The organism is Streptomyces sp. NPDC002130 (assembly GCF_040296465.1).
Classification (GTDB): Bacteria; Actinomycetota; Actinomycetes; order Streptomycetales; family Streptomycetaceae; genus Streptomyces.
Genome location: NZ_JBEOXI010000051.1, coordinates 1 through 41405 on the forward strand (window position 1 = coordinate 1; position 41405 = coordinate 41405).

A 41405-nucleotide genomic window follows, 5' to 3' on the forward strand; every position below is an offset into this window, starting at 1 on the left:
ACCCAGCGGCTACGCGGCGGCCCGGCTGCGTCTCCTCACCGAGGAGGCGCGGTCCGGGCCGCCGCGCCGTGCGGCCCTGGCCGAACTGACCGACGACTGGCTCACCGGCCTGTTCGCGGCGGGCGCCGAGGGACTGCGCGGTGCCTCTCTCGTCGCCGTCGGCGGCTACGGGCGCGGCGAGCTGTCCCCGCGCAGCGACCTCGACCTGCTCCTGCTGCACGACGGCAGTGACACCAAGGCCGTCGCCGCCCTCGCCGACCGGCTCTGGTACCCCGTCTGGGACCTGGGCCTGGACCTCGACCACTCCGTCCGCACACCCGCCGAGGCCCGCAAGACCGCCGGCGAGGACCTCAAGGTGCAGCTCGGACTGCTGGACGCCCGGCACATCGCCGGTGACCTCGGCCTCACCGCCTCGCTGCGCACGGCTGTCCTGGCCGACTGGCGCAACCAGGCCCCCAAACGCCTGCCCGAACTCCAGGAACTGTGCGCCGAGCGCGCCGAGCGCCAAGGCGAGCTGCAGTACCTGTTGGAACCCGACCTGAAGGAGGCCCGCGGCGGGCTGCGCGACGCCACCGCCCTGCGGGCCGTCGCCGCCTCCTGGCTCGCCGACGCCCCGCGCGAGGGCCTCGCCGACGCCCGGCGCCGCCTGCTCGACGTCCGGGACGCCCTGCACCTCGCCACCGGGCGCGCCACCGACCGGCTCGCCCTCCAGGAGCAGGACCAGGTGGCCGCCGAGCTCGGCCTGCTCGACGCGGACACCCTGTTGCGGCAGGTGTACGAGGCGGCCCGGGTCATCTCGTACGCCAGCGACGTCACCTGGCGCGAAGTGGGGCGCGTACTGCGGTCACGCGCCGTGCGACCCCGGCTGCGCGCCATGCTGGGCGGCGGGAAGCCGACCACCGAGCGGTCCCCGCTGGCCGAGGGAGTGGTGGAGCAGGACGGCGAGGTGGTGCTCGCCCGCGCCGCGCGCCCCGAACGCGACCCCGTGCTGCCGCTGCGCGCCGCGGCCGCCGCCGCGCAGGCCGGCCTCCCGCTCTCGCTGCACGCCGTACGGCGCCTGGCGGCCACCGTGCGTCCGCTGCCCACGCCCTGGCCCGCCGAGGCCCGCGAACAGCTCGTCACCCTGCTCGGCTCCGGCCGCCCCACCATCGAGGTGTGGGAGGCGCTGGAGGCCGAGGGGCTGATCACCCGGCTGCTGCCCGACTGGGAGCGGGTCCGCTGCCGCCCGCAGCGCAACGCCGTGCACCTGTGGACCGTCGACCGGCACCTCATCGAGACCGCGGTGCGCGCCTCCGAGTTCACCCGCCGGGTCAGCCGCCCCGACCTGCTGCTGGTCGCCGCGCTGCTGCACGACATCGGCAAGGGCTGGCCCGGCGACCACTCCGTGGCGGGCGAGATCATCGCCAAGGACGTGGCCACCCGGATCGGCTTCGACCGCCACGACGTGACCGTCATCGCCACCCTCGTACGGCATCACCTCACGCTCATCGACACCGCGACCCGGCGCGACCTGGAGGACCCGGCCACCGTGCGCTCCGTCGCCGAGGCCGCCGGCTCCGAGGGCACCCTGGAGCTGCTGCACGCGCTCACCGAGGCCGATGCCCTCGCCACGGGCCCGGCCGCCTGGTCGTCCTGGCGCGGCTCGCTCGTCGCCGACCTGGTCAAACGGGTCTCGGCGGTGCTCGCCGGCGACGCCCCGGACGACCCCGAGGAGGCCGCGCCGACCGCCGAGCAGGAGCGGCTCGCCCTGGAGGCGGCGGCGACGGGCAGCCCGGTGCTCTCGCTGCGGGCCCAGACCGAGCCGCCCGCCGGGCAGGAGCCGTCCGGCGACCCCGAGCCGCTCGGCGTGGAGCTGCTCATCGCCGTACCCGATCAGCCCGGGGTGCTGCCCGCGGTGGCCGGCGTCCTCGCCATGCACCGGCTGACCGTACGCACCGCCGAGCTGCGCTCCTTGCACCTGCCGGACGGCGTGGACGGTTCCGTCCTGCTGCTGGACTGGCGGGTCGCCGCCGAGTACGGCTCGCTGCCGCAGGCCGCCCGTCTGCGCTCGGACCTCGTCCGGGCCCTGGACGGCTCCCTGGACATCGCCGGCCGCCTCGCCGAGCGGGACGCGGCCTATCCGCGTCGCCGGGGCGTCATCGCCCCCGCGGCCCGGGTTTCGGTCCACCCGGCCGCCTCCCGGCTGGCCACGGTGATCGAGGTCCGTTCCCAGGACGCGCCGGGCCTGCTGTTCCGCATCGGCCGCGCCCTGGAGGACGCGAACGTGCAGGTGCGCAGCGCCCACGCCTCGACCCTCGGCGCCAACGCCGTCGACGCCTTCTACGTGACCGGGCCGGAGGGCGCGCCGCTGCCAGGGGACGAGGCGGCGGCGGTGGCGCGGAAGCTGGAGGAGACACTGCGGGGGTGAGGCCGACCCGGCGACTTGTCGCGCCGGGATACCCTGGAGGGCGATTCCCTGTAGCCACCGACCCCGAGGACCGCGAGCGCCGTGTTCGATACTCTTTCCGATCGCCTCTCAGCGACCTTCAAGAACCTGCGCGGCAAGGGACGGCTCTCCGAGGCGGACATCGACGCCACGGCGCGCGAGATCCGGATCGCGCTGCTCGAGGCGGACGTGGCGCTTCCCGTCGTCCGGGCGTTCATCAAGAACGTCAAGGAGCGCGCCCTCGGCGCCGAGGTCAGCAAGGCGCTGAACCCCGCCCAGCAGGTCCTCAAGATCGTCAACGAGGAACTGGTCACCATCCTCGGCGGCGAGACCCGGCGTCTGCGCTTCGCCAAGCAGCCGCCCACCGTGATCATGCTGGCGGGTCTGCAGGGTGCCGGTAAGACCACCCTCGCGGGCAAGCTCGGCCGCTGGCTGAAGGAGCAGGGCCACTCGCCGCTGCTGGTCGCCTGTGACCTCCAGCGCCCCAACGCCGTGAACCAGCTGAGCGTCGTCGCCGACCGCGCGGGCGTCAGCGTCTACGCGCCGGAGCCGGGCAACGGCGTCGGTGACCCGGTCAAGGTGGCCAAGGACTCCATCGAGCACGCCAAGTCCAAGGTTCACGACATCGTGATCGTGGACACCGCCGGCCGCCTCGGCATCGACCAGGAGATGATGCAGCAGGCCGCGGACATCCGCGACGCCGTCTCCCCGGACGAGATCCTGTTCGTCGTCGACGCGATGATCGGCCAGGACGCGGTCAACACCGCCGAGGCCTTCCGCGACGGCGTGGGATTCGACGGCGTGGTGCTCTCCAAGCTCGACGGTGACGCCCGCGGTGGTGCGGCCCTGTCGATCCGGCAGATCACCGGCAAGCCGATCATGTTCGCCTCCAACGGCGAGAAGCTCGACGACTTCGACGCCTTCCACCCTGACCGGATGGCCTCCCGCATCCTCGACATGGGTGACCTGCTCACCCTGATCGAGCAGGCGGAGAAGACGTTCAGCCAGGAAGAGGCCGAGAAGATGGCCTCCAAGCTGGCGTCCAAGAAGGGCCAGGACTTCACCCTGGACGACTTCCTGGCCCAGATGGAGCAGGTCCGCAAGATGGGCTCCATCTCCAAGCTGCTCGGCATGCTGCCGGGCATGGGCCAGATGAAGGACCAGATCAACAACCTCGACGAGCGGGACGTCGACCGCACGGCCGCCATCATCAAGTCGATGACCCCGGCCGAGCGCCAGGAGCCGACGATCATCAACGGCTCGCGCCGCGCCCGTATCGCCAAGGGCTCCGGTGTCGAGGTCAGCGCGGTCAAGAACCTGGTCGAGCGGTTCTTCGAGGCCCGCAAGATGATGTCCAGGATGGCCCAGGGCGGCGGCATGCCCGGGATGCCGGGGATGCCCGGCATGGGCGGTGGCCCCGGCCGGACGAAGAAGAAGCAGAAGCAGGCCAAGGGCAAGCAGCGCTCCGGCAACCCGATGAAGCGCAAGCAGCAGGAGCAGGAGGAGGCCGCCCGCCGGGCCGCCGCGGCCGAGGGAGGCAGCGCCTTCGGGCTGCCGCAGCAGGGCGGCAAGGACTTCGAACTCCCCGACGAGTTCAAGAAGTTCATGGGCTGACGGCCCGTCCGAACGACACTGAGGGCGCCCCCTTCTCCTGGAGGGGGCGCCCTCAGTGGTGTGCCGGTGCTTCGCCGGTCAGCCGTTCGGGAACTTCCAGACGTAGGGCTCGCCGTCCTCCTCGGACCAGTGGACCTCGACGCTCTTGGCGTTCGCCGGGACCACGTACGTCTCGCAGAAGACATGGCTCTCGCCCTGCTTCCAGCTCTCGACGTCGTACGGGTCCTCGCAGCCGGCGCCGTCCTCGGGCGCGCCGATGAGGACCGAGCCGCGCTGTCCGTCGGCGAAGACCGTTGTGCCGTCGTGCACGTCGGAGCCGTCGGTGAGGGCGGGCCCGCTCTTGTGCGTGTACTTCACGTGCGCGACGGCCAGGACCTTGCCCTTGACCTTGTCCGGCTCGGAGACGGCCTTCGCCGCCTCGGCCTCGGTGCCCACCTCGACCTTCTGCGCCAGGACCTCGTAGGTGACCTCGCCCGGGTCCTCCGCGACCTTGCCCGTGGCGCTCTCGCCGGCCCCCATCTCGCCGCCGGAGGCAGGCGACGGCGACGGCGAGGCCTTGGCCTGGGCGGTGGCCGTGCTCTTCGCGTCGGCGGTGTCGTCGCCGCCCCCGCAGGCGGTGAGCGTCAGAGAAGCAGCCCATGGTGCCTTCTTCACACCATTCACACCTGCATCGGAAAATCGTTCGTCAGGGAGTCCGGGCGATCAGGTACCGGAACACGTTCGGCATCCACACCGTCCCGTCCTGCCGCTGGTGCGGATGCAGGGCCTCGGTCAGTTCCTTGTCGACCTGCACCTGGTCCGTCGCCGTCATCGCCGCGTCGAACAGACCCGTCGATTTCAGGCCGCGTACCGCGCTGTCCACGTCGGCGTAGCCGAAGGGGCACGCCACCCGCCCCGAGCCGTCCGGCCTGAGCCCGGCCCGGTGGGCGACGTCCTCCAGGTCGTCGCGGCAGGCGGGGCGCCAGCTGCCCGAGGTGCGTAGCGGCTCGGCCAACTTCGTGGCCACCCGCATCACGGACGCCGTGGCGCAGCGCTCCGGCGGACCCCAGCCCGCCAGCACCACGGCCGCACCGCGCCGGGCGAGCGGCGTCGCCTCCGCGAGCACTCCGGCCAGCCCCTCCGAGTCGCCCGCCAGGCACCCGATCGGCTCGAAGGCGGTCACCAGGGTGTAGCCGGGCGCGCCCGGCTCCGCGGTGTCCCGGGGCGAGCCGTCGACCAGCCGCGCCCCCGGACGCGCCGGCCTGCCCGACGCCTCGGGAAGCAGCCGCTCCCGCGCCAGGGCCATTCTTTCGGGGGAAGCGTCGACACCGGTGACCGCCGCTCCCCGGGCGGCGGCCATCAGCAGGGAGAGCCCGGAACCGCAGCCGAGGCCGAGCAGCCGCGTCGTGGGACCCACGTCCAGTCGCTCGTAGACGGCCTCGTAGAGCGGTACGAGCATCCGCTCCTGGATCTCGGACCAGTCACGCGCGCGTGCACGCAGGTCCACGCGGGGTGCGGCCCCCGCGTGAGGCAGGTGCTGCCGCACGAGCGTAGGTGTCATAAGTAAGCGCCCCAATCCGCCGAGAGTTGCCTCTTGCCCGATTCCATGGCCCCCGTGACAGTGCGCTCGCACTACCCCCGTATGCCAGGAAACTCCCCCCTCGACCCGTCGTCCAGTGGAATGCGGCAGGGCTTGTGAGTTGTCATGTGCCTATGGCGAGATTTCACATTCCGGCAACGTGGGCCCGTAGCATCTCGCCATGGCGAAGGCACCTGTTCTCACCCCCCGGGCGGTCGATTTCCCGCGCTGGTACCAGGACTTGATCACCAAAGCGGAACTCGCCGACAACGGGCCGGTACGCGGCACCATGGTCATCCGACCGTACGGGTACGGGCTGTGGGAGCGGATGCAGGCGGAGATGGACGCCCGCATCAAGGAGACGGGCACCCAGAACGCGTACTTCCCCCTGCTGATCCCCGAGTCGTACCTGGCCCGGGAGGCCGACCACGTCGAGGGCTTCGCGCCCGAGCTGGCCGTCGTCACCCACGGCGGCGGCAAAGAGCTCGAAGAGCCGGCCGTGGTCCGTCCCACCTCCGAGATGATCATCAACGAGTACTTCTCGAAGTGGGTGCAGAGCTACCGCGACCTGCCGCTGCTCATCAACCAGTGGGCGAACGTCGTGCGCTGGGAACTGCGGCCCCGCCTGTTCCTGCGGACCTCCGAGTTCCTCTGGCAGGAGGGCCACACCGCGCACGCCACGCACGAGGAGGCGCGTGACTTCGCCGCGCACATCCACCGGCGGGTCTACGAGGACTTCATGCTGAACGTCCTCGCGATGGACGTCGTCCCCGGCCGCAAGACCGTCAGGGAGCGGTTCGCCGGCGCGATCAACACCCTCACCCTCGAAGGCATGATGGGCGACGGCAAGGCCCTGCAGATGGCCACGAGCCACGAACTGGGCCAGAACTTCGCGAAGGCCTTCACTACGCAGTACCTCTCCAGGGAAGGCCGGCAGGAGCTGGTCTGGCAGACCTCCTGGGGTTCCACCACCCGCATGATCGGCGCCCTGGTGATGATGCACGGCGACGACAACGGCCTGCGCGTCCCGCCGCGGCTGGCACAGATCCAGGCCGTCGTGCTCGCGATCAAGGGCGACGAGGCGGTTCTGGCCAAGGTCCGTGAGGTCGGCGACCGGCTGAAGGCGGCCGGTGTCCGCGTCCACGTCGACGACCGCACCGACACCCCCTTCGGCCGTCGTGCGGTCGACTGGGAGCTCAAGGGCGTGCCGGTCCGGATCGAGATCGGCCCGCGCGACCTGGAGAACGGCACCGCGATGCTGGCCCGCCGCATCCCGGGCGGCAAGGAGGCGGTGGCACTGGACGATCTCGCCGGGCTGCTCCCCGAGATCCTCGAGAACGACCAGGCGACGCTGCTCCGGCAGTCCCGCGAGCGCCGCGAGTCCCGTACGACAGAGGTCTCCACGTTCGAGGAGGCCGTCGAGGCGGCCACCACCGGCGGCTGGGCGCGCATCCCCTGGGCCGCGCTCGGCGAGGAGGGCGAGGCCAAGCTCGCCGATCACGCGGTGACCGTACGGTGTCTGGTCGCCGAGGACGGGTCGGTGCCGGACGCCGACGACGCACCCGGTAACGTCGCGGTCGTCGCACGCGCTTACTGAGTGAGGCGCAAGGCGGCCGAAACGCCTCTTGCGTACCCGCGGACCCCTGGCACCCCGGCGCGCGCGGTTTACATACGCGCCGGGGCGTACGCGGGACTACGCACCACCTTGTGGTGAGCTGTGAGGCTTCTCCACAGATCGGCGCACCCGCCCTCGTCAGGACGCATCAGAGGCAACTGACGGGTACGTGCAAATTATTTGGGATGGCCCGGAATCGGAACACTGGGGCACCCCGGCTCGTTGTCATTACGTGAGCACGACACAGACACCACCTGTACTCGCCGCAGAGCTGGCACAGGCGTGGGCCGATATTCAGCGGTACCACCCCGAGCTGCCCGACCTTGCCGCGCCAGAGTCCCTGATCGGGGAGTCGTCGTCCGCGTGCGGTCACGAGCTCTCCTTCGAGCGACTGCTCCATGAGGCAGTCCATGGCATCGCCGCCTCCCGCGGCGTCCGCGACACCTCCCGTGCCGGCCGCTACCACAACCGCAGATTCCTCGCGATCGCCGAGGAGCTGGGCCTGGACCACCCCGAGGAACCGCATCCCAGCAGCGGATTCTCCCTGGTCACGCTCACCCCCGAGGCGAAGCGCCGCTACCGCCCGACGATGGAGCGCCTCCAGCGCGCCCTGAAGGCCCACACCGCCGCGACCTCCTCCGACACGTCCCGCACCTTCCGGGGCCCGGCCGCCCGGCACGGATCCTCGGGCGGCGGGGTACGCGTCAAGGCGGTCTGCGACTGCGGCCGCAACGTCCGGGTCGTCCCGTCCGTCCTCGCCCAGGCCCCGATCGTCTGCGGCGGCTGCGGCAAGCCGTTCCGGATCCCGGACATCGTGGGAGCGGTAGCGAGCTGACGCCCTGCACCGGCATCTCGTGGCTGCCGGTCTTCGGCGCAGGGCTCGGGCCGATGGCGCACCCGGACGTGCAGCATCTCCCACGCCGGGTGCGCCGTCGGCATGCCCGCGCAGCGGATCCGGCCCCCGGCCCGGAGCGACCCGCCGGGTGTGGCACAATGGCTAGCTGTACTCGACAGCCGCACAGGAACCCTCTCGCCTCCGGCTGACGCGTCCATCGGGCACTCGGGTACCGCAACCCCACGCGGCATTTCCGCCGTGCCCAACCACGTCAAAACCAGGAGAACCCACTCCCGTGGCAGTCAAGATCAAGCTGAAGCGTCTGGGCAAGATCCGTTCGCCTCACTACCGCATCGTCGTCGCCGACTCCCGTACCCGCCGTGACGGCCGGGCCATCGAGGAGATCGGCAAGTACCACCCGACGTACAACCCGTCGGTGATCGAGGTCGACGCCGAGCGCGTGGCGTACTGGCTCGGTGTCGGCGCCCAGCCGACCGAGCCCGTGATGGCCATCCTCAAGAAGACCGGCGACTGGCAGAAGTTCAAGGGCGAGCCCGCCCCGGCTCCGCTGCTGACGCAGCCCGAGAAGGCCGCGCGCCCGTCGTTCGAGGCCATCGGTGGCGAGGACGAGGGCAAGGGTGAGGCGATCACCCAGAAGAAGAAGGCTGAGAAGAAGGACGAGGCCGCCGCTGAGTCCGCTTCGACCGAGGCCTGAGCATGCTCGAGGAGGCTCTCGAGCACCTCGTGAAGGGCATCGTCGACAACCCTGACGATGTGCAGGTCGCCTCGCGCAACCTGCGCCGCGGTCGCGTGCTCGAGGTCCGGGTCCACCCGGACGACCTCGGCAAGGTGATCGGCCGCAACGGCCGCACCGCACGCGCCCTGCGTACCGTCGTGGGCGCCATCGGCGGTCGCGGCGTCCGCGTCGACCTCGTCGATGTGGACCACGTCCGCTGACGCTTTCGCAGCACACCGGCTCGGGCCGGGGAGGGCCACTGGGCCGTCCCCGGCCCGCAGTCGTATGACAGGAGAATGGACACGTGCAGCTGGTAGTCGCACGGATCGGCCGTGCCCATGGCATCAAGGGTGAGGTCACCGTCGAGGTGCGGACCGACGAGCCGGAGCTGAGGCTCGGCCCCGGTGCCGTACTCACCACCGATCCCGCATCCGCGGGACCGCTAACCATCGAGACGGGCCGCGTCCACAGCGGCCGTCTCCTGCTGCGCTTCGAGGGCGTCAGCGACCGCACCGGCGCCGAAGCCCTGCGCAACACCCTCCTGATCGCCGAGGTCGACCCGGAGGAACTGCCCGAGGGCGAGGACGAGTACTACGACCATCAGCTCATCGACCTCGACGTGGTCACCGCGGACGGCACCGAGGTCGGCCGGATCACGGAGATCTCGCACCTGCCCACCCAGGACCTGTTCATCGTGGAGCGTCCCGACGGCAGCGAGGTGATGATCCCCTTCGTCGAGGAGATCGTCGCCGAGATCGACCTCGAGGAGCAGAAGGCCGTCATCACCCCGCCGCCCGGCCTCATCGACGACCGCGCCGAGATCGCATCCAGCCGGGAAGAGTCGTAATGCGCCTCGACGTCGTCACGATCTTCCCCGAGTACCTGGAACCGCTGAACGTCTCCCTCGTCGGCAAGGCACGCGCGCGTGGACAGCTCGACGTGCACGTCCACGACCTGCGTTCCTGGACCTACGACCGTCACAACACGGTCGACGACACCCCGTACGGCGGCGGCCCGGGCATGGTCATGAAGACCGGGCCGTGGGGAGACGCACTGGACTCCGTCCTGGCCGACGGCTACGAGACGGGGTCCCGGGCGCCCGCCCTCATCGTGCCCACGCCCAGCGGCCGCCCCTTCACCCAGGAACTCGCCGTCCACCTCTCCGAGCGCCCCTGGCTGATCTTCACCCCGGCCCGCTACGAGGGCATCGACCGCCGCGTCGTCGACGAGTACGCGACACGGATGCCGGTGTACGAGGTGTCCATCGGCGACTACGTCCTGGCCGGCGGTGAGGCGGCCGTCCTCGTCGTCACGGAGGCCGTGGCGCGACTGCTGCCCGGCGTCCTGGGCAACGCCGAGTCCCACCGGGACGACTCCTTCGCGCCCGGCGCCATGGCGAACCTGCTCGAAGGGCCCGTCTACACCAAGCCCCCCGAGTGGCGCGGCCGGGACATCCCCGACGTGCTGCTCAGCGGCCACCACGGGAAGATCGCCCGCTGGCGCCGCGACGAGGCCCTCAAGCGCACCACCGCCCACCGGCCCGACCTCATCGAGCGCTGCGACCCCAAGGCCTTCGACAAGAAGGACCGCGAGATGCTCTCCATCCTGGGCTGGGCGCCCGACCCGGCGGGGGAGCCGTACGGCCGATTTTGGCGCAGGACCGACGGCGTGGAAGAATAGCCAGCTGTTGTGCGTCCGTCCGGCGTGCGCCCCTGCCACAGGGGGAGACGACGTCCGCCCCGACCCGCACACCCCTGGTCCCGAAACCTAGTTTCCGTTGATGACCTGTGGCATCAGCGAGGAAAGCAGACGAAATGTCTCACCTGCTCGACACCGTCGACTCCGCGTCGCGGCGCCGCCACGTCCCCGCCTTCCGCCCGGGCGACACCGTCAACGTCCACGTCCGCGTCATCGAGGGCAACCGCTCCCGTGTGCAGCAGTTCAAGGGCGTTGTGATCCGCCGCCAGGGCGCCGGCGTGCGCGAGACCTTCACGGTCCGCAAGGTCTCCTTCTCCGTCGGCGTCGAGCGCACCTTCCCGGTGCACACCCCGATCGTGGAGAAGATCGAGCTCGTCACCAAGGGTGACGTCCGCCGCGCCAAGCTGTACTACCTGCGCGAGCTGCGCGGCAAGGCCGCGAAGATCAAGGAGAAGCGCGAGAGCTGAGCGCTCTCCGGGGTTCGCGTCGGGGCCGGATAGCATCTGGCTCCGATGGACACCGAAGCACAGCCCACGGAGCGCGACCGCTCCTCCCGCCCTTCCGGCTCCGAGACGACCACCTCGGAACCCGCAGGGCCGGAGGACCGGTCGCGTTTCGCGTTGGTGGCGCGTGTCAGCTCCTGGGTCCCGGGCGGCCGGATCACCCTCACGCTGCTGGTCTGCCTGGTGTTCCTCCTGTTGCTCAGCACGTTCGTGCTGCGGCCGTTCCAGATCCCCAGCGGATCGATGGAGCCGGGATTGAGGATCGGGGACCGGGTTCTCGTAAATAAGTTGGCGTACCGTTTCGGTGCCGTGCCGCAGCGGGGAGACATCGTCGTGTTCGACGGGACCGGGTACTTCGGGCACGCGGACTACATCAAACGCGTTGTCGGTGTGGGGGGAGACCGCGTGGTCTGCTGCGACAGGGAGGGGAGGATCCAGGTGAACGGCCGGCCGGTCGACGAGTCGGGTTTCCTGCATCCCGGCGACAGCCCGTCCGCGGTGCCCTTCGACGTCGTCGTCCCCGGCGGCACCCTGTTCGTCCTCGGCGACCACCGCAGCGACTCCAGCGACTCCCGCGACCACCTCGGCTCGCCGGGCGGCGGCATGATCCCCGTCGACGACGTGATCGGCCGCGCCGACTGGATCGTCTGGCCGTTCGGTCACGCCACCCGGCTGCACCGGCCCGACGCCTACGCGCGCGTGCCCGACGCCGGCAGGGCGGGCGCCCATGGGTAACCGCGGCAAACCGCGTGGCGTCCCTGCGGGCCCCGCGGAGAACCTGCTGCCCACCGGGGCCCGGCGCGCCGCCGGCGCCGCCTCCAGCGGCCGTACGCGGGCCGAGCGCCGCAAGCTCCAGCGCAAGGTCAAGCGGCGCCGCAGGCGCGGCGCCGTGAAGGAGATACCGCTCCTCGTGGGCGTGGCGGTCCTGATAGCGCTCGTGTTGAAGACGTTCCTCGTCCAGGCCTTCGTCATCCCGTCCGGCTCCATGGAGCAGACGATCCAGATCGGCGACCGCGTCCTGGTCGACAAACTCACCCCGTGGTTCGGCTCGGAGCCGCAGCGCGGCGACGTCGTCGTCTTCAAGGACCCCGGCGGCTGGCTCCAGGACGAGCAGCCCACCACGCAGAAGTCCGACCCCGTCGTCATCAAGCAGGTGAAGGAAGGGCTCACCTTCATCGGCCTGCTGCCGTCCGAGAACGAGAAGGACCTCATCAAGCGGGTCGTCGGCGTCGGCGGCGACCGCGTCAAGTGCTGCGACACACAAGGGCGGGTGACCGTCAACGGCGTCCCGCTGAACGAGGACTACCTGTACCCCGGCGCCGCCCCCTCCGACACGCCGTTCGACATCACGGTCCCTCAGGGACGGCTGTGGGTGATGGGCGACCACCGGAACAACTCCGCGGACTCCCGCGCCCACCAGGACACCGACTACGGGGGCACGGTCTCCCTGGACGAGGTCGTGGGCCGTGCGATGGTCATCGCCTGGCCCTTCGGGCACTGGAACATGCTGGAGGAGCCGAATACGTACGCCACCGTGTCCGACTCGGCCACCGGGTCGACCGCCGCTCCCGAACTGTCGCATAGGGTTGCCTCCTACGATCCGAACGGAACGATCCAGCTCCCGACCCCTGCGGAACTCCCGCTCGTTATGGGAGTGGTGGGCCTGCGCCGCGTATGGGGCAGGCGGCGGCACAGAGTGAGGAGTTGGCGTGGGGGATGTGGCGGTTGGCGCACGGTCCGGACACGACGGCGAGGAGCACCGCGGACGCCCTGCGGAATCCGCCGTCCCGGCCGCGGACAGCGCCGTGACCTCCGGGAGTGACTCCGGGGCAGCCGAGGACGGCAGGGTGACGGGCGAGCACACGACAGCCGAGGGCCAGGGACCGGGTGGTACGGCCAGGACACCGAAGAAGCCGCGCTCCTTCTGGAAGGAGCTGCCCATCCTGATCGGTATCGCGCTGGTGCTGGCGCTGCTGATCAAGACCTTCCTGGTGCAGGCGTTCTCCATCCCCTCCGACTCGATGCAGAACACCCTCCAGCAGGGCGACCGCGTCCTGGTCGACAAGCTCACCCCCTGGTTCGGCTCCGAGCCCGAGCGCGGCGAGGTCGTCGTCTTCCACGACCCGGACAACTGGCTGGCCGGCGAGCCGACCACGGACCCGAACGCCCTGCAGACCTTCCTCAGCTGGATCGGCCTGATGCCGTCCGCGGAGGAGAAGGACCTCATCAAGCGCGTCATCGGCGTCGGCGGCGACACCATCGAGTGCAAGAACACCGGCCCGCTCACGGTCAACGGCAAGGCGCTGAACGAGCAGGACTACGTCTACGCCGGCAACACGCCGTGCAGCGTCGACGACCAGGGCGGCCAGTTCAAGGTCAAGGTCCCCCAGGGCTACATCTGGGTCATGGGCGACCACCGGCAGAACTCGCGGGACTCCCGCTACAACCAGTCCGACAAGAACCACGGCATGGTCCCGGTGAAGGACGTCGTCGGACGCGCCGTCGTCGTCGCCTGGCCGGTCACCCGCTGGGCCACCCTGCCGGTCCCGGACACCTTCGACCAGCCCGGGCTGAACGCCCAGCCGGCCGCCGCAGGCCTGACGGTCGCGCCGCAGGGGATCGCGCTCCTCGGCGTGGTGCCGGTGGTGCTCTGGCGTCGCCGGAAGCAGTGATCCCGACCATGGGCTGACCCCGGCCGGTACCCCCGGGTAGGGTGCGGACCCATGGGTGGCGAGAGCATGACGCACACGGCCCCGCGCAGCGGCGGCTCAGGGACGGGCCCGGTGGGCAGCCGGACCGGACAGCGGTTGTCCGGGCTGGCCGTCGCACTGGGCCTTGTGCTGTTTCTCGGCGGGTTCGCCTGGGGAGCGGTGGTCTACCGGCCGTACACCGTGCCCACCAGTTCGATGACCCCGACGATCGACGCGGGCGACCGGATACTGGCGCAGCGCGTCGACGGCGGCGACGTGCGCCGCGGTGACGTCGTCGTCTTCAAGGACGCGACCTGGGCCAACGCGCCGATGGTCAAGCGCGTGGTCGCCGTCGGCGGCGACACGGTCTCCTGTTGCCAGGACGGCAGGCTGAAGGTCAACGGCAAGGAGATCGACGAAACGTACCTGCCCAAGGGCACACCGGCCGAGATGAGCAACTTCCCTACCGTGACCGTCCCCAAGGGCCGCCTCTTCCTGCTCGGCGACGAGCGCGGCAACTCCGTGGACTCCACCGCCCACCTGACCGACGCCGCCAGCGGCACGGTGGCACGCTCCGCCGTGGACGCCCGCGTCGACGCCGTCGTCTGGCCCATGAAGGGCATGCTGCAGCGCCCCACCGGCTTCGAGGCGCTCAGCACCCTCTCCTCACCCGGCCCGCTGCGGACGATCACCTTCCTCGTGATCGCCGGCGCCGTGCTCGTCCTGGGCGGAGGCGCCTACGGACCCGTCGCCAAGCGCACGGGGGCCGCCCGGGCCCGACGGGAGAGCGCCGCGGAGCCCGCAGGTGTCCGCTGAGGCCGTGGGAGCGGGCCAGGACACCTACGAGGGCGGGTTGCGCAAGGTCGCCCGGGTCGTGCTGCTCGACCCGCAGGACCGCATCCTGCTGCTGCACGGGCACGAGCCGGACGACCCGGCCGACGACTGGTGGTTCACCCCCGGTGGCGGGGTGGAGGGCGAGGAGACCCGTGAACAGGCCGCTCTGCGGGAACTCGCCGAGGAGACGGGCATCACCGAGGTCGAGCTCGGCCCGGTGCTGTGGCGGCGGAAGTGCTCCTTCCCCTTCGCGGGCCGCCGCTGGGACCAGGACGAGTGGTACTACCTGGCGCGTACGGACCGCACGACGGTGGCCGCCACCGGGCTGACCGAGCTGGAGCGGCGCAGTGTCGCCGGAGCGCGCTGGTGGACGTGTCCGGAACTGAGCCGGGCACATGAGACGGTGTATCCGACCAGACTCGCCGGGCTGCTGCGCACGCTGCTCGACGAAGGTCCCCCGGCCAGGCCAGTGATCCTTGACCCGGAAATCGTCTAGGGGCTCACAGGACTGGCGCACAATGGGGGGATCGCACGGCTGAAGGGGAACATGCCATGAGCGCCGAGGACCTCGAGAAGTACGAGACCGAGATGGAGCTGAAGCTCTACCGGGAGTACCGCGATGTCGTCGGTCTGTTCAAATACGTGATCGAGACCGAGCGACGCTTCTACCTCACCAACGACTACGAGATGCAGGTGCACTCGGTCCAGGGTGAGGTGTTCTTCGAGGTCTCCATGGCGGATGCCTGGGTCTGGGACATGTACCGGCCGGCGCGGTTCGTGAAGCAGGTGCGGGTCCTCACGTTCAAGGACGTGAACATCGAGGAGCTGAACAAGAGCGATCTGGAGCTGCCGAGTGGGTGACGGAGTTATCCACAATCGCTGAGTTGCCCACCAAGATCTACTTCCTGGGGACGGGTGCGTGATCGTTGGCGCCGGAGGTGGTGCCGACATGACCGCACATCTGGCACGCAGTGCCATGGGCAAGTACGGAGAGGGCCTGGCCGCACGGCGGCTGGCCGAGGCCGGTCTGACGGTCCTGGAGCGCAACTGGCGCTCCGGCCGGACCGGCGAGATCGACATCGTGGCCAGGGACGGGGACGTCCTGGTCGTCTGCGAGGTGAAGACCCGCAGGGAGGGTCCCTTCCAGCACCCGATGGCGGCCGTCACCCCGCAGAAGGCGGAGCGGCTGCGGGGTCTGGCCGAGCGGTGGATCCAGACACACGGGGGCGCACCGCCCGGCGGGGTCCGCATCGACGTGGTCGGCGTGCTGCTGCCGGCCCGCGGTGCCGCCGTGGTCGAGCATGTGCGGGGGGTGGCCTGAATGGCATTCGCCCGAACGTGTTCGGTGGCGCTGGTGGGCGTCGAGGGAGTGGTCGTCGAGGTCCAGGCCGACCTCGAGCCCGGCGTCGCGGCCTTCACGCTGGTGGGGCTGCCCGACAAGAGCCTCACGGAGAGCAAGGACCGGGTGCGCGCCGCGGTCGTCAACTCGGGCGCGGCCTGGCCCCAGAAGAAACTCACCGTCGGCCTGAGCCCGGCCTCGGTGCCGAAGTCCGGCAGTGGCTTCGACCTGGCCGTCGCGGCGGCGGTCCTCGGCGCGGCGGAGCGCATCGACCCGAGGGTCCTGGCCGACATCGTGATGATCGGCGAACTGGGGCTGGACGGGCGGGTGCGGCCGGTCCGGGGGGTGCTGCCGGCGGTGCTGGCGGCGGCCGAGGCGGGGTATGAGCAGGTGGTGGTGCCGGAGTGTGCCGCCGCCGAGGCGTCCCTCGTGCCTGGGGTGTCGGTCCTGGGCGTGCGCAGTCTGCGGCAGCTGATCGCTGTCCTGGCCGACGAACCCGTGCCCGACGAGGAACAGGACGAGCTGGGCCGCCCGGACCCGCTCCTCGCCGGCCTCCGGGTGCCTGGCACGGGCGCGGCCACAGGCATGCACAGCGTCGGGGCGGCCCAGCACGACCATGGACACGACCTGGCGGACGTCGTCGGGCAGACCTCGGCGCGCACGGCCGTGGAGGTGGCCGCAGCGGGTGGGCACCACCTCTTCCTCGAAGGGCCGCCCGGCGCCGGCAAGACGATGCTCGCCGAGCGGCTGCCGGCCATCCTGCCCCGGCTCGGCCGGCAGGAGTCGCTGGAGGTCACCGCGGTCCACTCGGTCGCGGGCCTGCTGCCTCCGGGCAAGCCGCTGATCGACGTCGCGCCCTACTGCGCTCCGCACCACTCCGCCACGATGCAGGCACTCGTCGGCGGCGGCCCGGGCATCGCACGGCCCGGAGCGGTGTCGCTGTCCCACCGCGGAGTGCTGTTTCTCGACGAGACACCGGAATTCAACAGCCAGGCCCTGGACGCGCTGCGCCAGCCGCTGGAGGCAGGGCATGTGGTGATCGCTCGCAGTGCGGGAGTCGTGCGCTTCCCGGCGAAGTTCCTCATGGTGCTCGCGGCCAACCCCTGTCCGTGCGGCCGGTTCTCGCTGCGGGACGACCTGTGCGAGTGCCCGCCCTCGGCCGTCCGCCGCTATCAGGCCAGGCTGTCCGGGCCGCTGCTCGACCGGGTCGACCTGCGCGTCGAGGTGGATCGCGTCACCCGCTCCCAGCTGACCGCTTCCGCCCCCCGGGGCGAATCGACCGCGACGGTCGCCGGCCGGGTGCGAGCAGCCCGGGAACGGGCCGCGGAGCGCCTCGCCGGGACCCCCTGGTGCACGAACAGCGAGGTGCCCGGCCGTGAGCTGCGCAGCCGCTGGTACGCCGTGCCCGGCGCGATGGACGAGGCCGAGCGAAGCTTGGAACGGGGCGTTCTGACCGCCCGCGGCCTCGACCGCGTCCTGCGCGTGGCCTGGACCGTCGCCGACCTCGTCGGTCATGACCGGCCCGACGCCATGGACGTCGCCCTCGCACTCCAGCTGCGCACCGGTGTACCGCGCGGCGTACCCATGGCCATCGGGGCGCTGACGTGAGCATCGTCGACGAACCGGACGACGACCTGCTCTGCCGGGTCCTTCTCACTCGGGTCATCGAGCCCGGGGACGAGGTCGGTGGGCGGTGGGTGCGGGAGTTCGGGGCCCGGGAAGTGGTGCGGCGGCTGGGGGAGGGCGGGGCCGCTCTGCCCGGGGCGAGCCGGAAGCGGTGGGCCGGGCTGGTGGCCAGGGCCGAGGCCGCCCGGCCACACCGGGATCTCGCGGCCGCCCGGGACGCGGGCGTGCGGTTCGTGTCCCCCGGGGACCCGGAATGGCCGGGACAGCTCGACGATCTCGGGGACGCCCGGCCTCTTGGGATGTGGGTGCGCGGGCGGGCCGGTCTGCGGATGTGGGCGCTGAAGTCGGTCGCCGTGGTCGGTGCCCGGGCCTGCACCGAGTACGGGGCTCACATGGCCGCCACCCTCGCAGCCGGGCTCGCCGAGCGGGGCTGGGTCGTGGTGTCGGGCGGTGCCTACGGAGTCGACGGTGCCGCCCATCGCGGAGCCCTCGGAGCCGGCGGCGCCACCGTCGCCGTCCTCGCCTGCGGCGTCGACCGGCCCTACCCCCGCGGCCACACCCAGCTGATCGGCAGAATCGCCGAACAGGGACTGGTGATCGGAGAGTTGCCACCCGGGGATCACCCGACGCCGAGCCGGTTCATCCTGCGGAACAGAGTGATCGCCGCGCTCACCCGCGGCACCGTGGTCGTCGAGGCCGCCCACCGCAGCGGCTCCCTGGTCACCGCGCGGGCGGCACAGCGCCTCGGCCGGCACACGATGGGCGTGCCGGGCCCGGCCACCAGCGCCCTCTCCGCCGGGGTGCACCATCTGCTGCGCGGGGAGGCCGTTCTGGTCACCGACGTCGCGGACGTCGTGGAACTGGTCGGTGGCATGGGAGAGCTGGCCCCCGACCGGCGAGGCCCCGTCCTGCCCCGGGACCTGCTGGAGCCGGCCGCCCGGCAGGTGCTCGACGCCCTGCCGGGACGCGGGGCGGCCGGGCCGAACGAGATCGCGCGCTCCGCACAGACCGCACCGGACGACGCGATCGCGAGACTGTACGAACTCCGAGCACTCGGTTACGTCGAACGACACGGCGACGGCTGGAAGTTGACACGCCAGGCGGTGATGTCGGTCCGCGACGCTCGCGGGCCGTGCTGACGGGCTGTGTTCGGCCGTCCGGGGGAACCCCGACATCCCTTGGAAATGCGCCCAGTTGGGGCCCTGTGGTGATCACACCGAGCGACCGTGCCACCCCGAGGGGGCGTCCTGAGGAACGTATCTGCGCCCGCCCTGGCCTCTGTACTTCGCTCACCGCGACACCGCAGTCACGCTACGCTCGCGAGGATCCCGACACGGACAGGCAACTCGACATCAGACAGACAGCTCACCCCGGCAGCACAACTCCGCAGCAGAACGGCACAAGGCGACGAATGCCCCAGCACACCTCCGGGTCCGACCGGGCGGCGATCCCCCCAGCCGCCCGTGACGGTGGCAGCGTGCGGCCGCCCGCTCCCTCGACGCTCGACGAGCTGTGGCGGTCGTACAAGGCGACGGGGGACGAGCGGCTGCGGGAGCAATTGATCCTGCACTACTCGCCGCTCGTGAAGTACGTGGCGGGAAGGGTCAGCGTGGGCCTGCCGTCCAACGTGGAGCAGGCGGACTTCGTCTCGTCCGGGGTGTTCGGGCTGATCGACGCGATCGAGAAGTTCGACATCGACCGGGAGATCAAGTTCGAGACCTACGCGATCACCCGGATCCGCGGCGCGATGATCGACGAGCTGCGGGCGCTGGACTGGATCCCCCGCTCGGTGCGGCAGAAGGCGCGCAACGTGGAGCGGGCGTACGCCACGCTGGAGGCGCGGCTGCGGCGGACGCCGACCGAGGGCGAGGTGGCCTGCGAGATGGGCATCGCCGTCGAGGAACTGCATGCGGTGTTCAGCCAGTTGTCGCTGGCCAACGTGGTGGCCCTGGAGGAGCTGCTGCACGGGGGCGGTGAGGGAGGCGACGGGCTCAGCGTCATGGACACGCTGGAGGACACCGCCGCCGACAACCCCGTCGAGGTCGCCGAGGACCGGGAACTGAGGAGATTCCTGGCACGGGCGATCAACACACTGCCGGACCGGGAGAAGACCGTGGTCACGCTGTACTACTACGAGGGCCTCACCCTGGCCGAGATCGGGAACGTGCTGGGTGTGACCGAGAGCCGGGTCAGCCAGATCCACACTAAGTCGGTGCTGCAACTGAGAGCGAAGCTGGCGAGCTTCGGCCGCTGACCAGGCCGGATGTCCTCGGTTCGGCGTCAATCACTCCCGTACGGCGGGACGCGTCCGTAGAGTGTTGACGTGCCAAGGATTCGAGCGGCCTCCGTGGCCGAGCACCGGTCGATGCAGCGAGCCGCCCTGCTGGACGCGGCTCGTTCCTTGTTGTCCGAGGGCGGTACGGAGGCGCTGACCTTCCCGGCCCTCGCCGAGCGGACGGGACTCGCGCGCTCGTCCGTCTACGAGTACTTCCGGTCACGGGCGGCCGTGGTCGAGGAGCTGTGCGAGGTCGATTTCCCGGTCTGGGCGGCGGACGTGTCGGCGGCGATGGAGCGGGCGGAGACGGCCGAGGCCAAGGTCGAGGCATATGTGCGCCAGCAGTTGGAGCTGGTCGGGGACCGGCGGCACCGGGCCGTGGTCGCGATCTCCGCGAGTGAACTCGACGCGGGGGCGCGGGAGAAGATCCGGGCGGCGCACGGCGGGCTGGTCGCGATGATCGTCGAGGCGCTGGGCGAGCTGGGGCACCAGCAGCCCCGGCTCGCGGCGATGCTGGTGCAGGGAGTGGTGGACGCGGCCGTGCGCCGGATCGAACTGGGGGCGGCGGAGGAGCCGGCGACCATCGCGGATGCGGCGGTGTCCATGGCGCTGCGGGGTGTGCGGGGCTGAGCCCGTCTGAGCGCGGGCGGGCGCTGCGGGGTGTGAGCCGCGTGCGCGCGGGGCGGGTGGGTCCGCAGCCCGGCGGAGCGGGGTGCCCCGCGCCCGCCCTCCCCCGAGCTCTCGGCTCCGCTCGAGCACGGGGACCTGCATCGCCCCGGCGGCACGACTGCCCGCAGCCGGGTCAGTACACCGGCAGCAGCCTGGACGGGCCCCGGCTGAGCAACCACGGCGGCAGGAGCGACAGCGGGTTCAGGTATGTCTCCCCGCGACGCAGGCCCCAGTGCACACACGGAGCGGTGCAATGCGAGCCGGTCGCGTCCACCGTGCCGATCACCTCGCCCGGTTCCATCTCATCGCCCTCCTCCACCGACGCCGTCACCGGTTCGTAGGTCGTGCGCAGAGGCGGGTCGCCGGTGCCCGTCAGCTCCACCGAGACCACTCCCTTTCCGGCCACCCTGCCCGCGAAGGAGACTCGGCCCGCCGCCACGGCCCGTACCGGCGTTCCCGGTGCCGCCGCCAGGTCCACGCCCCGGTGGCCGCGGCTGTAGACCGTCGCCGGGGGTTCCCACCCGCGCAGGACCGGAGGGCGCAGGCCCACGGGCCACGCGCGGCCGACCGCCGGCACGGCAGGGTCCCCGAGGGGAGTGGCCGCCGCGAGCAGCCGCGGCGGTGGGGCCAGCAAGGCCCACGCCGTGAGGAACAGCAGCAGGATCAGACGCGTACACACGCGGACACATCGGTTCACTCGCATGGGCAAAGCGTCCCGGAGGCCCACCCCTCGCAGCTCTCGGCTGTGGATCACCCGCCGGTTGTGGACAACGGCGTCACCTGGCACCCCGCGGGTCCCGTACACTTCTGGTGGCGACCCGAGTCATCGGGTCGACTTCGCACGCCCCGATACGAACCCCGGCAACGGGCCCGTATCAGCGCCCCTCGGTCCCTCGTGGAACGGCGCGCAGTGGGCGTCAGGCGCGGAAGCCGTCCGGCATCCGCGGCACAACCGAGAAAATCAAGGAGATACGGCCATGGCCGTCGTCACGATGCGGGAGCTGCTGGAGAGCGGCGTCCACTTCGGTCACCAGACCCGTCGTTGGAACCCGAAGATGAAGCGCTTCATCTTCACGGAGCGCAACGGCATCTACATCATCGACCTGCTCCAGTCGCTGTCGTACATCGACCGCGCCTACGAGTTCGTCAAGGAGACCGTCGCCCACGGCGGCACGGTCATGTTCGTCGGCACGAAGAAGCAGGCGCAGGAGGCCATCGCCGAGCAGGCCACCCGCGTCGGCATGCCCTACGTCAACCAGCGCTGGCTGGGCGGCATGCTCACCAACTTCTCGACCGTCTACAAGCGTCTGCAGCGCCTCAAGGAGCTCGAGCAGATCGACTTCGAGGACGTCGCCGCGTCCGGTCTGACCAAGAAGGAGCTTCTCGTGCTCTCGCGCGAGAAGGCCAAGCTGGAGAAGACCCTCGGCGGTATCCGCGAGATGCAGAAGGTGCCCAGCGCCGTCTGGATCGTGGACACCAAGAAGGAGCACATCGCCGTTGGTGAGGCCCGGAAGCTGAACATCCCGGTCGTCGCGATCCTCGACACCAACTGCGACCCCGACGAGGTCGACTACAAGATCCCGGGCAACGACGACGCGATCCGCTCCGTCACCCTGCTCACCCGCGTCATCGCCGACGCCGTCGCCGAGGGCCTCATCGCCCGCAGCGGTGTCGCCACCGAGGGCAAGGGCGAGAAGGCCGCGGGCGAGCCGCTGGCCGAGTGGGAGCGCGACCTGCTCGAGGGCGAGAAGAAGGCCGACGAGGCCGCCCCCGCCGCTGAGGCCGCCCCGGCCGCCGAGGCTGAGGCTGCTCCGGCCGCCGAGGCTGAGGCTGCTCCGGCCGCCGAGGCCCCCGCCGCCGAGGCCGAGAAGCCGGCCGAGGGCGACAAGCCGGCCGAGGCCGAGCAGGCCTGACCCGTCAGTCCCGTGGTGACGGCGGGAGCGGTACTGCATCCACCAGCGCCCTCGGCGCGGTGAAGTCCGCTCCCGCCGTTCACCCGTAGGTCAGCGGAAGGACAGCGCCCTCCGGCTCCATGGGGGCGCAACCGCAGATTCCGCAGATCTTCGATCTTCCAGACTTCGAGAGAGATTCACAGACTCATGGCGAACTACACCGCCGCCGACGTCAAGAAGCTCCGTGAGCTCACGGGCGCCGGCATGATGGACTGCAAGAAGGCGCTGGACGAGGCCGAGGGCAACGTCGAGAAGGCCGTCGAGGCGCTCCGCATCAAGGGCCAGAAGGGCGTCGCCAAGCGCGAGGGCCGCTCCGCCGAGAACGGCGCCGTGGTCTCGATCATCGCCGACGACAACTCCTCCGGCGTCCTCGTCGAGCTGAAGTGCGAGACGGACTTCGTCGCCAAGGGTGACAAGTTCCAGGCCGTGGCCAAGACCATCGCCGAGCACGTCGCCAAGACCTCCCCGGCCGACCTGGAGGCCCTGCTCGCCTCCGAGATCGAGGCCGGCAAGACCGTCCAGGCGTTCGTGGACGAGGCCAACGCCAACCTGGGCGAGAAGATCGTCCTGGACCGCTTCGCGCAGTACTCCGACGGCTTCGTGACGGCGTACATGCACCGCACGATGCCCGACCTGCCCCCGCAGATCGGTGTCCTCGTCGAGCTGGACAAGCCGAACGCGGAGATCGCCAAGGGCGTCGCCCAGCACATCGCCGCCTTCGCGCCGAAGTACCTCTCCAAGGAGGACGTGCCGGCCGAGGTCGTCGAGTCCGAGCGCCGCGTCGCCGAGGAGACCACCCGCGCCGAGGGCAAGCCCGAGGCCGCCCTGCCGAAGATCGTCGAGGGTCGCCTCAACGGCTTCTTCAAGGACGCCACGCTGCTCGGCCAGCCGTACGCGCTGGACAACAAGAAGTCCGTCCAGAAGGTCCTGGACGAGGCCGGTGTCACCCTGAAGCGCTTCTCGCGCATCAAGGTCGGCATCTGAGTCCGTACCGCGCTCGACGCCCGACCCCTATAGGGTCGACAGCAGTCGTCCGCGTACGCCGTCACACCAGTGGCGGACGACAGCAGATCTGACGAGGAGGCCATTGCCGTATGGGATGCGAAACACGCCCCACCGGCAATGGCCTTCTTGGTATGTGCAACACGTGAAAGAGGCGGGATCCCCCATGACCACCAAGGCCCAGAAGAGCGACGACGGCAAAGTGCGCGGCCGGTTTCTGCTGAAGCTGTCCGGAGAGGCCTTCTCCGGTGGCGGCGGCCTGGGCGTCGACCCCGACGTGGTGCACAAGATCGCCCGCGAGATCGCCGCCGTCGTACGCGACGGCGCGGAGATCGCGATCGTCATCGGCGGCGGCAACTTCTTCCGCGGCGCCGAACTCCAGCAGCGCGGCATGGACCGGGCCCGCTCCGACTACATGGGCATGCTCGGCACCGTCATGAACTGCCTCGCCCTCCAGGACTTCCTGGAGAAGGTGGGCGTCGACTGCCGGGTGCAGACCGCCATCACCATGGGCCAGGTCGCCGAGCCGTACATCCCGCTGCGCGCCGTACGGCACCTGGAGAAGGGCCGTGTGGTCATCTTCGGCGCCGGGATGGGCATGCCGTACTTCTCCACCGACACCACCGCCGCCCAGCGCGCCCTGGAGATCGACGCCGAGGCGCTGCTCATGGGCAAGAACGGCGTGGACGGGGTCTACGACTCCGACCCCAAGACCAACCCGGACGCGGTGAAGTTCGATCATCTCGGCTACGGCGAGGTCATCACGCGCGATCTGAAGGTCGCCGACGCCACGGCCGTGACGCTGTGCCGCGACAACAAGCTCCCGATCGTGGTCTTCGAGCTGCTGGCGGAGGGCAACATCGGACGCGCCGTCAAGGGTGAGAAGATCGGCACGCTGGTGGGGGACCCCGGCAGCCGGGACTGACACCCCGGGTACAACCCCGTCCGGGGGACGGACGGGACGGAGCCGGGCCGGGGGATGGACAATGTCCCGCCGGTCGGGAACCGTGCAGGAAGAAGACGCGACGCAGCCGGCCGCCGCCCCACATGGAACCGCAGCCGGGCCTACTCAAGACACGCAGGAGCAAGTGGTGATCGAAGAGACCCTCCTCGAGGCCGAGGAGAAGATGGAGAAGGCCGTCGTGGTCGCCAAGGAGGACTTCGCCGCGATCCGCACCGGCCGTGCGCACCCGGCGATGTTCAACAAGATCGTGGCCGACTACTACGGCGCGCCGACGCCGATCAACCAGCTGGCCTCGTTCTCCGTGCCGGAGCCGCGTATGGCGGTAGTGACCCCGTTCGACAAGACGGCCCTGCGCAACATCGAGCAGGCGATCCGCGACTCCGACCTGGGCGTCAACCCGAGCAACGACGGCAACATCATCCGTGTGGTGTTCCCCGAGCTCACCGAGGAGCGCCGCCGCGAGTACATCAAGGTCGCCAAGAGCAAGGGCGAGGACGCGAAGATCTCGATCCGCTCCGTGCGCCGCAAGGCGAAGGAAGCCATCGACAAGCTGATCAAGGACGGCGAGGTCGGCGAGGACGAGGGCCGCCGTGCGGAGAAGGAGCTCGACGACACCACCGCGAAGTACGTCGCGCAGGTGGACGAGCTCCTGAAGCACAAGGAAGCGGAGCTGCTCGAGGTCTGATGAACGACTCTTCCTGGGGGGCGCCGCCACAGGCCGGGTACTGGGGGCCCACCGACCAAGCGCATGGTCACGGGCACGTCCAGGGCCCGGGCCAGGGGCACGTCCAAGGGGCCGCTCCGGCGGGTCCCGCATACGATGCGTATGAAGCGCCTCAGACTCGCCCCATGCCCATCGTGCCCGACGTGACCGACTTCGGCGGAAACCAGGATGACGACCGGGGGGCTGCTCGGCTGAGCGGTCACCCGGTCCGAAACGACACGAATCCGGAGCCCATGCCCGACGCCTCGCAGCCGGCGCCCAAGCCGCCGAAGAAGAGCGCGGGTCGCGACCTGAGTGCCGCGATAGGGGTCGGCGTCGGGCTCGGTGTGGTGATCGTCGCCTCGCTGTTCGTCGTCAAGGCCGTGTTCGTCGGTGTCGTCGCGGTGGCCGTGGTGGTGGGCCTGTGGGAGCTGACCAAGCGGCTGGAGGAACGCAAGGGCATCCGGGCGCCGCTCGTGCCGCTCGCGCTCGGTGGTGCCGCGATGATCGTCGCCGGGTACGTCCGGGGCGCCGAGGGCGCGTGGGTGGCGATGGCGCTCACGGCACTGGCCGTCCTGGTCTGGCGCATGACCGAACCGCCCGAGGGCTACCTGAGAGACGTCACGGCGGGTGTCTTCGCTGCGTTCTACGTGCCGTTCCTGGCGACCTTCGTCGCGATGATGCTGACCGCGGACGACGGGCCGCAGCGGGTGCTCACCTTCCTGCTGCTGACGGTCGTCAGCGACACCGGGGCGTACGCCGTCGGCTGGCGGTTCGGCCGGCACAAGCTCGCCCCGCGCATCAGCCCCGGCAAGACCCGGGAGGGGCTGCTCGGCGCGGTCTCCTTCGCCATGGTCGCGGGGGCGCTGTGCATGCAGTTCCTCATCGACGACGGTGCCTGGTGGCAGGGTCTGGTGCTGGGCCTCGCGGTCGCGGTCACCGCCACGCTGGGCGACCTCGGCGAGTCCATGATCAAGCGGGACCTCGGCATCAAGGACATGGGCACGCTGCTGCCGGGGCACGGCGGCATCATGGACCGGCTCGACTCGCTGCTGCCCACGGCTCCGGTGGTGTGGCTGCTGCTCGTGCTGTTCGTCGGGTCCGGCTGAGGCGACTTCTGTCAGCGAGCCCCCGCCCTTCCGGGCGGGGGCTCGTTGCCGTCTCGGGGAGAAGTCCGGGGCCTGAAGTGGGACGATTCAGATGTACCTCCCGAAGGGGGCCACCATGGCCATCATCCGAGAGAGCATCGATGTGGACCGCCGTCCCGAGGAGGTCTACGACTACGTCATGGACACCGGGCGCATGCCCGAATGGCAGCTGAGCGCCGTCTCCGCGGAGCGTGTCGACGAGGGGCCCGTCGGCGTCGGCACCAAGGTCCGGGTGCACCGGCACATCGGCCGTCGCGTCATGCCGATGACCATGGAGGTCACCGAGTACGACCCGCCGCACAGCTGGGGCATGCGCGGTGTCGACGGCCCTGTCCGGGCGCAGGTGCACGGCGAGGTCGAGCCCTACGACGAGGGCCGCCGCTCACACGTCACGATCGACATCGACTTCGAGGGCCACGGCATGGGCAAGGTCCTGGTCCCGCTCGTCGTACGCCCCCAGGTCCGCAAGGAACTCCCGCGCAACGAGCAGCTGCTCAAGGACCGGCTGGAGCACAGGGGCGAGTAGGGGCGATCCTTCCTCCGGCGGCTGGGCTCAGCGCCGCCGGGGGAACTTCCAGCCGTTCGGCCGCAGCTTGAACAGGACGAACACGCCGCAGTGCGCCCACACCCCCAGGAAGGCCCACTTGAACACGGGGGGGAGCGCGTGGACATCACCGAGCGCGAGCCGTCCGGCCCTTGGGAGGGCGTACTGGCCGCTCCCGTCCGTGGCGGTGATGTCGGTGTTCTGGTCCTCGCGTCGAGCGCGAGGGCGCGTGCATCCTTGCCCGGCAGGGGCTTCACAGCCTTGGCGATCCGATGGTTCGGAGGCCCTGGACGATTCCTGGGCCCCCGCGGAACAGGACAGCGGCCCTCTGGCGATCCGCGGTTGGTACGACAGAGCGAGCGGGCCTTCGCTCATTCGCTGCCACACACGGAGATCCCCGTGGAGGCGGCCAGAGCCGATCTGCTCCTCGTCGCAGGCGGCGACGACGCGATGTGGCCGTCGCTTCCCTTCGCTGAAGAGCTGGCTCGGCGTCGGCGCTCGGCCGGGCGGACAGTGCGGCTGATCGCCCGCGCCGACGCCGGCCACCGGCCACGCCTTCCCGGCGAAAGCCTTGCGCCGGGGTCCACGCGTTTCGCGTACGGGGGCACCGCCCAGGCCGACGCACTCCTGGGCGAGGCTGCGTGGCCCCACATCCTCGACCTGCTCGGCGGCGACGGCCTCAGCCGACCGGATACGAGAACCGCGGGGCTCAGTTTCCCGGACAGACCCTAGTCGTCCCCGCCGCCTTGCTGGGTGTGGGACTTTCGGCTCGCGCTGCGGGCCAGTTCGCTGCCGAGCAGCGTCGCCTTGGCCACCCCACGTGCCCAGCGGGGGGCGTCGCCCCGGGCCGCCCAGTAGACGCAGACGCAGCCGCCGATGATGAGCGAAACGACGACTGACAGTATGAGCACGAGCATGCTCGCCCCTCGTTTAGTAGGATGATCCGCTCAATCCTTACAGGCGGGCGTCATTCCAGCAGGCCCCTCTTCGATAAGACTGGGAAAGTCCTCGGAGCGCGGCCACACACCCGGCACCGAGGCAGCGTGACCACTCCCCGCAGCATGAATCGAGCTGAAGCGATCCACCTCGTCCAGCGGCTCATGAACGCCGACTACGCCGATGAGGCCGAAGCCGACGACATCCTCACGGGACTCGTGCGTGGGCTTGGCTGCCCACACATCAGCGACTACGTCTTCTGGGACAACGACCCGCACTTGACGGCGGAGAAGGTCGTCGACCGAGCCATGTCCTACGAGCCGTTCGCCCTGTAACCGCATATCACGCGCATGCCGCTGGGGATGGAGCTTCCGTCCCTCGGGACCTTGGTCAGAGGTGAGGTCTACTGGCACGACGACCGCAGCCACCAGGTCAGGGTCCGGCTGGACGAGTGGCAGGGAGCCGACGCGTGATCGAACCTGGGTCGTCTCTGGGCCGTCCGAGGGCGCTCGGCGGCGACCGGTGACGACTACTGACGACAGCTGCGGGTCACCCAAATGGATCTGCGACACTAGGAGGGTTATGCCGAAGCCCGGAGAACTCACTTTCGTCGCCCCCCGCGGAGCCAAGAAGCCGCCGCGGCATCTTGCCGATCTCACTCCTGCCGAGCGCAAGGAGGCCGTTGTCGCGGTCGGGGAGAAGCCGTTTCGTGCCAAGCAGCTCTCGCAGCACTACTTCGCGCGGTACGCGCATGATCCGGAGCAGTGGACCGACATCCCGGCCGGTGCCCGGGGGCGGCTGCAGGAAGCCCTGCTGCCCGAGCTGATGACCGTCGTTCGGCATCTGTCGACCGACCAGGGCACCACTCGCAAGACACTGTGGCGGCTGTTCGACGGGACGCTCGTCGAGTCCGTGCTGATGCGCTATCCGGACCGGGTGACCATGTGCATCAGCTCCCAGGCCGGGTGCGGGATGAACTGCCCGTTCTGCGCGACCGGGCAGGCGGGTCTCGACCGGAATCTGTCCACCGCCGAGATCGTCCATCAGATCGTGGACGGGATGCGGGCGCTGCGGGACGGGGAGGTCCCCGGCGGCCCGGCTCGGCTCAGCAACATCGTCTTCATGGGCATGGGCGAGCCGCTCGCCAACTACAACCGGGTCATCGGATCCATCCGGCGGCTCACCGACCCCGAGCCCGATGGCCTCGGCCTGTCCCAGCGCGGCATCACCGTCTCCACCGTCGGCCTCGTCCCCGCCATCCACCGGTTCGCCGACGAGGGCTTCAAGTGCCGCCTGGCCATCTCGTTGCACGCGCCCGACGACGAGCTGCGCGACACCCTCGTACCCGTGAACACGCGCTGGAAGGTCCGCGAGGTGCTGGACGCCGGTTTCGAGTACAGCGCCAAGTCCGGGCGCCGGCTGTCCATCGAGTACGCGCTGATCCGGGACATCAACGACCAGGCCTGGCGCGGTGACCGGCTCGGGCGGCTGCTCAAGGGCAAGCCCGTGCATGTCAATCTCATCCCGCTGAACCCGACGCCGGGGTCGAAGTGGACCGCCTCGCGGCCCGAGGACGAGAAGGCCTTCGTGGAGGCCATCGCCGCCCATGGTGTGCCGGTGACGATCCGGGACACCCGTGGTCAGGAGATCGACGGGGCGTGTGGTCAGCTCGCGGCCACCGAACGGTAGTCTGACCGCCGTAAGAACATCTGCATATTCCGACAGGGGAGCGCCACAGCGCTGAGAGTGCGGCACACGGCCGCAGACCCTCCGAACCTGGCCCAGGTCATTCTGGGTAGGGAGATCGGTCACCACTCGAGCTGTTGCGCCCTGCCCGGGACCCCGGAAGTCCCGGGCGGGGCCGCGTCTTCTCCTGGTCACTCCAGGAGGAATCCAGTGAGTAACAACATCAAGCGGCTGACGGCGGCGGTCGTCGGGCTCGGCATGGCCGGCGCACTGGCCGCGTGCGGGTCGTCCGACGGCGGCCAGGGGTCCGGCGACTCCAAGACCGTGACGCTCGTCAGTCACGACTCGTGGGCCGCGTCCAAGGACGTCATCGCGGCCTTCGAGAAGCAGTCCGGCTACAAGGTGAACGTCCTGAAGGACGGCGACGCCGGGCAGGCCGTGAACAAGGCCATCCTCACCAAGGGCAACCCGCAGGGCGACGTCTTCTTCGGCGTCGACAACACCCTGCTGTCCCGCGCCCTCGACAACGGCCTCTTCCAGTCGTACGAGGCGAAGGGGTCCGAGCGGATCAAGGCCGAGTACCGCGTCGACCGGGACAAGCACCGGGTCACGCCCATCGACACCGGCGACATCTGCGTCAACTACGACAAGAAGTACTTCGCCGATCACAAGCTGGCGCCGCCGCGGAGTTTCCACGACCTGGTCAAGCCCGCGTACAAGGACCTGCTCGTCACCGAGAACGCCTCCTCGTCCTCGCCCGGCCTCGGCTTCCTGCTCGGCACGGCCGCGAAGTACGGCGACGACGGGTGGAAGGGCTACTGGATGAAGCTCAAGGCCAACGGCGTGAAGGTCGTCGACGGCTGGGAGCAGGCCTACAACGAGGAGTTCTCCGGGTCGGCCGGCGGCAAGAAGGCCAAGGGCGACCGGCCGCTCGTCGTGTCGTACGCCTCCTCGCCGCCCGCCGAGGTCGTCTTCGCCGACCCCAAGCCGAGCACGGCGCCGACCGGTGTCGTCGAGGGCACCTGCTTCCGGCAGGTCGAGTACGCGGGGCTGCTCAGCAACGCCAAGAACACCAAGGGTGGCAAGGCCCTCCTCGACTTCCTCATCAGCCAGAGGTTCCAGGAGGACATGCCGCTCAACATGTTCGTGTACCCGGTGACCGAGGGCGCCCAGGTGCCGCCGGAGTTCGTCAAGTACGGACCGCAGGCGAAGGACCCCGAGACCATGGCCCCGGCGCAGATCGCCGACCACCGTGACCAGTGGGTCAAGTCGTGGACCTCACTCGTACTGAAGTAACCGCGCGCAGGCGGGGCGCGGCGGCGCGGCTCGGTCTGCTGGCCGTGCCCGTCGCGTTCTTCGCGGTCTTCTTCGCCTACCCCGTCGCGGCGATCGTCGCGCGCGGCCTCAAGACCGACGGGGCCTGGCACCTCGCACGGCTCGGGGAGGTGCTGGCGCAGTCCGACGTCCGGCACGTGCTGTGGTTCACCACCTGGCAGGCGGTGGTCTCCACCGCGCTCACGCTGCTCGTCGCACTCCCCGGCGCGTACGTCTTCGCCCGCTTCGACTTCCCCGGCAAGCAGGTCCTGCGGGCGGTCGTGACCGTTCCGTTCGTGCTGCCGACGGTCGTCGTCGGTACGGCGTTCCTGGCGCTCGTCGGGCGGGGCGGGCTGCTCGACGAGCTGTGGGGCGTACGGCTGGACACCACCGTATGGGCGATCCTGCTCGCGCACGTCTTCTTCAACTACGCGGTCGTCGTCAGGACGGTCGGCGGGCTCTGGGCGCAGCTCGACCCGCGGCAGGAAGAGGCCGCGCGCATGCTCGGGGCGTCGCCGATGAAGGCCTGGCGGCAGGTCACGCTGCCCGCGCTCGCCCCGGCCGTGGCCGCCGCCGCGCTGATGGTCTTCCTGTTCACCTTCACCTCCTTCGGTGTCGTGCAGATCCTCGGCGGGCCCACCTTCTCCACCCTGGAGGTGGAGATCTACCGGCAGACCTCGGAGATCTTCGACCTGTCCACGGCGGCCGTGCTGACCCTCATCCAGTTCGTCGCCGTGGGCGCGATCCTCGCCCTGCACGCCTGGACCGTGCGGCGGCGGGAGACCGCGCTACGGCTGGTGGACGCCTCCGTGACCGCGCGCCGGCCGCGTGGCGCCGGGCAGTGGGCGCTGCTCGGCGGGGTGCTCGTCACCGTCGCCGTCCTGCTCGTGCTGCCGCTCGCGGTGCTCGTGCAGCGGTCCCTGGGCGCGCCGGGCTTCGGCTACTACCGGGCGCTGACCCGCGAGGACGGGGGAGTGTTCCTGGTCCCGCCGATCGAGGCGATCGGCAACTCCCTGTCGTACGCCGTCGCCGCCACGCTCATCGCGGTGGTGATCGGCGGCCTCGCCGCGGTCGCGCTCACCCGCCGGGACGCCGGGCGGTTCGTGCGCGGCTTCGACGCTCTGCTGATGCTGCCGCTCGGGGTGTCCGCGGTGACCGTCGGCTTCGGGTTCCTGATCTCCCTCGACGAGCCGCCGCTGGATCTCAGGTCCTCCTGGATCCTGGTGCCGCTCGCACAGGCCCTGGTCGGGGTGCCCTTCGTGGTGCGGACGATGCTGCCCGTGCTGCGGGCGGTGGACGTGCGTCTGCGGGAGGCGGCCTCGGTGCTCGGTGCCTCGCCCTGGCGGGTGTGGCGGGAGGTGGACCTGCCGATGGTGCGGCGGGCGCTGCTGATCGCGGCCGGGTTCGCCTTCGCCGTGTCCCTCGGGGAGTTCGGCGCGACGGTGTTCATCGCCCGGCCCGACCGGCCGACCCTGCCGGTGGCGGTGGCCCGGCTGCTCGGGCGGCCCGGCGACCTCAACTACGGCCAGGCGATGGCCCTTTCGACGATTCTGATGGTGGTGTGCGCGGTGGCCCTGCTGGTGCTGGAGAGGCTCCGCACGGACCGGACGGGGGAGTTCTGATGCTGCTTGCCCTGCAGGGCGCGACGGTCCGCTTCGGCGGGCGTGCCGTGCTGGACGCCGTCGATCTGGAGGTCGCCGAGCACGAGATCGTGTGCGTGCTCGGGCCCAGCGGCAGCGGCAAGTCGACCCTGCTGCGGGCGGTGGCCGGGCTGCAACCCCTCGACTCCGGGCGGGTGGTGCTCGACGGCCGTGACCACGCGGGCGTGCCCGCGCACCGGCGAGGGGTCGGGTTGATGTTCCAGGACCACCAGCTGTTCCCGCAGCGGGACGTGGCCGGCAACGTGGCGTTCGGGCTGCGGATGCACGGCGAGCCGAAGCGGCAACAGGCCGAACGAGTAAAGGAGTTGCTGGACCTCGTGGGGCTGCCGGGCGCGGGCCGCCGGGCCGTCGCCGGGCTGTCCGGCGGCGAGCAGCAGCGGGTGGCGCTGGCCCGGGCTCTCGCGCCGAACCCCCGGCTGCTGATGCTGGACGAGCCGCTGGGACAGCTCGACCGGTCGCTGCGGGAACGGCTGGTCGTCGAACTGAAGCAACTGTTCGGCCGGTTGGGGACGACCGTGCTCGCCGTGACGCACGACCAGGGGGAGGCCTTCGCGCTGGCCGACCGGGTCGTGGTGATGCGGGACGGGCGGATCGCCCAGTCCGGTACTCCTCTTGAGGTGTGGCAGCATCCCGCCGACGCGTTCGTCGCCCGCTTCCTCGGGTTCGAGAACGTGGTCGAGGCCACGGTCGGGGCGGAGGCCGCGGACACGCCCTGGGGCAAGGTGCCGGTGCCGGAGCGCGCCCCGCAGGGCATCCGCACCCTGCTGGTGCGGCCCGCCGGGGTGCGCCTGGTACCCGCCGACACGGGCCTGCGCTGCACGGTGACCGCACGCACCTTCAAGGGCACCCATGTCGCCCTCCACCTCCAGCCCCGGGACGCCCCGCGCCTGGAGGCGGCGTGCGCGCTGCGGGCGGCGCCTGGGGTGGGGGACGAGGTGGGCGTGGAGTTGGACGCGGCCGAAATCGTGGTGCTCGACTGATCGCCCCCGCCCTAGGGTGCGAGGCATGACGCCACTCACGCACGACCGCTACTGCGACGAAATCGCCGATCAGGTAAGTTTGTTGAGGTCCGTGGTCACCTCCGGTGCCGACCTGTCCGCCACGGTGCCGACCTGCCCGGAGTGGTCGCTGGAGGACCTCGTACGGCACATGGGAGGCGCTCTGCGCTGGGTGGAGCTCATGGTGCGCACCCGGGCCGAGGAGGAGGTGCCGGAGGAGCGGGTGCCGGGTGCGGCCGGGCCCGAGGCGCGGGGGGATGCCCTCGTGCTGGACGCCTGGCTGGCGGAGGCGGGGAAGCAGGTCGTCGCCACGCTGCGGGAGGCGGGCCCCGATACGGAGGTGTGGGGCTGGGCAGGGATCCGCGACGCCGGGTTCTGGGCCCGTCGGGTGACACACGAGATCACCGTGCACCGCGCGGACGCCACGCTGGCCGTCGGGCTGCCCTACGAGGTCGCGCCCGAGGTGGCCGCCGACGCGATCGACGAGTGGCTGCAGATCGTGGCGTACGTGCAGCGGACGGTGCCGCACGACGCGGTGAGGGACTTGCGGGGCGCCGGCCGCGGCATCCACCTCCACGCCACCGACACGGGGCCGGAGCTGAACGCCGAGTGGCTCGTGGAACTCACGGAGGACGGCGTCGCCTGGCGTCGGGGTCACCGGAAGGCGGACGTGGCCCTGCGCGGGCCGCTCACCTCCGTCCTGCTGGCGTTCTACCGCCGACTTCCGCTGGATGCGCCGGAGGTGGAGGTGCTGGGCGAGCGGGAGCTGCTGGAGTTCTGGCTGGAGCGGGCGACGTTCGGGTGAGACGGGACGTGGCCCGCCCCCCCGGGTCGGGGGACGGGCCACGTCACGGTCTGCGCGGGTGTCAGCTGTCGCTGCTCGCTCCGCGGCGGCGCATGCCGAAGAACACCGCACCGCCACCGACGACGACCAGGGCCGCCGCGATGCCGGCGATGAGGCCGGTGTTGGAGTCGGCACCGGTCTCGGCGAGGTTGGAGTCACCGGCCGGGGCGGGCGCGTTGCCCGCCGGCGAGCTGCTCTGGCTCTCCGACGGCTCCGGAGCCGGGCTCTCGCTCTCCTCGGCCGGCTTCGACGGGGACGCCGACGGGGTCGGAGTCGCCGGGGGAGTCGAAGCCGGGGGCTCCTCCTCCTTCTTGCAGGCCGTGGCCGGGGTGACGAGGTTCGGCTTGATGTCCGCGTCGACGTACGAGGAGGCCTTGACGTGGATGCGGTACTCGGCGTTCGGCTTCCAGTCGTCGGCGAAGGTGATGGTGGTGCCTTCACGTGAGCCCTTGACGACCTGCTCGCCGACCTTCTTGGCGTCGGCGCCGTTGTTCTGCAGGTACACGGTGACCGTCGCCGGGATGCCGGCCGGGTCCACGTCGGTGACGGTGATGACGCCCTTGTCGCCATCGCACTTCGCCTCGGCGGAGAACTCGCTGATGTCGCAGGCGAGCGCGTTGCCGGCGGTGCCGAGCGCGAGCGCGGCCGAGGCGGAGACGACACCGAGGATGCGCACGGCGCGTGCGCGGCGGGATACGGACAGAACTGCCACGTTTGTCCTTTACAGGATTGCTAATGCGGGGGGCTGGGGCAGTGTTGACTGGGCGTCAGCACTACCGTGAGACTCACAGGTCTATAAGCGCCGCATAAGTAGTGTCAACGCATATGCAGCCTGCAAGCACTTGCTTTGCCTTCTTATTAACCGCCGAGACGTTTCAACGCCTCGGGCGCCTCCTCGATCCGCTCCACCAGCGCGATCCGCGCCTCCATCGAGCGCCCTGCCGCCAGCGACCGGAGCAGCGGCCACGCGGGCAGCTTCTCCGTCCAGTGCACGCGGTTGACCAGCACCATCGGCGTCGGTTCGCCGCGCGACTCGTAGTAGTTGGGCGTCGCGTTGTCGAAGATCTCCTGCACGGTTCCGGCGGCGCCCGGCAGGAACACCACACCCGCGTTCGACCGGGCCAGCAGGCCGTCCTCACGGGTGGCGTTGGCGAAGTACTTGGCGATGTGGGAGGCGAAGGCGTTCGGCGGCTCGTGGCCGTAGAACCAGGTCGGGATGCCGACCGAACGGCCGCCCTGGGGCCAGCGGGTGCGGATCTCGAAGGCGGCCGCGGCCCACTGGGTGATCGACGGGGTGAAGTGCGGTGCCTTGCCGAGGAGTTCCAGGGACTCGGTGAGCATCGTGTCGTCGAAGGGGGCGGCGTAGGCGCCGAGGTTCGCCGCCTCCATGGCGCCCGGGCCGCCGCCGGTCGCGATCGTGAAGCCGGCCCGGGCCAGCTCCCGGCCGAGCCGTGCGGCGCCCGCGTACTCCTCGGTGCCGCGGGCCATCGCGTGACCGCCCATGACGCCCACGACCCGGGCTCCGGACAGGAGTTCGTCGAGCGCGTCCGAGACGGAGTCGTCGTGGATCGAGCGCAGCATGGACGCGTGGATGTCGCGGTCCGCCTTCGTGCGCTGGAACCAGGTGTAGGCGAGGGCGTCGGGCGTGGCCTCGTAGCCGTCGGCCAGCGACGTGAAGAGTTCGTCCGGCGAGTAGACCAGGCCGCGGTACGGGTCGAACGGCAGGCCCGGGACAGGAGGGAAGACCAGGGCGCCGTCGCCGCGGATCTTCGCGGCCGCGTCCTCGCGCATCGGGCAGCCGAGGAAGACCGCGCCCGCCGTGTCGTTGGTGAGCAGTTCGCGCGTACGGTCCGTCAGGTCGACCGCTTGGACGCGGTATCCGGCGAGGGTGCCGCGCGCCGAGACGGTCGCGTCGAACTCCTCGAGGCTCTCTATCTCACGGTCGTCGTGGTGGGCCGCATGGGCGGGCATCGTCTGCACGCGCCCATGCTGGCACAGCGGCCGTCAGCCCTGGACGGCCGCCGGGTCCATCCACACGACCTCGAAGGTGTGGCCGTCCACGTCGTCGAAGGCGCGGCCGTACATGAAGCCGTGGTCCTGGGTCTCGCCCGAGACCGAACCGCCCGCCGCGACCGCCTTCTCGACCAGCTCGTCGACCTTCTCGCGGCTCTCGGAGCTCAGCGCGACCAGCACCTCGCTGGTCTTCGTCGAGTCCGCGATCTCCTTCTTGGTGAACTGGAGGTACTTCTCCTTGGTGTGCACCATGACCACGATGGTGTCGCTGATCACGACCGAGGCGGTCGTGTCGTCGCTGAACTGCTCGTTGATCGTGAAGCCCAGCTCCGTGAAGAACTTCTTCGAGGCGCCGAGGTCGCCGGTGCACAGGTTCACGAAGATCATCTGCTGGTACATGCGAGGTCTCTCCCATCAAGTCCGTGTCGTTACGCGGGGATAGACCGGGCGCCGGTCCGGAACTCATCGCCGTACGGAGATTTTTTTCGTACGACTTCCGGCGGGGCGCGGCCTCAGCGCGCCAGGGGCAGCGCCGCCAGTTCCGCGACCGTCAGGGTGAGGGGACCGAACAGGGCGAGCAGGGCGCCCGCGCGCAGGGCGGCGGCGCTGCGCAGCATCGTGGCGGGGGCGCCGAGACGCAGCAGCGCGGCGGTGGTGCCGGCGCGGGCCTGACGGGCCTCGACGGCGGCCGTCAGGAGCGTCGCCGTGGTGCAGCCGGTCACGAGGAGCACGCCGAGGGTGGTGAGCGGACCGAGCGCGAGTCCGTCCGGGGCGTGCAGCAGAGCCATGGCCCACGCGGCGGACAGGACCGCGCTGACGACGCCCAGGGGGCGACCGATGCGGACGGACTCCGCCATGAGGATGCGGCCGGCCAGGAGCCGCCGGGCGCCCGGGCGGGCCGACTGGAGCAGCCGTCCGCACAGGTGCGTCAGGCCCGGACCGGCCAGGGCCAGGCCGACGACGGCCAGCGCCCAGCCCGCCATCACGCCGGGGGAGGCACCGGAGAAGGACAGGTCGGGGGGCGTGGGGGCGGTACGGCTCGTGTAGGTCTCCACCGCCAGGCCCGCGGCCAGCACGGTGATGCCCCAGGGGAGACCGGAGGGGGCGGCGATGGTGTCCGGCAGGGCCGCGTCGGGGGCGGTGAAGTCGTCGGGGGCGCCGGGGGGCGTGGCAGGTGGGCCCGGGTGCCTCGCCAGGGCTCCGGCGGGGCTGATGGCGCCTGCCGCGTCCGGCTCCGCAGCGCGGGGGCTGAGCCACTGGGCGGGATCGCCGGCCGGGACGGTGCTCGCGGCAGCGGGTTCCCGGGCGGCCGGGTAGGTGGTGCCCGGGTGCGTCGAGCCGGCCGGGACGGCGGCGGCTTCCGGTGAGGCCGGGTGCACCGGGCCCGCCGGGGCGGTGCTCGCGGGGGCTTCCGGTGAGGGCGGGGCCGTGGCGCCCGGGTGCACCGCCTGCGGCCGGGCGGGGTCCGCGACCGCGCTCACCGTCCCGCCGGGGTGCGTGACCGCCGCCGAGGCCGACTCGCTCGTCCGGGCCGCCGGGGGGCCGCTCCTCGCGGCGGGCTCGGCGGCGGGCCCGTCCGTGGGCCGGACGATCTGCCGGCCGAACCTGCCGTACGCCCCGAACGTCTCGCGTGTGCTGGTGCGCCGGTACGCGCCGAAGCGGCCGTACGTCCGGGCCGCCTTGGGGCCGGTCGGTCCCGCCTCGCGCGGCCGCAGGACCAGGGCCACCGCCACCGACGCGCCGACGGGCAGGAGTGCCAGCAGGGTCAGGGCGGCCGGCAGCGGCAGGGGCCGGCCCGCGGCGAGGGACTCGGCGGCTGCGCCGTCGAAGGGCATGCCCGTCAGGTCGCCCCGCAGATGCAGGAAGACGAGCAGGGCCAGCATCGAGCCGAGCGTGCAGGACAGGGCCGTCGTCGTCGCCGAGACGGCCATCATGCGCACCGGGCCGAGGCCGATCGCCGAGAGAGCGGCGCGGGGCTTGGTGCCGGGGTCGGTACGGGCGACCGCGACCGCGAAGTACACCGTGGCGGCCAGCGGGGCCGCGCACCAGGCCAGCCGCAGCGCGGCGGAACCGGGGGCGCCGGGGTGGCCCAGCGCGTAGCCGAGGGCGCAGAGCAGCAGGAAGCCCGTGCCCGCCGAGGCGGCCGCGACCAGGAGACGGCGCAGCTGGACGGCCGGGTGGGCGCCGCGGGTCAGACGGAGAGCGAGCACGCGGCCCGGCCTTCCGGCTCGCTGGTCTCGGCGACCGGCGGGAGGTGCACCGTCTGTACGCGGCGACCGTCGAGCAGGGACACCGTGCGGTCGGCGAGGGCCGCGGTCTCCGCGTCGTGGGTGGCCAGGACGACGGTGATGCGGTGGGAGCGGGCCGCCGTGGTGAGGGTGCGCAGCACCTGGGCACGGTCGGCACGGTGCAGGGGCGCCGTGGGCTCGTCGGCGAACAGCACCGACGGTGCGGGGGCCAGGGCGCGGGCGATGCAGACCCGCTGCCGCTCGGCCTGCACCAGCTGGTGGGGCCGTTTGCGGGCGCTGTCGCCGATGTCCAGGCGCTCCAGCCACTCCAGGGCCGCCTTCTTGGCACGGCGCCGGCTGGTGCCGCGCAGCATCAGCGGCAGGGCGGTGTTCTCCCAGGCGTTGAGTTCCGGAACCAGGGAGGGGGCCGGGTCGATCCAGCCGAAGCGGTCGCGGCGCAGCCGCTCGCGGGTGAGGGGGCCCATGGTGTGCACGGGCACGCTGTTGAACCAGACCTCGCCGCGCCGCACGGGCACCAGGCCGGACAGGCACCGCAGCAGCGTCGTCTTGCCACTGCCGCGCGGGCCGCTCAGGGCGAGGATCTCGCCCTCGCGCACGCCGAGCGAGACGCCGCAGAGCGCGGGCGAGCCGTCGTCGTGCTGGAAGTGCAGGGCGCGTGCCCATAGCACGTCGTTGTCCGGCGGGGCCTCCATGCGCGTACACCTCGGTTCAGATCCGTAGTTCCCGTGCCATCCCCCGTGCGGGGGAACGAAGGCAGGGCCGATCGGTCACTGGGCACGCTAGGCAGAAGGCGGCTCGGCGCCGGACAGCACGCGGCCCCGGGCCGCCGTTTCTCACTCGAACGGGCGGCACCGGGGCCGGTGTTGATCATCCAGGCAGACGATCGGAGCGACGGACGTCAGAGCTTCGTCCACGCCTCCGTGAGGGTGGCGCGCAGGATCTGCTCGATCTCGTCGAACGTCGACTGGTCGGAGATCAGCGGCGGGGCGAGCTGGACGACCGGGTCGCCGCGGTCGTCGGCGCGGCAGTACAGGCCGTTGTCGTACAGGGCCTTGGACAGGAAGCCGTACAGGACGCGCTCGGTCTCCTCGTCGTCGAAGGACTCCTTGGTGTGCTTGTCCTTCACCAGCTCGATGCCGTAGAAGAAGCCGTTGCCGCGGACGTCGCCGACGATCGGCAGGTCGTGGAGCTTCTCCAGGGTGGCGCGGAAGTTGCCCTCGTTGTCCAGGACGTGCTGGTTGAGGTTCTCGCGCTCGAACAGGTCGAGGTTGGCCAGGCCCACGGCCGCGGAGACCGGGTGGCCGCCGAAGGTGTAGCCGTGCAGGAAGGTGTTGTCGCCCTTGTAGAACGGCTCGGCCAGGCGGTCGGAGATGATGCAGGCGCCGATCGGGGAGTAGCCCGAGGTCATGCCCTTGGCGCAGGTGATCATGTCCGGTACGTAGTCGAACTTGTCGCAGGCGAAGTACGTGCCCAGGCGGCCGAAGGCGCAGATGACCTCGTCCGAGACGAGCAGCACGTCGTACTGGTCGCAGATCTCGCGGACCCGCTGGAAGTAGCCGGGCGGGGGCGGGAAGCAGCCGCCCGCGTTCTGCACCGGCTCCAGGAAGACTGCGGCGACCGTGTCCGGGCCCTCGAAGAGGATCTGCTGCTCGATCTGGTCGGCGGCCCAGCGGCCGTAGGCCTCCGGGTCGTCACCGTGGATCGGGGCGCGGTAGATGTTGGTGTTCGGGACCTTGTGGGCGCCCGGGACCAGCGGCTCGAAGGGGGCCTTCAGGGCCGGCAGTCCGGTGATGGACAAGGCGCCCTGCGGGGTGCCGTGGTAGGCGACCGCGCGGGAGATGACCTTGTGCTTGGTGGGCTTGCCGGTGAGCTTGAAGTACTGCTTGGCGAGCTTCCAGGCGGTCTCCACCGCCTCACCGCCGCCGGTGGTGAAGAAGACCTTGTTCAGGTCGCCCGGCGCGTGCCCGGCCAGGCGCTCGGCCAGCTCGACGGCCTTGGGGTGGGCGTAGGACCACACCGGGAAGAACGCCAGCTCCTGCGCCTGCTTGAAGGCGGTCTCGGCGAGCTCGACCCGGCCGTGCCCGGCCTGCACCACGAAGAGGCCGGCCAGGCCGTCCAGGTAGCGCTTGCCCTTGTCGTCGTAGATGTACGTGCCCTCGCCCCGGACGATGGTGGGGACGGGGGCCTTCTCGTACGACGACATGCGCGTGAAGTGCATCCACAGGTGGTCGTACGCGGACTGGGAGAGGTCCTTGCTCACGGCTATCGGGTCCTCACGGTTATCGGGTTCCCCACATGTAGGTCTGCTTCTTGAGCTTGAGGTAGACGAAGCTCTCGGTGGAGCGCACTCCGGGCACGGCCCGGATGCGTTTGTTGATGACGTCGAGGAGGTGGTCGTCGTCCTCGCAGACGATCTCCACCATCAGGTCGAAGGAGCCTGCGGTCATCACCACGTACTCGCATTCGGACATGGCCGACAGCGCGTCCGCGACCGCCTCCACGTCGCCCTCGACGTTGACGCCGACCATCGCCTGTCTGCGGAAGCCCACGGTGAGCGGGTCCGTGACGGCGACGATCTGCATCACGCCCTGGTCGAGCAGCTTCTGGACGCGCTGGCGCACGGCCGCCTCCGACAGGCCCACGGCCTTGCCGATGGCGGCGTACGGCCGGCGGCCGTCCTCCTGGAGCTGCTCGATGATGGCGAGGGAGACGGGGTCCAGCTGGGGCGAGCTGCCGTTCCTGGACTCGCGGGAGGGCTCGCGGGACTCCCGCGAGCCCTTCTGTTCTGCGCTTCGACTGGCCACGAGGTCACTGTGCACGAGGTCTCGACACTTCCGCAAGCCTGGATCGATGAAATTCGTTGTTTGAGTCCCCTGCTCCTGCGAATTCCGCACGATCGAAGGGAGCGGGGGTGTTGAAAACGTGGGTCGGCCGACTAGGGTGGGTGTCTCAAGTACTGGACATCCGAACTGGA

The 41405-nt window shown here is 70.9% G+C and carries 44 protein-coding genes and 1 riboswitch; of the genes, 33 read left to right on the plus strand and 11 right to left on the minus strand.

Annotated elements, in window-relative coordinates; genetic code table 11:
* On the plus strand, positions 1-2407 hold a 2407-nt coding region (locus tag ABT116_RS12555), incomplete at its 5' end, for a [protein-PII] uridylyltransferase (protein WP_351631564.1).
* 81 nt (positions 2408-2488) lie between these two features.
* Positions 2489-4039, plus strand: a complete 1551-nt coding sequence (ffh, locus tag ABT116_RS12560; protein WP_351631566.1) for a signal recognition particle protein — start codon at positions 2489-2491, stop codon at positions 4037-4039.
* Between the two features lie 78 nt (positions 4040-4117).
* Here ffh and ABT116_RS12565 read toward each other — a convergent pair whose 3' ends face one another.
* Positions 4118-4693 carry a hypothetical protein gene (locus ABT116_RS12565; RefSeq protein WP_351631569.1) on the minus strand — a complete coding sequence of 192 codons (576 nt, stop codon included), beginning with the start codon at positions 4691-4693 and terminating at the stop codon, positions 4118-4120.
* Between the two features lie 31 nt (positions 4694-4724).
* Positions 4725-5579 carry a methyltransferase domain-containing protein gene (locus tag ABT116_RS12570; RefSeq protein WP_351631571.1) on the minus strand — a complete coding sequence of 285 codons (855 nt, stop codon included), beginning with the start codon at positions 5577-5579 and terminating at the stop codon, positions 4725-4727.
* A 199-nt stretch (positions 5580-5778) separates the two neighbouring features.
* Here ABT116_RS12570 and proS point away from each other — a divergent pair, with 199 nt between their 5' ends.
* From proS to ABT116_RS12660, 18 genes are all read left to right on the plus strand, one after another.
* On the plus strand, positions 5779-7194 hold the full coding sequence (proS, locus tag ABT116_RS12575) for a proline--tRNA ligase (RefSeq protein WP_351631574.1): 1416 nt from the start codon (positions 5779-5781) through the stop codon (positions 7192-7194).
* A 250-nt stretch (positions 7195-7444) separates the two neighbouring features.
* Positions 7445-8047 (plus strand): hypothetical protein, encoded by a 603-nt coding sequence (locus tag ABT116_RS12580; RefSeq protein WP_104781425.1) that lies wholly within the window; start codon positions 7445-7447, stop codon positions 8045-8047.
* Between the two features lie 295 nt (positions 8048-8342).
* Positions 8343-8762, plus strand: a complete 420-nt coding sequence (gene rpsP / locus ABT116_RS12585) for a 30S ribosomal protein S16 (RefSeq protein ID WP_033313156.1) — start codon at positions 8343-8345, stop codon at positions 8760-8762.
* 2 nt (positions 8763-8764) lie between these two features.
* On the plus strand, positions 8765-9004 hold the full coding sequence (locus tag ABT116_RS12590; protein ID WP_003973401.1) for an RNA-binding protein: 240 nt from the start codon (positions 8765-8767) through the stop codon (positions 9002-9004).
* A gap of 83 nt (positions 9005-9087) precedes the next feature.
* Complete coding sequence (gene rimM, locus ABT116_RS12595) at positions 9088-9630, plus strand: ribosome maturation factor RimM (RefSeq protein WP_351631578.1); 543 nt, start codon at positions 9088-9090, stop codon at positions 9628-9630.
* Positions 9630-10463 carry a tRNA (guanosine(37)-N1)-methyltransferase TrmD gene (gene trmD, locus ABT116_RS12600; protein ID WP_351631581.1) on the plus strand — a complete coding sequence of 278 codons (834 nt, stop codon included), beginning with the start codon at positions 9630-9632 and terminating at the stop codon, positions 10461-10463. Before rimM ends, trmD begins: the two co-directional genes overlap by 1 nt.
* A gap of 134 nt (positions 10464-10597) precedes the next feature.
* A complete protein-coding gene (gene rplS / locus ABT116_RS12605; RefSeq protein ID WP_351631584.1) occupies positions 10598-10948 on the plus strand; it encodes a 50S ribosomal protein L19 in 351 nt (116 codons plus the stop codon).
* A gap of 45 nt (positions 10949-10993) precedes the next feature.
* Positions 10994-11719 (plus strand): signal peptidase I, encoded by a 726-nt coding sequence (lepB, locus tag ABT116_RS12610; protein ID WP_351631586.1) that lies wholly within the window; start codon positions 10994-10996, stop codon positions 11717-11719.
* On the plus strand, positions 11712-12806 hold the full coding sequence (gene lepB, locus ABT116_RS12615; RefSeq protein ID WP_351631589.1) for a signal peptidase I: 1095 nt from the start codon (positions 11712-11714) through the stop codon (positions 12804-12806). Before lepB (ABT116_RS12610) ends, lepB (ABT116_RS12615) begins: the two co-directional genes overlap by 8 nt.
* Entirely contained in the window at positions 12694-13656 is a 963-nt protein-coding gene (gene lepB, locus ABT116_RS12620) for a signal peptidase I (RefSeq protein WP_351631592.1), read from the plus strand. The genes lepB (ABT116_RS12615) and lepB (ABT116_RS12620) overlap by 113 nt, the downstream gene beginning before the upstream one ends.
* 51 nt (positions 13657-13707) lie before the next feature.
* Entirely contained in the window at positions 13708-14490 is a 783-nt protein-coding gene (gene lepB, locus ABT116_RS12625) for a signal peptidase I (RefSeq protein WP_351631595.1), read from the plus strand.
* A complete protein-coding gene (locus tag ABT116_RS12630) occupies positions 14480-15004 on the plus strand; it encodes an NUDIX hydrolase (RefSeq protein ID WP_351631597.1) in 525 nt (174 codons plus the stop codon). The genes lepB (ABT116_RS12625) and ABT116_RS12630 overlap by 11 nt, the downstream gene beginning before the upstream one ends.
* A 56-nt stretch (positions 15005-15060) precedes the next feature.
* On the plus strand, positions 15061-15369 hold the full coding sequence (locus tag ABT116_RS12635) for a DUF2469 domain-containing protein (RefSeq protein ID WP_003993268.1): 309 nt from the start codon (positions 15061-15063) through the stop codon (positions 15367-15369).
* Positions 15370-15427: 58 nt separating this feature from the next.
* Complete coding sequence (locus ABT116_RS12640) at positions 15428-15829, plus strand: YraN family protein (RefSeq protein ID WP_351631600.1); 402 nt, start codon at positions 15428-15430, stop codon at positions 15827-15829.
* Entirely contained in the window at positions 15830-17455 is a 1626-nt protein-coding gene (locus tag ABT116_RS12645; protein ID WP_351631603.1) for a YifB family Mg chelatase-like AAA ATPase, read from the plus strand. It abuts the gene before it with no gap.
* The gene (gene dprA, locus ABT116_RS12650; protein WP_351631606.1) at positions 17452-18612 is read left to right on the plus strand and encodes a DNA-processing protein DprA; all 1161 of its coding nucleotides are present in this window, start codon (positions 17452-17454) and stop codon (positions 18610-18612) included. The genes ABT116_RS12645 and dprA overlap by 4 nt, the downstream gene beginning before the upstream one ends.
* 272 nt (positions 18613-18884) lie before the next feature.
* Positions 18885-19727, plus strand: a complete 843-nt coding sequence (whiG, locus tag ABT116_RS12655) for an RNA polymerase sigma factor WhiG (RefSeq protein ID WP_351631608.1) — start codon at positions 18885-18887, stop codon at positions 19725-19727.
* Positions 19728-19820: 93 nt separating this feature from the next.
* Entirely contained in the window at positions 19821-20378 is a 558-nt protein-coding gene (locus ABT116_RS12660; protein WP_351631666.1) for a TetR/AcrR family transcriptional regulator, read from the plus strand.
* A gap of 172 nt (positions 20379-20550) precedes the next feature.
* Here the strand turns inward: ABT116_RS12660 and ABT116_RS12665 are convergent, their stop codons facing one another.
* The gene (locus ABT116_RS12665) at positions 20551-21120 is read right to left on the minus strand and encodes a M23 family metallopeptidase (RefSeq protein ID WP_351631610.1); all 570 of its coding nucleotides are present in this window, start codon (positions 21118-21120) and stop codon (positions 20551-20553) included.
* 274 nt (positions 21121-21394) lie between these two features.
* Between ABT116_RS12665 and rpsB the strand changes: the two genes are divergently transcribed.
* The 7 genes from rpsB (at position 21395) to ABT116_RS12700 (ending at position 27462) form a co-directional block, all read left to right on the plus strand.
* Positions 21395-22330, plus strand: coding sequence for a 30S ribosomal protein S2 (gene rpsB / locus ABT116_RS12670; protein WP_351631613.1), 936 nt, complete (start codon positions 21395-21397; stop codon positions 22328-22330).
* Positions 22331-22516: 186 nt separating this feature from the next.
* Positions 22517-23353, plus strand: a complete 837-nt coding sequence (tsf, locus tag ABT116_RS12675) for a translation elongation factor Ts (RefSeq protein WP_351631616.1) — start codon at positions 22517-22519, stop codon at positions 23351-23353.
* Between the two features lie 184 nt (positions 23354-23537).
* Positions 23538-24296 carry a UMP kinase gene (gene pyrH, locus ABT116_RS12680; protein ID WP_030852122.1) on the plus strand — a complete coding sequence of 253 codons (759 nt, stop codon included), beginning with the start codon at positions 23538-23540 and terminating at the stop codon, positions 24294-24296.
* Positions 24297-24462: 166 nt separating this feature from the next.
* Complete coding sequence (gene frr, locus ABT116_RS12685; RefSeq protein ID WP_184598490.1) at positions 24463-25020, plus strand: ribosome recycling factor; 558 nt, start codon at positions 24463-24465, stop codon at positions 25018-25020.
* Complete coding sequence (locus ABT116_RS12690; protein ID WP_351631620.1) at positions 25020-26147, plus strand: phosphatidate cytidylyltransferase; 1128 nt, start codon at positions 25020-25022, stop codon at positions 26145-26147. The genes frr and ABT116_RS12690 overlap by 1 nt, the downstream gene beginning before the upstream one ends.
* A 115-nt stretch (positions 26148-26262) precedes the next feature.
* Positions 26263-26712, plus strand: coding sequence for an SRPBCC family protein (locus ABT116_RS12695; protein WP_351631623.1), 450 nt, complete (start codon positions 26263-26265; stop codon positions 26710-26712).
* A gap of 417 nt (positions 26713-27129) precedes the next feature.
* Positions 27130-27462 (plus strand): acyl-CoA thioester hydrolase/BAAT C-terminal domain-containing protein, encoded by a 333-nt coding sequence (locus ABT116_RS12700; RefSeq protein WP_351631625.1) that lies wholly within the window; start codon positions 27130-27132, stop codon positions 27460-27462.
* Here the strand turns inward: ABT116_RS12700 and ABT116_RS12705 are convergent.
* Positions 27459-27647, minus strand: coding sequence for a hypothetical protein (locus ABT116_RS12705; RefSeq protein WP_351631628.1), 189 nt, complete (start codon positions 27645-27647; stop codon positions 27459-27461). The two genes, ABT116_RS12700 and ABT116_RS12705, sit on opposite strands and share 4 nt — an antisense overlap.
* Positions 27648-27791: 144 nt before the next feature.
* Between ABT116_RS12705 and ABT116_RS12710 the strand changes: the two genes are divergently transcribed.
* The 6 genes from ABT116_RS12710 to ABT116_RS12735 all read left to right on the plus strand — a co-directional run bounded on the left by ABT116_RS12710 (position 27792) and on the right by ABT116_RS12735 (position 34130).
* Positions 27792-28001 carry a bacteriocin immunity protein gene (locus ABT116_RS12710; protein WP_351631631.1) on the plus strand — a complete coding sequence of 70 codons (210 nt, stop codon included), beginning with the start codon at positions 27792-27794 and terminating at the stop codon, positions 27999-28001.
* 247 nt (positions 28002-28248) lie between these two features.
* Positions 28249-29355, plus strand: a complete 1107-nt coding sequence (rlmN, locus tag ABT116_RS12715) for a dual-specificity RNA methyltransferase RlmN (RefSeq protein ID WP_351631633.1) — start codon at positions 28249-28251, stop codon at positions 29353-29355.
* 24 nt (positions 29356-29379) lie between these two features.
* A riboswitch (TPP riboswitch) is annotated at positions 29380-29486 on the plus strand.
* Positions 29487-29610: 124 nt separating this feature from the next.
* Positions 29611-30648 carry a thiamine ABC transporter substrate-binding protein gene (locus ABT116_RS12720; protein ID WP_351631668.1) on the plus strand — a complete coding sequence of 346 codons (1038 nt, stop codon included), beginning with the start codon at positions 29611-29613 and terminating at the stop codon, positions 30646-30648.
* Entirely contained in the window at positions 30624-32288 is a 1665-nt protein-coding gene (locus ABT116_RS12725) for an ABC transporter permease (RefSeq protein ID WP_351631636.1), read from the plus strand. Before ABT116_RS12720 ends, ABT116_RS12725 begins: the two co-directional genes overlap by 25 nt.
* On the plus strand, positions 32288-33307 hold the full coding sequence (locus ABT116_RS12730; RefSeq protein ID WP_351631639.1) for an ABC transporter ATP-binding protein: 1020 nt from the start codon (positions 32288-32290) through the stop codon (positions 33305-33307). The genes ABT116_RS12725 and ABT116_RS12730 overlap by 1 nt, the downstream gene beginning before the upstream one ends.
* Positions 33308-33332: 25 nt before the next feature.
* Positions 33333-34130, plus strand: coding sequence for a maleylpyruvate isomerase family mycothiol-dependent enzyme (locus ABT116_RS12735; RefSeq protein ID WP_351631642.1), 798 nt, complete (start codon positions 33333-33335; stop codon positions 34128-34130).
* A gap of 61 nt (positions 34131-34191) precedes the next feature.
* Here the strand turns inward: ABT116_RS12735 and ABT116_RS12740 are convergent, their stop codons facing one another.
* The 7 genes from ABT116_RS12740 to ABT116_RS12770 all read right to left on the minus strand — a co-directional run bounded on the left by ABT116_RS12740 (position 34192) and on the right by ABT116_RS12770 (position 41250).
* Positions 34192-34881 carry an LAETG motif-containing sortase-dependent surface protein gene (locus tag ABT116_RS12740; RefSeq protein WP_351631645.1) on the minus strand — a complete coding sequence of 230 codons (690 nt, stop codon included), beginning with the start codon at positions 34879-34881 and terminating at the stop codon, positions 34192-34194.
* Positions 34882-35027: 146 nt separating this feature from the next.
* Entirely contained in the window at positions 35028-36149 is a 1122-nt protein-coding gene (locus ABT116_RS12745; protein WP_351631648.1) for an LOG family protein, read from the minus strand.
* Between the two features lie 24 nt (positions 36150-36173).
* Complete coding sequence (locus ABT116_RS12750) at positions 36174-36581, minus strand: VOC family protein (RefSeq protein ID WP_351631651.1); 408 nt, start codon at positions 36579-36581, stop codon at positions 36174-36176.
* Positions 36582-36694: 113 nt separating this feature from the next.
* A complete protein-coding gene (locus ABT116_RS12755) occupies positions 36695-38392 on the minus strand; it encodes a hypothetical protein (RefSeq protein ID WP_351631654.1) in 1698 nt (565 codons plus the stop codon).
* The gene (locus tag ABT116_RS12760) at positions 38374-39123 is read right to left on the minus strand and encodes an ABC transporter ATP-binding protein (RefSeq protein ID WP_351631657.1); all 750 of its coding nucleotides are present in this window, start codon (positions 39121-39123) and stop codon (positions 38374-38376) included. The genes ABT116_RS12755 and ABT116_RS12760 overlap by 19 nt, the downstream gene beginning before the upstream one ends.
* 206 nt (positions 39124-39329) lie before the next feature.
* On the minus strand, positions 39330-40691 hold the full coding sequence (locus tag ABT116_RS12765) for an aspartate aminotransferase family protein (RefSeq protein ID WP_351631660.1): 1362 nt from the start codon (positions 40689-40691) through the stop codon (positions 39330-39332).
* 19 nt (positions 40692-40710) lie between these two features.
* Complete coding sequence (locus ABT116_RS12770) at positions 40711-41250, minus strand: Lrp/AsnC family transcriptional regulator (RefSeq protein WP_351631663.1); 540 nt, start codon at positions 41248-41250, stop codon at positions 40711-40713.
* Between the last annotated feature and the right edge of the window lie 155 nt (positions 41251-41405).

Bases quoted from the DNA above. Each gene is read 5' to 3' on its own strand.
- ABT116_RS12570 (WP_351631571.1), bottom strand. From the start codon at position 5,579: ATGACACCTACGCTCGTGCGGCAGCACCTGCCTCACGCGGGGGCCGCA.
- proS (WP_351631574.1), top strand. From the start codon at position 5,779: ATGGCGAAGGCACCTGTTCTCACCCCCCGGGCGGTCGATTTCCCGCGC.
- ABT116_RS12590 (WP_003973401.1), top strand. From the start codon at position 8,765: ATGCTCGAGGAGGCTCTCGAGCACCTCGTGAAGGGCATCGTCGACAAC.
- trmD (WP_351631581.1), top strand. From the start codon at position 9,630: ATGCGCCTCGACGTCGTCACGATCTTCCCCGAGTACCTGGAACCGCTG.
- rplS (WP_351631584.1), top strand. From the start codon at position 10,598: ATGTCTCACCTGCTCGACACCGTCGACTCCGCGTCGCGGCGCCGCCAC.
- lepB (WP_351631586.1), top strand. From the start codon at position 10,994: ATGGACACCGAAGCACAGCCCACGGAGCGCGACCGCTCCTCCCGCCCT.
- lepB (WP_351631589.1), top strand. From the start codon at position 11,712: ATGGGTAACCGCGGCAAACCGCGTGGCGTCCCTGCGGGCCCCGCGGAG.
- lepB (WP_351631595.1), top strand. From the start codon at position 13,708: ATGGGTGGCGAGAGCATGACGCACACGGCCCCGCGCAGCGGCGGCTCA.
- ABT116_RS12635 (WP_003993268.1), top strand. From the start codon at position 15,061: ATGAGCGCCGAGGACCTCGAGAAGTACGAGACCGAGATGGAGCTGAAG.
- ABT116_RS12645 (WP_351631603.1), top strand. From the start codon at position 15,830: ATGGCATTCGCCCGAACGTGTTCGGTGGCGCTGGTGGGCGTCGAGGGA.
- whiG (WP_351631608.1), top strand. From the start codon at position 18,885: ATGCCCCAGCACACCTCCGGGTCCGACCGGGCGGCGATCCCCCCAGCC.
- ABT116_RS12665 (WP_351631610.1), bottom strand. From the start codon at position 21,120: ATGCGAGTGAACCGATGTGTCCGCGTGTGTACGCGTCTGATCCTGCTG.
- rpsB (WP_351631613.1), top strand. From the start codon at position 21,395: ATGGCCGTCGTCACGATGCGGGAGCTGCTGGAGAGCGGCGTCCACTTC.
- tsf (WP_351631616.1), top strand. From the start codon at position 22,517: ATGGCGAACTACACCGCCGCCGACGTCAAGAAGCTCCGTGAGCTCACG.
- pyrH (WP_030852122.1), top strand. From the start codon at position 23,538: ATGACCACCAAGGCCCAGAAGAGCGACGACGGCAAAGTGCGCGGCCGG.
- ABT116_RS12690 (WP_351631620.1), top strand. From the start codon at position 25,020: ATGAACGACTCTTCCTGGGGGGCGCCGCCACAGGCCGGGTACTGGGGG.
- ABT116_RS12695 (WP_351631623.1), top strand. From the start codon at position 26,263: ATGGCCATCATCCGAGAGAGCATCGATGTGGACCGCCGTCCCGAGGAG.
- ABT116_RS12705 (WP_351631628.1), bottom strand. From the start codon at position 27,647: ATGCTCGTGCTCATACTGTCAGTCGTCGTTTCGCTCATCATCGGCGGC.
- ABT116_RS12710 (WP_351631631.1), top strand. From the start codon at position 27,792: ATGAATCGAGCTGAAGCGATCCACCTCGTCCAGCGGCTCATGAACGCC.
- rlmN (WP_351631633.1), top strand. From the start codon at position 28,249: ATGCCGAAGCCCGGAGAACTCACTTTCGTCGCCCCCCGCGGAGCCAAG.
- ABT116_RS12720 (WP_351631668.1), top strand. From the start codon at position 29,611: ATGGCCGGCGCACTGGCCGCGTGCGGGTCGTCCGACGGCGGCCAGGGG.
- ABT116_RS12730 (WP_351631639.1), top strand. From the start codon at position 32,288: ATGCTGCTTGCCCTGCAGGGCGCGACGGTCCGCTTCGGCGGGCGTGCC.
- ABT116_RS12735 (WP_351631642.1), top strand. From the start codon at position 33,333: ATGACGCCACTCACGCACGACCGCTACTGCGACGAAATCGCCGATCAG.
- ABT116_RS12750 (WP_351631651.1), bottom strand. From the start codon at position 36,581: ATGTACCAGCAGATGATCTTCGTGAACCTGTGCACCGGCGACCTCGGC.
- ABT116_RS12760 (WP_351631657.1), bottom strand. From the start codon at position 39,123: ATGGAGGCCCCGCCGGACAACGACGTGCTATGGGCACGCGCCCTGCAC.